We start from the raw sequence: 57,671 nt of genomic DNA, 5'->3' as shown, positions 1-57,671 counted from the left end.
ACCTATGAAAAATTTGCTATCGCTGCACTTGCTATTCGAAATGGTGCTGTCTTTATAGGAACAAATCCGGATAAAAGTATCCCGACAGAACGTGGTTTATTACCTGGAGCAGGCTCATTTATTTCATTGGTTGCTACAGCTACCCAAACGACACCGATTATGATCGGTAAACCAAATAAGATCATTATGAATGAGTCACTGAAAGTATTGGGGCTTGAGAAAGAAGAAGTGATCATGGTTGGTGACAACTATGAAACAGATATTCAGTCAGGTCTTCAAAATGGCATCGATAGCTTACTTGTGTTATCAGGTTTTACTCCAAAAGAAGCTGTTCCTGATCTACCAGCAAAACCAACGTATATTTTAAATTCGTTAGATGAATGGACGTTTTGATATGAGGAGAAAGGAAACCAGCTGGATTTGGCTGGAACGCTTGGGGATTCTATGTGTGATTTTAACGATCCTTTCCTTGAGTATCACATTGACGATCAATTTTAGACCGCTTTATGTTTGGGACATCAAAGCGTTGAATATACTTGATCAAGTAACGATCAGTCAATCGGAACTTTTAAAGAATTTTGGTCAGTTGATGTCTTATTTGAACAATCCTTGGAACCAAACATTACAGCTCTCTGACTTTCCAGTTTCTGCAAGCGGAGCTTTTCATTTTTATGAAGTCAAGCGGCTTTTTCTCTTATGCTATGGAGTCTTGCTTGTGACGATCATTCCAAGCAGCTTGTTTATTTATCGTTTGTTCAAAGTAAAAAGATTATGGCGTTTGATTCGACCTTTTCAATGGGGGATGATCATTCCAGTATTCTTTGGCCTATTGATGGCGATTGGCTTTGATCAGTTTTTTGTGGCTTTTCATGGTGTCTTTTTTAACAATGATGATTGGTTGTTTGATCCAGCAACAGATCCGATCATAAATGTCTTACCAGAAGAATTTTTCATGCATAGCTTTATTCTATTTTTTATCTTGTTGGAAGTATTTTTCTTGATCGGGATAATCATTGGTAAACGTGAACTCAAAAAAATATGATCGTTATGATCATCGGAGATTGCTGCGAAAGTAATCTCCGAATTTTTTTTATACAGGTAGCTGTCGATGTCGATTTACAATAGATTCATTTAAACTCTTGACATTTATATCAGGTACCTTTATAATATAATTCAGGTACCTGATATATAACTATTTTTATGGAGGAATCAATTATGGAAGAACAAACATTGATGGAAGAGTTTCTAAGATTACAAGCAATGATGCAGCGGTATTTTATGAAACGTCGGAGAGATCACGGACCATTTGGTAACCCTCATAGAGGTCAGGGGCGTGTGTTGAATTTGTTAAAATTGAAACCTGAAACAACTCAAAAAGAATTGTCTTATTTATTAGATATGCGTCCCCAATCGTTAGGTGAGCTGCTAGGAAAATTAGAGAAAAAAGGCTATATCGATCGTGAACCGCTTGAAAGTGACCGACGTGTCATGGTTATTCGACTTACAGAAGCAGGGATGACTGCTGCAGATAATAGTCGAAGTGAGGAAGAAACGATTTTTGATGTTTTGTCAGAGGAAGAACAAGCATCTTTCAAAATTATTATGGATAAACTTCTAGGAGCTTTAGAAGCAGAAATTCCAGAAGAGGAAAGAGGATTTGGCGGTCCTCATATGCATCGCGGTCCTGGTCGGGGACTTGGTAGCTTTGGAAAAGTCGATCCAACAAATGCAGAACGGTTTGATCCTCATAGTGACTTTAATCCAAACGGCTTTCCAAAAAGAGATAAATTCAGTTTCAATCCTTTTACACATGATGGAGAAGACGACGGCTTTAACGATTTTTAATAATTAGCAAAAGACGGGAAGAAAGATGAAATGAAAGGCGTTTAGGTTATAGTGAGATTGTTGAAGAACCTGATTTTTTTGACCGCTATTTAGTAGGAATTAGAAGAGGTTGAGACAGACGTATTTAATCCCGAGAAATAACAAAGAATTCACGAAAATTGTTTTGCAAATTTTTGTGAATTCTAGCTTATTTCCGAAGGGATTGCTTCTGCTCTCACCGTTTATCTGGATTACAGGTGACCGGGATTTGACTCGCAGAGTTTTGTCCCAGTCACTTTTTTTTATTATTTTCAATCTAGTTATGATAACTAGATTGAATGTTTTTTAAAATAATGTTAAACTGTTTTTGTAATAAGAAGGAGGAATAATGTGAATAACATAAAATCTTCTTTACAAACATGGGGAGAAGAATTAGTGGATGTTCATTTGCCAAGGTGGCATGAATTACCAGAGATAGACCTGTATATGGACCAGGTGATCACATTGGTAGAACGCTATTTATCGCCCATTATTTTGAAAGAAAAACACACATTGCTGACCTCATCGATGGTCAATAATTATGTCAAACTAGGACTGATTCCAGCGCCCCAGAAAAAACGTTACAATCAAAAGCATTTAGCTTTTCTGATTGCTATCACTTTATTAAAACAGGTCTTGACTATTCCGGAAATCAAACAAGGAATTCTCTATCAGGGTTCCGCAGTTGGGATTAGAGAAGCTTATGATCTTTTTTGTGATGAGCAAGAAGCGGCACTGGCCGTGGTCATTTCTCAAGCGATAGGGAAGCAGCCGATCGCAGCTTTTGATCAGCCGATCACAGTGGACTATTTAGCTGTAAAAGGGGCAACATTGTCCTTTGCAACGAAACTATTTACTGAAAAAGTCATTGAATTAGAACAAAAATATTTAGAAGAAAATGGAGAACAAACCTATGAATAAAGAGAAAATCGCTTTATTAGTTGATTCAGGGACAGATGTACCGCAGGAGCTGATCGAACAATACGGCATGTATATGATTCCATTACAAATCATTTATAAAGATCGAATTTATACGGACAAAGTGGATATCACACCGGAAGAAGTCTATGAACGTTTACCAATAGAAATTCCAAGCACATCATTACCTGATGGAGAAACGATTACAAAAATTTTTGAGCAAATCAAAGCGGATGGCTATGAAAAAGTTTTAGCAGTCACTATTTCGAGTGGGTTAAGTGGAACATTTAATGTTGTTAGGCTGATCGGTGAAGATATAGAAGATTTGGAGACATTCGTTTTAGATACAAAAAATATTGGAATTGGCAGCGGCCTACAAGCGATCGAAGCCGCAAAATTGATTGATGCTGGAGCAACATGGGAAGAACTTATAGATGCGATCTCAAAAAATGTTCAAAAAGCGAAAGTTTTCTTCAACGTAGCAACATTGGAGTATTTACAAAAAGGTGGAAGAATCGGTTTAGTGGCTTCTATTCTTGGAAATGCTTTAAAGCTGAATCCAATTATTTCCTGTAATGAAGAAGGAATCTACCATACAGTTGCGAAAGCACGAGGTAGAAAGAAAAGCTTGGATAAAACATTTGAGCTGGTCAAATCATTTATTGGAGAGCATAAAAAATTTGTGCTGGCAGTAGCTCAAGGGCAAGCAGTGGAAGAAGCAGAACAGTTTTATGAAAAGCTGCAAGTGAATTTTCCACAAGCTGAAAAAATCTATTTTGGGACGATCAGTCCAGCTTTAGTTGTTCATACTGGACCAGGACTTTTAGGGATCGGTATTCAATTGTTAGATTGATTAATAAATACCAACATTTATGCACGTATTGCAGTGCCTAATGTTGGTATTTTTTTTATATTCCTTTTATGATTATGTTTATCAATTATATTTCTTTTTACTCATGACTCTTTTTTTGAAATCTAATTGAAACTATCATGAAATATTTCATTTTTTGTGATAATGTAATAATGAACATAATTAAGGGAGGAAAAGTTATGAAAAAAGCAATTGCAGAATGTCTTGGAACATTCATTTTAGTTTTCTTTGGTACCGCAACTGCCGTTTTAGGAAATGGTATGGAAGGAATCGGTACAACTGGAATCGCTTTGGCATTTGGGTTAACGATCATTGCAGCGGCTTACAGTATTGGGACTGTTTCTGGTGCACATTTAAATCCAGCTGTTTCATTAGGAATGTGGATCAATAAACGAATTTCTTCAATGGAATTCATTTACTACATCGTAGGGCAAGTTGTGGGAGCGATCCTTGCTTCATTTACATTATTGTCTATCTTAAATGCAGCAGGATATGAAACAACAAGCCTTGGTCAAAATGGTTTTGGTGATTTAAGTGCTGTCGGTGCATTACTAGTAGAAATTATTTTAACATTTATTTTTGTTTTAGTGATCATGACCGTTACAAGTGCTAAAAAAGGCAATGCCAAACTTGCAGGAGTTGTTATTGGTTTGACTTTAACAATGATTCATTTAGTGGGTATTCCATTAACAGGAACATCTGTGAATCCAGCAAGAAGTTTAGGACCAGCGATCTTTGTTGGTGGAGATGCTTTATCTCAACTTTGGGTATTTATCGTAGCTCCTCTGATTGGTGGCGCGCTTGCAGCATTAGTTGCTAAGTACTTGCTTGATACAGAAGCATAAATGAAAAACAGTCTAGCGATCGAACATCGTTAGACTGTTTTTTGTTTACATATTTTTCATGCCTGATTGATAGTGTGCAAACAATGGACCTGATAATTGAAACTGAAACGTATCGCGATCAACTGCACCGACAACTTCCTGACTATGATAAAGAATCAATAAAAATTGTGCCATTTCTTTGGATGTATGATACATAGAAAAAGCCTTTGAGTAGTCATAGGTTTTCGAGTCATTGGCGATTTGAGCAAATTCAGTTTCTGTCGCAGCAGGAGCGAGAACTTTGGCTCGAAGCGGGGCTCCTTTTCGTTCTAATTCTAAAGCGATCCCTTCAGTGAAGGCACTTACGTAAAATTTTGATGCGCAGTAAGTAGCTGCATTAGGAACATTTTTATACCCTCCAGCTGAAGATATATTGATCAGCTGTGCGTGTTCTTTATTTTCATGATCAGTTACAAAAAGAGTAGAAAGAATCGTTAGAGCTTCAATATTGACTGCCAGCATTTGATCGACCTTTTCTAAATCCTGATTTGAAACAGAGTGATAATAGCCAAAGCCTGCATTATTGATCCATGTGTCGATCTCATACTTTTTCAATTGATCGTATAGACTAAAAACAGCTTTACGCTGAGATAAGTCAACCACTTTGAGGACGATATCCAGCTCAGGATGTTCAGCCAGAATGTCAGCCTTCAATTGATCGAGACGTGTTTCTCTTCGAGCAACCAAGATTAGATTTTTTCCTAAAGAAGCAAATGCTTTGGCGGCTTCTAAGCCGATACCAGAGCTTGCTCCTGTAATTACAACATAGTTCATCTTTTTTTCCTCCTAAATTTTTTTGGTGGTACAATGAAAGTATAGGGTTTAGAGACGACTCTAATGCAAGAACAATTTAAAAGGAGGTGCTAGATATTTATACGATCAGTGAATTTGCTAAAAAAATCGGCTTTAGTGAGCATACACTACGTTATTATGAAAAAGAAGGATTGATTGAACCATTTAGAGATGAACATAATTATCGACTGTATGGTAAAGAAGATATTGAATGGGCTACATTCATCATCAAGTTAAAAAACACTGGAATTTCTTTAAAGGAAATCAAGACATATACACAACTAAGGAAAATAGGTGATGCTACGATCACAGCCCGAAAAGAATTATTGCTGAAGCATCGCTCAAAGATTCTAGCTGAATATGAAAAAGTTCGAAATCACTTACATTTACTGGACGATAAAATTTCTTTATATGAGGAGCTGGAAGAGAAGTACAACCAATAAAAATCCACCGTCGATTTCATTCGGTAGCAGAAATCGGCAGTGGATTTTATTGTTAAAAAAAGGTCAATTGTTTTGTTGTAGTGTCAACGGTCACACGATCACCGATCGGGATAGTAAAGATCGGTTGTGTATGCCCGAAATTCATATCATAGATCACTGGTATTTCCTTTAACAAAGGATACTTACCTAAGATAGCTAAAAGACGTTCTTCTGTCATGTCAGTTTCTTTTGGGAAACGTCCAATCAATAATGCTTTTGGATGTCTTACTACTTGAAGTAAAGAGGCTAAACCACGTGCAAAGTCATGGTAATCATTCTCTTCTGCATTTTCTACAAATAAAATCGATTGTTCAAGCTCTGGAAGAAACGACGTACCGAATAGTAGTTGAAACGTTCCTAAGTTTCCGCCGTAACAGACGCCTGTGACAGGTGTCGATTGGCTATAAACCTTCCATTGATTTCTATGCAGCTCTCTTTTAGGCTGAGGCAAATACCATTCATCTTGACTCCAAGATTTCGATGCACGAACGTCAAAAGCTTCTTCTTTCATGGTTGCTAATTCAAAATTTTCTGTCTGATAGTCTTGCAGCTCATCCATTTGGAAACTAGAAAAATGAGGACCAACATAGGTCAAAAGGCCAGTCTTCGTCGTGATCGCATTACATAAGGCAGTAATGTCGCTATAACCGCAAAGCACTTTTGGGTGGCGTTTAATCAATTCAAAGTCGATATAAGGTAAAAGCTCATTGCTGTTAAAACCGCCGATCGCCGTTAAAATACCTTTCACATCAGGATCTAAAAAGGCTTCATGTAAATCTTTGACACGGCTCAAAATAGAGGAAGAGCCTAGGACATCTTCTTCATTCGTATGCTCAGCATATGTGACAATAAAGCCTAATTCGGTCAATTTCTTTTCTGCTAGGTTGATCCCGAAATCATTTAAACGGGCAAAGCTGCTAGAGGGGGCAACAACACGAATCTGATCCCCTTTTTTTAATCTAGGTGGTTTCATTTTGATCGCTTCCTTTAAAAAAACTTATTCTTTATTATAGTCATTCTTTCATTATTTTAGCAATATCTGAGTCTTAAAAAAAAGCGCCTTATGAGCTAGAGATGAAACAGTGGACAAAATAAGGTATAATAAGAGAAAATGTATTTGATTAATAAAAAGACAAATGAAAAAGAGGTGCCTCTTAGATGAAAAAAATCTTAGTTGTAGATGATGAAAAACCAATTTCAGATATTGTAAAGTATAATCTTACCAAAGAAGGCTATGAAGTTTTTACAGCATATGATGGAGAAGAAGCAGTAGAGAAAGTCAAAGAAGTAGAGCCTGACTTGATCATCCTTGATTTGATGCTGCCAAAAATGGACGGGCTGGAAGTTGCTAGAGAAGTTCGTAAAACATATGATATGCCAATTATTATGGTGACGGCAAAAGACTCTGAGATCGATAAAGTTTTAGGCCTTGAGTTAGGTGCTGATGATTACGTCACAAAACCATTCTCAAATCGTGAACTTGTTGCGAGAGTAAAAGCAAACTTGCGTCGAGGAGCAACGAGCGCAAAAGAAGCTGAAACGACAACGCAGTCGGAATTGATGATCGGTGATTTAACGATTCATCCAGATGCCTATATGGTGTCAAAAAGAGGCGGTAAGATCGAGCTGACTCACCGTGAATTTGAACTGCTTTATTATTTAGCCAAACATATCGGCCAAGTCATGACTAGAGAGCATTTGCTACAAACCGTTTGGGGCTATGATTACTTTGGTGATGTTCGAACAGTTGACGTAACCGTTCGTCGTTTAAGAGAGAAAATCGAAGATAGTCCAAGTCATCCAACCTATTTAGTGACACGCCGTGGTGTTGGTTATTACCTTCGTAACCCTGAACAGGAGTAGTGATCTATGAGGAAAAAAGTTCACTTTTTTCAATCGGTAAACTTTAAGATCGCCTTATCGTTTATCCTTTTGTTATTGATTGCGATCCAAATCATTGGCGGCTATTTTATCCGAGAATTAGAGTCGACCACAATCAATGACTATAAACAAAATGTTGATTCCCAAACAACACAGCTCGCTAGCACGATCAGCAGCAAATTAGGTGAAAAAAATCAAGACCGAACAGAAATCGATGCGAATTTGAAGAAAACGCTCAATGATTTTGCTGGTTCTGAAACAATTGAAGCGCGAGTTGTTGACGATAAAGGAATCGTTCGTGCGACAAGTGATCTGAATCGTCAAGGCATCGTTGGCAAGAAGAATGATTACCGTGATTTGAATGATTTTAGTGCAAAGAAATATTCAGCAATGGATCAGGATAAACGCGTATACATCAACGTTGTGCCTATTCAATCCCCGACTGGCGATACAGTCATCGGGGTTCTTTATGTTAAAAGTAATATAGAAGGTAAATATCAGGAGATCACGGATACCGCAAGAATCTTTTTTACGGCCTCTTTGATCGCGGGGGCTATTTCGATCATCGTCACTCTATTGATTGCTCGTTCGATTACACAGCCGATCGGTGAAATGAGAGAACAGGCTCTGCGGATCGCTAAAGGAGACTATACGGGGAAAGTCCAAGTATATGGGAAAGATGAGCTTGGACAGTTGGCGGAAACCTTCAATCAATTATCCGAAAGAATCGAAGAAGCGCAAGAAACGATGGAAGCAGAACGAAATCGTCTAGATAGTGTGCTTGCTCATATGACAGATGGTGTCATTGCGACTGATCGACGAGGAAAAGTAATCACGATCAATGAAATGGCGCTGTCTCTATTAAATGTAAAAGATGAAGATGTGATCGGTTCATCATTGCTAGAATTATTAGATATTGAAACGGACTATACGTTACGTAAATTATTAGAAGAACCAGAAGAAATCTTGATCGATCGTTCGACTTCACCTGAAGACCAAATGATCATTCGTGTCGATTTTGCGATGATCCGCCGTGAATCAGGTTTTATTACGGGCTTGGTTTGTGTGCTTCATGACGTGACAGAGCAGGAGAAAAATGAGCGGGAGCGCCGTGAATTTGTATCCAACGTTTCTCATGAACTTAGAACGCCGTTAACAAGTATGCGCAGTTATATCGAAGCATTAAGTGAAGGTGCTTGGGAGAATCCGGAAATCGCACCAAACTTCTTAAATGTGACTTTGGAAGAAACCGATCGAATGATTCGAATGATCAATGACCTCTTGAATCTTTCACGGATGGACTCGGGCAATAATGAATTACAGCTGGAATACGTCAATTTCAATGAGTTGATCAATTTTGTTTTAGATCGCTTTGATATGATGGTGGAATCTAATGAAAAAAAATATACGATCCATCGTGAATTTACAAAACGTGATCTATGGGTAGAGCTAGACACGGATAAAATCATCCAAGTGCTGGATAATATTCTAAACAACGCGATCAAATACTCTCCAGATGGCGGAGCAATCACCTGTCGCTTGCTTGAAACACACAACAATGTTGTATTTAGTGTAACGGATCAGGGCTTGGGCATTCCTAAAAAGGATATCAATAAAGTCTTTGATCGTTTCTATCGTGTTGATAAAGCTCGTGCTAGAGCACAGGGTGGAACGGGACTCGGTTTGGCTATTTCGAGAGAAGTGGTCAAGGCCCATAATGGTGCAATTTGGGTAGAAAGTCAGGAAGGTCAAGGCTCAACCTTTTATATATCCTTGCCTTATGAACCTTATGAGGAGGATTGGTGGGAATGAAAACAACAGAAAGAATCATTCGAATCGGCTTGATCTTTTTAGTGCTGCTTAGTCTATATTTTTCATTTAGTATTTGGCTCAGCTCTGCAAAAAAAGAACAGCCCATCAAAAATGATCAGCAACTTGCAACTGCAGTAGTCAATGAACGTCTTGATACAGATGTTTTTTTACCATTGCGCCTGATCCGAATGCAAAATGGTGTGTCTGAAATGAATAATAGTGAGAACCTAATCACCAATATTCAAAATGAAATCAGACAAGCAACCTTTGGTAAGCTGACTCAGGTCGTTAAAGATGATGTGAGTCAGTTTGAGAATTATCTGACGATGGATCAAGGGTTTGAACTCTTGTATGAAGGGCCGTTTTTGCTAAGTGAATATATGTCTGTCTATGATTTGGGTATCGATTTAGAAGATATCGCAGATAGTGATGATATTCATTTCACTTGTATACAGGTGAATTTAAAGCAAAATAAACTGCGCTTTCTAAATTTTAGCTCAAATGATATTTATGAAACACCGATTTCTATAGATAATGAAAAAGTCTTGAATTTGATGAATAAGGTTGGCGTTCAATATAATCCAATCTCTGAACAACAGTCTCTTTCACAAAAGCACTATTATTTGTCTGATGATTTGAGGATGAAAAAATATAGTTATATTTTAGCTTCACAGCCTGTAACTAAATTCAGAAATGCTTTTTTCACAAACACGGAAGATATCCAAACGAACGAAGACAGTCAGGATTTATCCTATGCTAGCCGTAATGAGCGTTTGATTGCAGATGAAAAGCTTGGAACGATTCATTTTAGTGGAGATATCGAGAATAGAACAGCTCAAGATAACATATTTTCTGACAGTTTTTCCTACATCAAAAAATTGGGAACGAGTATGGGGAATTTACGTTATTTTGACCGTACAAAATCCGAAATCAATTACCGAACGTTTGTCGAAGGCTTCCCAGTGTTTAGTGAAAATGATAAAGGACAGGTGCATATCACTATTGGCAACGATAAGGCTGAAAAAAGTAGTGTTGTGATCGAGACAAGTGTTGATACTATTCAAGTTCCTATTCCTTCAGAAGAAGAAGTTCAATTGCAAAGTACAGAAAGCTTGCTTGAGCAGCTAACATTGAATGGCGCTGATCCAGAAAAAATCGACTCGATGGTGATCGGCTATACTTGGCATAAGATCGAAGAAGTCACTCAAGTCGTTGACTTAACTCCTGAGTGGTATATCCGTTATGATGGTCAATGGTCCTCTGTGCCTGAGCTATTGGAACACTTAGCGAATGCGGAGGTGGAATAATGGACTTTAAGCGAATCGAGTGGATTTTTTTCCTAGCCTTTTTAGGATTGAATATGTTTCTTTTTGGCATTTATCAAGAAGGAATAAAAGAAGAAAACAATGTATCCTTTTCTGATCAAACGGATAGTATCGAAAAACGATTAGCTAAAGATGATATCACCTACAAAGAAAAACTGACAGGTGAGAAAAAAGAAGGTTATTATCTAAGTGGTGAACAAACCAACTTTTATGATGCGATTCAAAATGAACGGGAAACGAGAGATCGAAATTTTTTTAAAAACGGAGTAGAGTTGATCGATAATTCAATCACTGTATATCCTCAAATGAATTATACGCAAACCAGTTATTTCATTGATGAGAAAAATATCGAGAAGTCTTTAGAGACGTTTTTAAAAGATCAAGATAGTGTTTTATTTGGTACGGAGTACCATTATATGCCTGATTTTTCCAATTTGGAAGGAGATTTTCCAGAGTTGGTTGCGTCTCAAGTCTATAAAAATATTCCCTTTAAAGATGATACCGCCCAAATTTCATTGAAATTAGAAAATACAGGCGAGTCTGACGGCATTCACAAAATCAATAAATATACACAGACGCATATCCAAGGAATAGAAGAATTACGGGATAAAATGGATTTGTTTTCTGATCGGGATGCGATCGAAACGTTGTATATCAACAATAAGATTCCAAGCAGTTCAAAAATCACGTTCATGGAATTAGCATACACCAGAATTTATAAAATTCGCGAAAAAAACGTTTATGTGCCTGTTTGGTTCGTTGGAATCAAAGCGAAGGGAAGTAACTTGCAAATTGAACAAGTCAATGCCATGAGTAATACGATCATTACAAATAATACGGTTCCAAAGGTGGAAAATCAGTAGTGATGGTTGTATAATAAGTAGCTGTAGACTAAAGAAGGGAAGCGAAGAGAAAAGATGAGTCAAGAAACAGCTTTTAACATCAGCATTCTTGCCAGTGGCAGTACAGGTAATTCCCTTTTTATCGAAACAGAAAACAAAAAGCTACTTGTGGATGCTGGATTAAGCGGAAAGAAAATCACATCATTATTAGCGGAAGTTGACCGTAAACCAGAAGATTTGGATGCAATTTTGGTCACACATGAGCATCGTGATCATATTCATGGTGTCGGTGTTCTTGCTAGAAAGTATAAATTAGATGTTTACGCGAATGAGAAGACCTGGGCGGCGATGGATCCTATGATCGGCAATGTTGCAACGGAGCAAAAACATATCTTTGATATGGGAAAAGTGTTGACCTTTGGCGATATGGACATTGAAAGCTTTGGTGTTTCTCATGATGCAGCAGCGCCTCAGTTTTATCGGTTCTATAAAGATAATCGTTCATTTGTGATGCTGACGGATACGGGCTATTGTAGCGATCATGTTCGCGGGACGATCAAAGATGCAGACGCCTATTTGATCGAAAGCAATCATGAGCTGGAAATCTTACGAATGGGTCCTTATCCTTGGAGCCTAAAACAACGGATTTTAGGAGATAAAGGACATTTATCTAATGATGACGGCGCTTTTACAATGGCTGAGGTGATCGGTGATCGGACCAAACGTATCTATCTAGGGCATTTGAGCAAAGAAAATAATACAAAAGAGCATGCTAGAATGGCGATGGAATCGATTTTAGCAGAAAAAGGCTTAGGCGTTAATTTTGATTTTAATGTCTATGACACCGATCCTGAAACTGCTTCTGAGTTATTTGCCCTTTGATTTACATTGAGGGAGGCTGAGAAAAAACTGATTTTTAGTTTTTTTTCAGTCTCTTTTTATTTTGAGTATTTAGAGATGGATCAAATTTTTTTCTGACTTGTTTTTTTAGATAATGTGCAGTATAGTTAACTATATTTTGGACGAATGAAAAATGAGATGTTTTGGTTTGGGTTATTTTTTTCGCAGTAGGAGGAATTGTATGTTTGAATTTTTACCGCATTCTGTTTTACAAATGGGGACGATTTTTTTATCGATCGTGATAGAAGCATTGCCGTTTGTTATGTTAGGATGTGTGATTTCTGGTGCATTGCACGTGTTTTTGACACCAGAGCGAGTGAAAAAATTGTTGCCGAAAAATAAAATATTATCGATTTTGGTCGGTAGTTTTTTAGGGTTCTTTTTTCCTTCATGCGAATGCGGCATTGTGCCGATCGTCCATCAGTTTGTAAAAAAAGAAGTACCGACATATACCGCATTTGCCTTTATGATAACAGCTCCGATCATCAACCCGATCGTATTGTTTTCAACCTATATTGCTTTTGGAAATTCGATGAAGTTTGTTCTTTGGCGTGTTTTAGGGAGTATGCTGGTTGCTTTAGTTATCGGGTTTTGGTTAGCTTATGTGAATAAAGAATCTATTTTAAAACAGGAAATTAGTTCATTTTCATGTGAACACGGTGAAGAGGAAGAGACTGAGAATATAAAGTTTTTGAATAAATGCTGGTCAGTCTTGACGCATGGGATCGATGAATTTTTTGATACAGGCCGCTATTTGATTTTTGGTTCTCTTTTAGCTGCTGCGATGCAAACCTATTTGCCAACGGGTGCTATTTTACAATTAGGTCATACAAAAATCTTAGCTATTTTAGTCATGCTTGTATTAGCTGCAACACTTTCTCTGTGCTCTGAAGCAGATGCCTTTATTGGATCATCTTTGTTGAGTTTATTCGGCAATGGACCAATCGTCGGTTTCTTAGTCTTTGGACCAATGGTCGATATCAAAAATTTATTAATGATGAAGCGCTACTTCAAAACATCGTTTATGATGAAATTTGTGGGCATTGTGACAGTAGTTGTTACTATTTATGCTTTAGCAATTCCTGGGTAAATGCGGTGGTTTTTGACTGAGCGTAGAAGAGATCTATTCATAGTAATAAAATCTGTTTCAATGGATTTGTTCTGCTTTTGCTGAGAATCACAACGAAAGAATTAGATTTGATGATGAACAGTACAAGACTTTCGTAAGAAAGTGTTGAACATTTATATTATCCAGCTGCATGAGCCAGTCTCTCGAGAAAAAGATAAAACCTGAATGAGGCCAAAATCGCCTCAGTCATGTTTTCCTATTTTCTAGTCGAGCCTAAATGGGCTCATTCCGCTTTTACTGTTATTCAGCTTCACAAACCAATCCTTAGGAAAATAGATAAACTGTTAGTGAGACAAAGAGCGTCACAATGTCAATTTCCTAATTTTCTACAGGATTAAGCGGTTTGCTCTGCTTTTACTTTATCCAGCTGCATGAGCCAGTCTCTCGAGAAAAAGATAAAACCTGAGTGAGACCAAAAGCGTCTCAGTCATGTTTTCCTATTTTCTAGTCTAGCCTAAGCGGGCTCATTCCGCTTTTACTTTAAGGAGGAATATACATGATTCGTTTTTTAATACTCGTCGGTTATAGTACCTTGATGATGTATTTGCAAGTTTCAGGTAGATTAAATCAATATATAAATGTTCATTATCGTTATTTGGCTGTTTTATCTATGGTCCTTTCATTCGTGTTGGCAATTGTTCAGTTGATTTTATGGAATAAAGAAGATGGACAAAAAGCTGATCATGAACATGATCATAGTCATAGTCACGAAGATCATGATCACGGACTTGATAAACCTTATCAACGTGCGCTAGCTTATGTACTTTTAGTTTTACCTTTAGTTGTTGGTTTTTTGTTTCCTACCGTTAGCTTAGATACATCGATTGTTGAGGCAAAAGGCTTCAATTTTCCTTTGAGTAAGGAATCAGTTGGAGATCCCGATGTAGAAACGCAGTATTTAAAACCTGATACGAGCATCTATTTTGATAAAACTGATTATGAAGCTCAAATGAAACAAGCATTATCGAAGTATATCAAAGATGATCAAGTCAATGTTTCAGAAGAAAATTATTTAGAAATAATGGAACTGATCTATACTTATCCTAGCGAATTTGTTGGAAAAACGATCACCTATGAAGGCTTTATATTCAATTCTGCACAAAAAGAGCAGGAAGATATTTTTGTTTTTCGATTTGGGATCATTCACTGCGTTGCAGATTCAGGTGTGTTTGGTTTATTGACCCATATGCCGAGCGATCAAGCTTTTAAAAATAATGAGTGGGTAAAATTGACTGGAACCATTCATTCAGAATACTATGCACCTTTTAAACGAGAAATTCCTGTGGTTGAAGTAGGAAAAGTAAAAGAAATTCAGGAACCAAAAAATCAATACGTCTATCGGTCCTTTTAAAAAATCTGATGAGTGCTTATCGTTTATAAAAAAATGTCCGAAACAAAACCTTTTTTTGGTTTAGTTTCGGACATTTTTAGTTATTGATTACTTTTTCCAAATAAGCTGATACTCTAATTCATCATTTGCATCTATTTGTTTATCGATAATTTGGAAATCATGCTTAAGATAAAAGGCCAATGCTTTTTGATTTTTTTGATAAACTGAAAGGCTCAACTGATTATTCACTGATTTTACTTCGTTCAGTAAAGACTCTCCAATTTTTTGATTTTGGTATGCACTTAAAACGAAAATACCAGCAATATATGTGTTACTCAATCCCAAGAATCCGACGATCGTATCATTTTCGATCGCAAGATAAAGATCGGCCAGAGGTAATTGCTCTTTCACAGATTCTAAATGCTCAAGCCAATAGTTTTTCGGAATAAAAAAATGCGCCTCAATATTGACAGTTAACCAAATTTCTAAGATTTCTTCTAGTTCTTTTGAGTTCAGCTTTTCAACTTTTTTGATCATCTCTTTGTTATCCTTTCTAATTATAAATAGCTGAAAGAATTAGTTAAACACTCATTGATCCACCTCTCAAATCATTTAATTATTTTTCCTCTTTTTTACGAATCAAGCTTAGTATTTCTCGTTTTTCTCTAAAATTACGTATATTGTGGTTCAGGACCTCCGACAAGACAAGTCCTAAAGCAATCGCTCCAGCAATCATAATTGCTTGTACGGCAGCATCGATCGCTATTTGATAATTACCGATCACTAAGTTACGAACAGCTTGGTAGGCTAGACCTCCGGGAACTAGAGGCACCATGCCTGGAATATTAAAGATCGTTACTGGCAATTTCAGTGTACGTGAACAGATAAAGCTGACAGCGGCCACACTTAAAGCGCCTAATAAAGAACCCAAAGCGGCATTAGCACCCAGTTGTATCGCTACCCAGTACACCATCCAACCAGCTGCACCTGATAGACCGCAAGCGATCAAAGAACGTCTGGGAACATTGGTGATGATCGCATAAGCACTAGAAGCTAAAAAACTAAAAGAAAATTGAATAAGTATAGTAATCATAAAAAGACTCCTTAAAAGTAAGAATGAATCAACTGTTTTCAGTGTTGAAAGAAATAGGACATATTTCTTTTTATAGATTCATTAAAAATAGTAGAATTATCAATAAAATAATTGGAAAACAAAAGCAATCGCAAATCCGATCATTGAAGCTGTCATCATTGCTTCTGTTCCTCTGGAAACGCCGGAAAGATAGTGTCCAGCCAATAAATCCCGTAAAGCATTGGTCATTTGAACGCCAGGTACAAGCGGCATAACACAGCCGATAATGATCATATCCTGATTCGTTCCCAGACCAATTTGACTGCTCAAAAGAGCTGCACAACCAATGAAAAAGGCAGCAAGAAATTCAGAGAGAAATTTGATTCTCAAAACCTTCAAGCTTGAGTAATAAAGGACATACCCAAGACCGCCTATAAGACAAGTCAGAAATAAGTCCGACCAAACCCCGCCAAATAAAATCATAATTGTTCCGCTGACTACCGCAGCACTAATGAAGCGCAGCCATAAAGGAAAAAATTTCCGTTCCTGTTCCAATTCCTTTAATTTTGTTAAAAGTTCATCCAGTGTATAGTCGCCCATCACATATTCACGTGATAATTGATTGATATTAGAGACTTTTTCTAAGTTTATTGAACGATTTAAAATCTGTACCATCCGAATGGTGGAAGTACCGTCCAGTCCTACGAACAGCCCGGTTTGTGTTACGTAGCTAACAAGGCGATAGTCTCCTGATGCTAAAGCGATCCGACTCATCGTATCTTCCACACGATACATTTCAGCATCACTTTCCAACATGATTTTTCCTGCTAAAAGACAGGTCTCTAAAACTTTTTCTATATCAACAGTTGCCATTAGCAAACCTCACTTTTTAGTCGTTTCTATTTCTCTAGATTAAGTATAGTTGATTCCACTCTGAAAAAATAGCCAGAACACTAAAAAGTTGACGATAATTAACTGAAGCAAGGGTTATTAGAGAGAAATTTGACCTATTTTTAATAGGAACATTAATAATAAATATCGTTTTGTAGCTTCTTGTCGTATAATAGAACAACAATGTGGCTTAGTTATCATTGAGATAAAAAAATGAAATGGTTGGAGTGGAAAGTATGATATTATTTGGTTCGTTAGTGAATGGTATAGCGATTGTTGCAGGCAGTTTGATGGGCTCTATTTTACGTAATATTTCTGAACAGATGAAAGACACTGTTACGAAGGGGATCGGACTAGGTGTTTTAGTCTTAGGAATTCAAATGGCATTTAAGACATCTTCTTTCATCGTCATTTTGATTAGTTTGTGTCTTGGAGCGATGATCGGAGAAGCAGCAGGGATCGAAGACAAGATGAATGATTTTGGCTTGAAATTAGAAAGAAAGTATGCAAAGCCTGGCAGCAATTTCGCTGAAGGCTTTGTGACAGCTACATTGATTTTTTTGATTGGTTCGATGGGGATCATTGGAGCTATTGAAAGCGGTGTGGCAAAAAATCATCAAACGCTTTTGACAAAAGCTGTCATGGATGGATTCATGTCGATCATGTTGACCGCAACATTTGGTGTTGGAGTCCTCTTTTCAGCAGTTCCTGTCTTTCTTTATCAAGGAGCGATCGCACTTCTAGCAAGCGTATTGATGCGATATATACCTAGCGAACTACTTGACTTATTGATGGATGAAATCAGTGCGATTGGCGGATTGATGATTTTAGCGATCAGCTTGAATATTATGGGATTAACAAAAATTAGAGTATCGAATTATTTGCCTGGGATCATTATTTTGATCGGCATCGTGACAGTTCAATTTTTTATGTAAAGATAAAAAAGGTGTAAATGATGACTAAATGATGTCATCATTTACATGTTATAGTCAACTCATATCTAAGAAGGAGTGGACAAATATGAGCATTCACTTGAATGAAAAAATGATCGCAGGAAAAATGATTCGAACCAACAATCAGCAGATAGAAGATATCATTGCCTTATGGAATATAGTTCCTGCAATGAATTTATCTGGGGAACTATATGCAGTTTATACAAATTATGAATCAAATTTTAAAGGAGACTATGATTTGTTGATAGGTAGTGAGCAGGCAGATTATAGTCAAAAGGTCGTGATCAATTCTGGTGAGTATGTTGCAATTAAGGTCGACGGACAGTCACCTGAAGCGGTCGGTCAGGCTTGGCAGCAGATTTGGCAAGATGAAGGACTGGAAAAAAGGCGAACCTATCAAACAGATGTTGAACATTACCAGAAAGATGGAACAATAATGATTTATCTTTCTGTTTGATTCTTCTTTTTCATTGATTTAAAAAGGATTGAGATGCGCGAGTATAGCGATGTCTCAGTCTTTTTTTGTATAATTCTGTCCTGTTTGTGCATAAATATTTATTTTTATTAATTAATTTAATAAAAAACCGTTGACTTGCGCGAGTATAGAACGTATACTTATGAAAAGAAAATGTAAGAAGTAAAAATGGAAAGAAAAGAAGTGATCAGTTTGAAGGTTTCTATTATAGGAGTTACTGGGTACAGTGGGTTGGAACTCCTTCGTTATCTGAAGCACCATCCCTTTGTGGAAGTTGTTTCTATTCATAGTCACTCTATGAATAAAAAATCATTAGAACAACATTATCCGCATGTAAAACAACTTACAGCACTACCTTTAGAAGCAGTTGATCCCAGCAAAATAATGGCTGTAAGTGAATTAGTCTTATTAGCGACTCCTTCAGGTATTTCAAAGGAGTTAGCTCTTCCTTTTATTGAAGCTGATTTTCCAGTGATCGATTTGTCAGGTGATTTTCGATTAAAAACAGAGGGCACATATGAAACTTGGTATGGAAAAAAAGCAGCTCCGTTAGAGGCTATTCATAAATTTGATTATGGACTTGCTGAATATAGACAGGAACCTAAGTCAAAATGGATCGCGAATCCAGGTTGTTATGCAACCGCGGCTGAATTATCTCTTGCTCCCTTGTTAAAGAATCACTTGATCGTGCTAGATTCAATTGTAGTTGACGCAAAATCAGGCATTTCAGGTGCAGGCAAAGGCTTGTCTCAGGCGACTCATTTTCCTGAAAGCCACGATAATATGTCATTGTACAAAATGAACAGTCACCAGCATATTCCGGAAATTATACAGCAATTAAACGCGTGGTCACCTGAATTAGAGGCAATTCAATTTTCGACCTCACTGATACCAGTTACAAGAGGTATCTTTTTGACCGCATATGCTAAAGTAGTTCAACCGATTTCTGACGAGAAACTAGTTGAGTTGTACCAAGAGGAATATAAACAAGCACCGTTTATCCGAATTCAAGAGGTTGGAAGCTATCCAGTGCTCAAGCAAGTGATCGGGTCTAATTACTGTGATATCGGTTTGGCTTATAATCCTAAAACGAAAATGATCACGATCGTTACGGTCATCGATAATCTGGGTAAAGGAGCTGCTGGACAGGCAGTTCAAAATTTGAATATTTTCGCTGGGTTCGATGAACAATGCGGTTTGGATATTTTACCTATCTATCCATAAAAGAAATACGAAGTACATAAAAAAGGAGCGACCACAATGAAGAAGGTTATTGTTATTAAGATGGGCGGAGTAGCAAGTGATAACTTGACGAAAACTTTTTTTATTCAAGTAGAACAATGGCAAAAAAACGGGAATAAAATTGTGATTGTTCATGGCGGCGGCCATTATATTTCAGAGATGATGCAGCGGTTAGGCGTTCCAGTCAACATTCAAAACGGCTTAAGGGTCACGACAGAGGAAACGCTAAAAATCACTCAAATGGTCTTGATCGGGCAAGTTCAGCCAATGATCACGACGCATTTTCAACAAGAAGGATTTTCTGTCGTAGGATTGAATGCTTCCTGCGGGCAAATTATTACGGGAAGCTATTTGAATCAAAAAAATTTAGGAGCAGTTGGTGAGGTTGAACAGGTCGATACAGAGTTGCTGGAGCATTTACTTGAACGAGACCATATTCCGATCATTGCACCACTTGGACTAACTAAAACAGGAGATTGGCTCAATATCAATGCGGACCAAGTAGCTTGTAAGGTTGCAGAAGAGCTACAGGCTGAAAAACTTTATTTACTGACGGATGTTCCAGGTGTCAAAAAAGAAAATCAATGGCTAGATGAACTTACTATCAAAGAAATCAACGATTTAAAGAAAACAAACGTCATTAAAGGTGGTATGTTACCTAAGATCGAAAGTGCAGTAACTGCGATCCGCGGTGGCGTAAAAGAAGTTCACATTACGAATCAGCTGCACGTTTCAGGTACGAAGATTCAAGAGACGGAGGTCTATGCATGAGCTATTTATTTCCAAACTATCAAAGAAAAAAGATTCAATGGGTCAAAGGAATAAATAATACACTGATCGATCAAGATGGAAAAAGTTATCTGGATTTTACTAGTGGAATCGGTGTAATGAATTTAGGATATGGTGATTCGAACTTAAATGAAGTATTGAGTGATCAGGCAGCAAATTTATGGCACGCACCTAACTTGTACGAAAGTAAATTCCAAGAAGAAACAGCTGAAAAGCTTGCTAATGGAAGAGACTATGTCGCTTATTTTTGCAATAGTGGTGCTGAAGCGAATGAAGCAGCGATAAAACTTGCAAGAAAAGCGACGGGACGCAGTAAAATCATCAGCTTTGTCAATTCATTTCATGGAAGAACCTATGGCGCAATGAGTGCAACAGGACAAGAAAGTATTCATCAGGGGTTCCAGCCTTTAGTACCTGATTTCGAATACTTGCCGTTCAATGATTTGGATTCTTTAAAACAAAAGATCGATAAACAAACGGCGGCGGTCATTCTTGAGTTGATCCAAGGAGAAGGCGGCGTGATTCCAGCTAAACAGGAGTGGGTCAAACAGATAAAACAGCTTTGTCGAACGACTGGGACTCTATTGATCATAGATGAGATCCAAACGGGGATCGGTCGAACAGGAAGTCTGTATGCCTATGAGCAATATGAGATCGAACCAGATATTTTCACGTTGGCAAAAGGATTAGGAAATGGTATTCCTGTAGGAGCAATGCTTGGGAAAAAATCATTCGCACAAGCTTTTGGTCCGGGAAGTCATGGATCTACGTTTGGCGGCAATAACTTAGCCATGCGTGTCGCAAGTGAAGTGCTCGAACGAATCAACCAGCCGGATTTTTTATTAGAGGTTCAAAGAAAAGGGAATCTCTTGATGAAGGGGTTGAATCAACTGGCGCTTAAAACAACGCTGATCAAAGATGTTCGCGGAAAAGGGATGATGGCGGGGATCGAGCTAACTGATGCAGATGTACTTGCCAGTGTAATGGAGCAGTTAAAAGAAGAAGGTTTGATCACATTAAAAGCAGGGCAAGCAGTTCTTAGATTGTTGCCCCCGCTAACGATTTCTGACGAAGAGTTAAATAGAGGAGTAGAACTATTAGAAAAAGTGTTATGTAAGGAGCAGAAAAATGATTAATTCAATATATGGAAAGAGCATTTTAGATTTGACCGAGCTGACAAAATCAGAATTTTTATCGATCATTGAACTAGCAATTGCCATTAAAAAGAAACCAGAAGATTACAAAAGTGCGTTATCAGGAAAAATTTTGGCGATGATCTTTGAGAAAAACAGTACACGGACAAGAGTCTCGTTCGAGGCTGGAATCATCCAACTAGGAGGACAAGCAATCGTTCTAGATTCAAAAAATACTCAAATGGGACGAGGAGAGCCAGTCAAAGACACAGCAAAAGTCATGTCTGGTTATGTTGATGCGATCATGATTCGGACTTATTCGGATCAAATGGTCGCAGAGTTAGCGGAAGAAGCAACGATTCCTGTTATCAATGGTCTAACGGACAACCATCATCCGTGTCAGATTTTAGCAGACTTTCAGACGATCTATGAGCTGAAAGGAAAACTTGAAGGAATTAAATTAGCGTATGTTGGTGACGGGAACAATATGGCCCATTCATTTTTGATTGGTGGAAGCCTTGTCGGAATGGATGTTTCTATAGCTGCACCAAAAGGTTATGAACCTAAATCAGAGTTTATCGAGATTGCCTTAGAAAACGCAAAAGAAAGCGGTAGTAAAATCGATATCACGAATGATCCTGCATCAGCAGTGAAAGATGCTGATATTTTGATTACGGATGTATGGGCAAGCATGGGTGATGAAGGGGAGCAAGCGGAAAGAGCAGAAGCTTTTAAATCATTCCAAATCAATAATCGTCTAGCAGTCTTGGCTAAAAAGGATTATAATTTCTTGCATTGTCTACCTGCACATAGGGGAGAAGAAGTGACCACTGATATTATAGACGGAGCTCATTCTGCGATTTATCAGGAAGCTGAAAATCGTCTACATGCACAAAAAGCATTGATGTTGAAAGTGATGAAGGAATAAATAAGGATCAGACAAAAGTTGTTTCTGATTTCATCATTTATAAAGTTTTAGAGTGTGAAGCAAAACTGTTTTTTAGTTTTGTACGGCACTCTTTTTTTGCAAAATTGCCGAAGTAGCTGATTTTCTGTTGGTACATATCAATTTATCTATGAGATTCTTCAAAAATAAAGGGAGGATTCGTTGGTTTTTGGTACTGCTAATATAGATAATCTAAGGTAGCAGATCGAAATGAATGACATTTTTTGACTGGCTTACTGGATAATCATCAGAGTTTTTCCATCAAATTAAAGGAAATCTTTAATTTATCAGTGAAAATATCAAGTTTTGTTTGTAGTTTTGCTTACTTTTTAGTAGAATGAAGCTGTATGAATAGAAGAAAAGTGAGGTGTAGATAAATGGGTTTTACAGATGAAACTGTACGTTTTGATTTTGATGACAGTCGCAAGAAAGAAGTAAGTGAGACTCTAGCAACTGTGTACAAGGCTTTAGAAGAGAAAGGATATAATCCAATCAATCAGATTGTGGGCTATTTGCTTTCAGGAGACCCGGCCTACATTCCTCGTTATCAGGACGCTCGAAATTTGATTCGTCGTCACGAACGGGATGAAATCATGGAAGAGCTGGTTAAATTTTACTTATCTAATCATGGTATCACACTTCGATGAGAGTAATGGGACTGGATGTCGGTTCTAGAACCGTCGGTGTTGCTGTCAGTGATTTATTAGGCTGGACAGCCCAAGGTGTAGAAATCATTCGAATCAACGAAGAACAGGGAGAATTTGGCTTTGACCGATTAGCAGAGCTAGTGAAGGAATACGAAGTGACCCGTTTTGTCGTTGGCCTGCCAAAAAACATGAATAATTCGATTGGGCCAAGAGCAGAAGCGTCAATGGCTTATGGCAAAAAAATCGAAGAGCTGTTTGAACTCCCAGTTAGCTATCAGGATGAACGCCTGACTACTGTTCAGGCAGAACGGATGTTGATCGAACAGGCGAATACATCAAGAGCTAAGAGAAAGAAAGTTATCGATAAAGTAGCTGCAGTCATGATTTTACAAAATTATTTAGACAGCGCTGGCAATAAAATTTAAATGGCTTATAGTTTCACGAATATAAGCAAAAAGGAGAGCAAAGCAAATGGCAGAAGAGCATAACCATAACCACGATCATGATCACGAGGGACACGAACATATCACTTTAGTTGATGAACAAGGGAATGAAACCTTATATGAAATCTTGCTAACAGTTGATGGGCAAGAAGAATTCGGTAAAAATTACGTACTTCTTTATCCAGCAGGAGTTCCTGAAGAGGAAGATGTAGAATTACAAGCTTATGCCTACATCGAAAATAGCGAAGGAACAGAAGGCGAATTACAACAAATCGAAACAGATGCTGAGTGGGATATGATCGAAGAGGTCTTCAATACATTCATGGCTGAAGAAGAAGAATAGAATTTAAGAAATAGCTGAATCCTCATATATGAGGATTCAGTTTTTTTATGAATATCAGTATCAAAGTGTTTAATGATGTTCAGTGATTGCCTATGCTATATTTCTTCTTACAAATTACCAAATGACAAGAGAGGCAATACTATGAAATATGATCATCATAATTTTATCTTATTATAAAAAATGAAGATAAATATAGTATAAATAAAAGATAATTTAAAACAATATGTTGAAAACGTTTGCTTTTTTATGCTAAAATAAAAACAGGAATGTAACCTTTTGGGCATAACCTAAACTACTCATATCTATGGGCTAGTTTAGGTTTTTTTGTTTAAAAAGCAAGAAAGGAGTTTTTACGATTTACTAGAATGTTGAACAAAACATGAAGGAGGAAGGGATTTGAAGAAATTTAGAAGAACGATTAGTTGGGTTGGCTTGTTGCTTGCAGTAATCACATTGGGAGGGTGTACTCAGTCAGCTAAAACAGAAAAGACAAATACTGATAAAAATGAGGAGACATCTGTTGTTCGGGAAACAGCCTTTGGGAAGGTGAAAGGGTATGAAGAGAAAGAAGCGCTTGTATGGTTAGGCGTCCCATACGGCGGTGAAACCGCAAAAGAAGCGCGCTGGAAAGCACCAACAGATCCACAGCCTTGGGAAGGCGCACGTGATGCAACAAAGGCCGGAAGTGTTGCTTTACAAACGAGTGCAGATGGTATCGTAGGTTCAGAAGATGGCTTAAATCTGGATATCTACCGTCCTAATAATGATAAGAAAGACTTACCGGTTCTTGTTTATATCCATGGTGGGAATAATCAAACGGGGACAGCGGAAGAAATCTCCGGCGTTTCTTTTGTGACTGGGCATGATGCGATTGTCGTTTCCGTCAATTATCGTTTAGGTCCACTTGGATTTAATCCACTGCCAGCTTTAAAAAATGGAACAAAAGAAGAGAATTCCGGAAATTACACATTGCTGGATTTAAGTAAGTCGTTAGATTGGGTAAAGCAAAATATTGAAAATTTCGGTGGAGATCAAAATAATATCACAGTCAGTGGCTTTTCTGCTGGCGGGCGTGATGTGATGGCTATGCTGATTTCACCAATATTTGAAGGGAAATTCGATAAAGCGATCTCATTTAGCGGAGGAATGACTATTGCCGATGAAAAAAGAAGTCAAGAAGTCTATGCGCAGGCAATTGCTCCATTGGTTGTAGAAGATGGTCTAAAAGAAAATGAAACTCAAGCAAAAGACTGGCTATTGAGCACAGATCAAGAGGTAAAGGATTATCTGTATGCACTTGATGGAGATCGATTAGTTGGACTGATGAGCAATGCAGGGATTCGGATGAGTGTGTTCCCTCATTTATTTAATGATGGATATGTGCTTCCAAAAGAAGGGTTTGACACAGAAGACTATCATTCTGTTCCTCTGATGATGCTGACTGGAGAGCAGGAATTCTCCTTATTTGGGCGCTTTGATCCGTATTTTTCTCAATATTTAGAAGGCGGAAAAATTGATACTGATCCTGAAATTGCGAATCAATATGCGTTTATTAATAACTATGGCGGACAACTATACAGCTTGTTCAATGTTCAAGAGTCTGCAGAAAAAATGAATCAGCATTATCAAGCGGCTATCTATGGCATGGAAATCGAATTCGGTGCAGATAAAGCTGTAGTAGGAGAAGAAATGGCTAAACTTGGTGCATTCCATGGTGTCTTTGTCCCGTTGCTTGATACGGAAAGTAAAAATTATGCAGGCTTAGTTGGAGCAGGTTATGATAGTGAAGGAGCGAAGGATTTAAGCAAAGTATTCCAGAATTATTTATTTGAGTTTATTAAAAACGGTGATCCAAATGGTTCGGATCTGCCGAAGTGGGAAGAATGGCAAGCTGGATCGAAAGACAATCTCTTATTTGTAAATGCGGACAAAAAACAAGCATCAGCAAAAATGGGGCATAAAACCTATGATTATGAAAAAGTTTTGGAAGCAATCGATCAGGATACAACAGTGTCAGAGAATCAAAAGCAAGAGTTGTTGAGCAAAGTAATGAATGGCCGCTGGTTTAGCAAACGGCTGGATGAAAAGTATGAGCAGCTTTCTGATTTTGATAAAGAATAGAAAGATTTGCTGTCGGTATAAATATAAGACTGAGAAATGTTAAAAATAATCTCGATACCATACGGTAAAAAAGTGACTTATCATTTTTAGCGGGTTTAGGCTAAATTTGATGAGTCACTTTATTCGTATAAACATTTGCGAATCAAAGAGCCTGTTTTTCATTTTGATAGAACATGGAAAGTATCAATCCGATAGCAATAAAATTCGCTAGATAAGCAGTTCCTCCCTGGCTGATAAAAGGCAACGGAATACCAGTCAAAGGCAATAATCCAATATTTGAACCGATATTTTCTAGGATATGAAACAAAAAATACATGATGATCCCAGTCGTGATATAAGCATAAAATTCTCGTTTAGCTGCTAAAGTACAGATCAGCATTTGATATATGAGATAGAAGAAAAGTAAGAGCAGGAAGCAACTTCCGATAAATCCATAGGCTTCAGCGATAACGGTAAAGATCATATCGGATTCCCGAACTGGGACGTAGACTTGTAAATTGGTCAGTCCTTTTCCCGCTAATTCTCCTGACCCAATCGCGCTCAACCCTCTAGCTTGCTGAAAAGCGATCGAATCCGCATAAGCAAATGGATCCAGCCAAGCGTGAATACGGTCGAATTGATAAGGCTTAAAGTGTAAATAGGCAAGTATTTTTTGCCCTTGCTCCGTTAAAACCAACAAGATCGCACTGATGCCGATCAAACTCAAACCGCCAAAAAGAGGAACCAAAAGTTTCCAAGAGCAGCTTGAAACAAGTAGAATACCAAATAAAATCGATAGAAAAACTAAACTAGTCCCAAAATCTTTTTGATAAAACATCAGTCCAAAAATAGGGATGCTCACAAGTAATAGTTTTCCTAAAAGTGACAGCTCCTCTTTTAGCGAAGAGAATGTCTTACCATATTTTGTCACGAGATAAGCCAGCATCAGAATATAGCCCAATTTTGCAAACTCAGAAGGCTGAAAAGCAAGCGGACCAAGGCGAATCCAGCGTTTGGTTCCGGTAGCAACAGCCATCACAGGATCATGGAATTTTACTAACAAGCCCATCAAAATCAGGGAACAAAGATAAAGATAAGGAGCAGCTTTCCATAAAATTTTGATTGGAATCAGCATCGTCAAAAACATAGTGATGATTCCTAAGAGTGTCCACAACAGCTGTTTTATTAGCAATGGAGTGACAGCAGTGATCGTAGGATCAGCTTTGAAAGCACCGTATTGTGCGACAAAGCCAACTAAGATCAGTAGCAAAACTGGGAGTAAAAGACCGTAATTGATCAGCTCATTCGATCTGTTCCGAATTCGTTTCATTGGCTTTCACCTCGTGATCGTTGTTTTTCTCTCAGCTCGCTTGCGCGAACATTCAACGCAACACCGAGAACAAGGCTCAAGATCAATAGACTAGATCCGCCATAGCTGATAAATGGAAAGGTCAGTCCAGTCATCGGGATATAGCCCAAAAGACTGCCGACATTGACAGAAACCTGCAAGAGCAATAAGACACCGCAGCCAATGTACAGGTAAGAATAATAAAGACGATTCGTTTTTATCCCTAATAAAAGCAAGCGAGCGACCATAAAGAAGACCAAAAATAGAATGCCCAAAGAAAAAATCAAGCCAAGTTCCTCTATACATATCGCAAAAATAAAATCTGTATCAGGCTCAGGTAAAAAGCCTTTTTTCTGAATACTGTTTCCTAAACCTAAGCCCCAAAATCCGCCATTATGGATCGCATAATAGGCATTGGATGTTTGAAAGCCTTTGCCCATAGGATCGATAAAAGGATTTTGCATGACTTCAAAACGTGTCACTAAGTAACTGAATTTTTGCGGCAGCCACTCTGTGGGCAAAGATAATAAGAGCATTGTTCCCAATTTTTTTGCGATGACGAACCCGATCAAAGCAAATGACATAAACCACGGTGACAGTCCGCTGGTTAAAAATAAAATCAATACTAGAATAAAAATCATGGAAGCACCAGCGATGTTTGGCTGTAAAGCAACGAAAAACATCAAGCTGATCGAAACGATTATCGGCTGTCTGTACTGTTTGAAAGAGAAAGGCGTGACGGTTTCTGTTTTTGATAATGCAAGAGCCAGATAAAGCACTAAAATAAATGGGACCAACTCTGAAGGCTGAAACAAAAGAATTCCTAAATTGAGCCAACGTTTGGCACCGCCAACGCTTGTTCCGATGACTGGTAATAGAATTAAGGAAAGAAATGTCAGGCCAAGCAACATGTGAATAATCGTAGGCTTTCTCAAAACAGCTAAATTGATCCGATAGACGATAGCTAAACAAACCAGACTGAAAATAAAATAAGAGGTCTGCTTGAATGCTTTATGTGCCGGACTTGATTGGCTATCAAGCAATTGATAAGAACTAGCGCTATATACCATTAAAATGCCGATCACACACAAAATAAGATAAGGGAGAAGGAGGTAAAAATCTAGATAAACTATTTTGGAAGGCTTCCGCAGCGTCTTCATTCATCTGCTCCGTCAGTTAAAAAGTCATTTATCGCCTGTGCATTTTGCTTCTCATCGATTTCTAAAACACTGCCTGCCTCCGTATAATCGTTAAATGCCCAGCTCCCTTCAACTGGAACAGATAAGGTTTGAAGAGGTTTTACTTTCCCACCTAAAAAGTCTTTGGCTAAATCGATCAGAAGTTCGGCTGGAATATTCGTGTCTAGATAACCAACGGCTTCTCCAGCAATTTGAGGCAGCTGTAAAAGTGGGACCGCGTTTGTAGCTTGTTTTGCTAAAGCGTCCATGACTTGCTGCTGTCTTCTGATACGACCAAAGTCTCCTTCGCCATCCATGCGGAATCTGGCGTACTGCAATAAAGTATTCCCATCCATTGTTTGATTGCCTTTTTTTATATCGACGTTATCTAAGTTCAGCTCTTTTTCTGCATCGATTTGGACACCTTTGGGGTAAAGATCATCGATCAAACGAATAAAATGGTTAAAATCAACGGCTATATAATAATTGATGGGCAGATCAAAGGAGCTATTCAAGACTTGTTTAGTCAGCTCAGCTCCACCGTAAGCGTAGGCAGCATTGATTTTTTCTGCTCCATGTCCAGGTATTTGAACGTAAGAATCCCGCATGATCGACAGCAGCTTTGGTTGTTTGGCTTCACTATTATAATGCGCCACCATCAACGTATCTGCCCGTCCACCGTCTTCGTCATCTTCGCGTCCGTCATCACCGATCAATAGAATCGTGATTTCTTTTAAATTTGTTTGTGCATCTGCAGAAAAAGTCAAATTCTTTCGTTTAGTGATGTGTGTTTGGGCTGTTTTTTTACCATGATGAAAGCCGATGACTGCATAACAGCCAAGAGCGGTAAAAATCAAAACAGTGATAAGACTAATACAAATCAAACTCTTTTTTACTAGATTCATTGTTATTCCTCGCTAATCATTTTATTGATCATCAAATAAATTGCGGCGCTAGGAATCGACATATACGTCGGGATGACCGTTTTCTTGCTGACTAGGTTGTTTAGACCGAGCTGATTTTTCACCTCCAAACAGTTCACTGATCCAAAACAAAAAACTTCGCTGAAAAAGACTCAGCGAAGGGGATTGATTCCAGCATAAAAAAGGGTCATCATTCTCATCGTTGAGTTTTAGCACTATGAAACGTAAAAAGCATTGCTTTTAGCTACTTTGTGAAAAGCCTTAATTCGACAATTCCTGTCCTACCCATGCCTGTCTTTCGACATTTTTGAGCAGTAGCCTGTGTTTTCATAGGAGCCTCACCTAACAAGTTATTTAGATCGCCACAACTATAATCAATTCAATAACGGAAGTCAATCGTTCAAAAGTTAATTTTTTCCTAAGTAAAAAGAAAGGTTGAAAGAATATCGTTTCCGAGATCGGTCGAGAATACGTTTAGATCAAGCTATTTCATAAAAGAACTAAGAAAAAATTGATTTAAGTATCTTTACTAATAGAAAATCAAGAACCTCTTTTCTTTAGATTTTTTTAATAAAAATAACAGCTAGAATCATTTGTTTAAGAGAAGCTTTAAATTTTATGTCGCATCCAACTTGAAAACAGAGTAAGATAGAATAGTGGAAGAATGCGCTTGCATTTTTAGAAATGGAGGAAGGTAAATGAGCTATAGAATAATACAGCAAGAAAATTGGATACTCGTTGAAAATGATCAAGGAGCAGCCTTAGGTTATGCAGCAGATTCGGGAGTAACATTGATTGAGCAGGATGGATTCGCTTTTAAAGATTTGAATAAAAATGGCTGTTTGGATCCATATGAAGACTGGCGCTTGCCAATCGAAGAGAGAATCGAAGATTTAGTCACACGATTAAGTGTGGAAGAAATGGCTGGCTTGATGTTGTATAGTCGCCATCAAACAGTATCAAGAAGTGACAATCATTTTGTGCAGATGTTTTCCGGTACATATGGGGGGAAGGCGCTCGCAGACTATGACGGACCGATTTCTGAATTGACGGACCAGCAAAAGGAATTTTTAACGAAGGATCACATCCGCCATGTACTTTTGACGAGGGTAGAATCACCAAAAGCAGCCGCACAATGGACGAATAAAATTCAGGCGATGGCCGAAAGCTTGGACTCGGGCATCCCAGTGAATATCAGCTCAGATCCGCGTCACAGCACAAGTGCAGACACAGAATTCAATGCCGGAGCAGGCGGAGAGATTTCTATGTGGCCGGAGCAGTTAGGGTTAGCAGCAGCTTTTGATCCTGAGCTGGTGAAACAATTTGGAGAAATCGCTAGTCAAGAATATCGGGCATTAGGAATTACGACCGCTTTGTCACCGCAGATTGATTTAGCCACTGAACCACGCTGGATGCGTTTTTCGGGTACCTTTGGTGAAGGGGTAAAATTAGTCACTGCTTTAGCTCAAGCTTATTGTGATGGTTTTCAAACAACGAAAGAAGCAAACGGTTGGGGCAAGGAAAGTGTGAATGCGATGGTCAAACATTGGCCGGGGGGCGGCAGTGGTGAGGCTGGACGAGATGGCCACTATGGTTATGGAAAATATGCAGTTTATCCTGGAAATAATTTTAACGAGCATCTAAAACCATTTCTAGAAGGAGCATTTGATTTACAGGAAGGGACAAAGAAAGCGGCAGCAGTCATGCCGTACTATACGATATCTTATGATCAAGATCAGAAACATGGAGAAAATGTTGGAAACGGTTTTAGCCAATTTATCCTAAATGATCTATTACGAAAGAAATATCATTATGATGGCGTTGTTTGTACAGACTGGTCGATCACAGCTGATCCAGTACAAATCGATCAATTTCTTGGCGGAAAAAGCTGGGGAGTAGAGGAGCTGACTGTGGAGCAACGTCATTACAAAGCACTTTTGGCAGGCGTTGATCAGTTTGGAGGAAATAATGAAATTGCCCCCGTTTTGGCTGCTTTTGAATTGGGCGCTAAAGAATATGGGACACAAGCAATGAAAGAAAGGTTCCACGTTTCGGCTCGCAGATTGTTGAAGAATCTGTTTCAAACAGGTTTATTTGAAAATCCATATCTAATATCAGAAAAATCTGAAGAAATCGTTGGGCAGCCACAATTTATGGAAGCAGGATTTAAAGCACAGCAAAAATCTTTAGTACTGCTAAAAAATAAGCACAGGCTATTGCCTTTAGAAAAGACGGCTAAATTGTATATTCCTAAGCAGCACATTGGTGCTTCAAAGGATTGGTTTGGTCATCCGCAACCTGCATTTGAAAAAGATCCTGTCAATCGAAGCCTCGTCGAGAAATATTTTCAAGTTGTGGATTCGCCTGAACAAGCAGATGCGATTTGGCTATTTTTAGAGTCGCCTAAAACATATGGCTATTCGAATGAAGATCGTGGCAATGGCTATCTACCGATCAGTTTGCAATACAAGCCATACACTGCACACTTTGCCCGAAAAAAAAGTCTTGCTGGCGGTGATCGTTCTTACCATGGAAAGAAAAATACGGCAAGTAATGGGCAGGATATCGAAACACTGCAACGATTAAAGGAACAACATCCTAATGTACCGATCATTGTGAGCTTGACATTGAAAAACCCAACGATCGTTGCAGAATTCGAGCCGTATGTCGATGCGATTATTGTCGATTTTGGTGTACAAACACAAGCGATACTTAGTGTTTTAAGCGGCGCTTTCACTCCTTCTGGGCTGTTGCCGTTCCAAATGCCGGCAGATATGGAAACAGTTGAAAAACAACAAGAAGATGTTCCGCTTGATATGAAGTGTTACTCAGATGAGTTTGGTCATACGTACGATTTTGGGTTTGGTATGGATTTCGACGAACCGATCGTTGATGAGAGAAGAAAACTTTATGAATAGTTAAGGCGATGTATCAAGATTTGAGGGCTGAAAATCAGTTTATTGATTCGTTCTATAATGTTGATCAAAAAAGAGTCTTACGCAAACATGATTTACACATTGCGTAGGACTCTCTTTTTATTTATTTTGCCGCGATTTTTTTCGCTTTTTCGGTATTCGCAAAATGGAGTTTTGCGTATTTGCTCAGTAAGTCGATACCGCCTTTTTTTAAGACTTTTGCAGCAATCTGATCGGCAGTGCTACCTGCGCCGGATGGAACCTTCAAGCCTAATTCTTGTGATTCTTTTTCTAATTCATCTAAAAAAGCTGCTCGGCTAATGATCGAAGCAGCAGCGACTGCCACATGATATTGCTCACCTTTGGTTATAAAATAAAGCTTTTCACGTACCTGATTTTTTTCTGAGCGTACATATTTTTTATAATTACTTTCAGGAGTAAACTGATCGATCAAAATGGCCTCGGGTTTAACAGGTGCGATGTCATCCAATAATAAGTGGATAGCTTGGTTATGCAGTGCAACTTTCATATGGACTGCGTTATATTTTGGCTGGATCTGATTGTATTTTTCCGGTTCAACGATCAGCAATCTGAATGGGATCAATTCTTTGATCACTGCTGCAAGCTGCCTAATTTGCGGATCAGTCAACTCCTTGGAATCTCTGACTCCGAGTGCTTTTAATTTTGCCACCATTGTTTTTTCTACATAAGCAGCACAAACTGTTACTGGACCAAAGTAACTGCCGTTACCAACTTCATCGCTGCCTAAAACAGAAAGCTGACTGAAATTATCTGGCAGTGCTGTAGAAGTTGTCGTTTTAGCTTTAGAGGTGGAAGCAGTTTTGTTCGAACTAGGTGCGCCCCACTTTGCAGCGATCTTTTCCGCTTCTAGCCCTTGAAAAACAACTTTTCCTGAGGTGTAGGCAGTGATCGTTGTCGTCCCTGATTTTGCCACGAATTCTGTATACGGAATCTGTTTATTTAAGAGTGAGCGCTCATAAAAAGACTTCATTTTTTTGATGGTATCTTTGGATACTTTGATAACTTGAGTTTGAGACATTAGACGGCTCCTTTCGCGAGTTCTTTTCTATAGTAAAACAAAAAGCTGGAAAAGTGAAGCGTATTTCCTGTTCAAATGAAGCAAATAGATGATGAGAAACGGCTTCATAATCACCTTCATTTGAGTTTTCAGAAACTCTATGATATAATACTTTACAAGTAATGATACTAGTCGGAGTGAGCGGATTTCTGCTCACTCTTTTTAATGGAGTAAGGCAGGAAAAGTACGGCTGTTTTACTTCTACGCTAGTCCTCATTCTATAATTCCTGAAGGAGGCGAAAATTTTGAGTAGTGTTGTGGAAACTGTTACCGAGTTAGTCACACCAATCTTAGAAAAACAAAATTTTGAACTTGTAGAAGTAGAGTTTGTCAAGGAAGGAAAGAACTGGTTTCTCCGTGTCTTTATTGATAAAACCGGCGGCATTGATATTGAGGAATGTGCCTTTGTCAGTGAACAACTCAGCGAAAAACTTGATGCTATGGATCCTGACCCGATACCACAAGCGTACTTTTTGGAAGTCTCTTCTCCGGGAGCTGAACGTCCGTTGAAAAAAGAAAGCGATTATGAACAAGCCGTTGGCCAATATATCCATATCTCTCTTTATCAAGCAGTTGAGGGAGAAAAGCAATTTGAAGGAACGTTAAAATCTTTAGACAAAGAACAATTGGTCTTGACGGTCAAAATCAAAACAAGAGTCAAAGAGTATACATTTGAACGGAAAAACATTGCCAAAGCTCGTTTAGCAATCCAGTTTTAACCCAGACATTCGTAGAGCAAAACAATCTAGTTTTTGCTTATTACGGAAAGGTGTTTTCCGAAAGAAAAGCCATTCCGTTTATCTTTCATTTAAACAAGTAGGAGGAAATGACAACAAAATGAGCAAAGAAATGTTGAATGCATTGGATGCATTAGAAGCTGAAAAAGGTATTTCTAAGGATATCGTGATTGATGCGCTGGAAGCAGCATTAGTTTCCGCATATAAAAGACATTATGGACAGGCCCAAAACGTTGAAGTAGAATTCGATGGCAAAAAAGGCAATATCCATGTATATGCAGTAAAAGAAGTCACTGAAGAAGTGATGGATTCCCAATTGGAAGTCTCATTAAAAGAAGCGATGGAAGTCAATAAGGCGTATGAGCTGGGCGATAAAATTCGTTTTGAAGTGACACCAAAAGACTTTGGCCGGATTGCGGCACAAACGGCGAAGCAAGTTATTTTACAACGTGTAAGAGAAGCTGAAAGAAACATTATTTACAATGAATTCAGTGCATACGAAAATGATATCATGCAAGGAATCGTTGAAAGACAAGACCGCCGTTATATCTATGTAAACTTAGGAAAAATCGAAGCTGTCTTATCAAAACAAGACCAAATGCCAAATGAATTTTATCAACCGCATGATCGAATCAAAGTGTATGTATCACGTGTTGAAAATACATCTAAAGGTCCTCAGGTTTTTGTTAGCCGCAGTCATCCAGATTTATTGAAGCGATTGTTTGAACAAGAAATTCCGGAAGTGTATGATGGAATTGTAGAAATCGTCAGCATTGCTCGTGAAGCAGGAGACCGCTCAAAAGTCTCTGTTCGTTCAACAGATCCAAATATCGATCCTGTTGGTACGTGTGTAGGTCCTAAAGGCCAACGTGTTCAAGCGATCGTGAATGAATTAAAAGGTGAAAATATGGATATCGTAGAATGGAATGAAGATCCAGCGATCTTCATCAGCAATGCGTTGAATCCAGCACAAGTTGTCGATGTTATTTTTGATCCTACCAATAACAAAGCTTGTACAGTTGTTGTACCAGATTATCAATTGTCACTTGCTATCGGTAAAAGAGGTCAAAATGCACGTTTAGCAGCTAAATTGACAGGCTTCAAAATCGATATTAAACCAGAATCAGAAATGGAAGAATTCTACGCTCAACAAGAAACACAAGAAGATGCCACAGAAGAAGTTTTTGATGAAGCGATCATAGAGTCTGATTTAACAGCTGATGAATATGAAGAAATTGCGTTTGAAGAAAAAACAATAGAAGACGAAGAACAAGTCTAACGATTTGGAGGGAACAAAATGAAAAAAAGAAAAGTCCCGATGCGTAAATCTGTTGTCTCAGGCGAGATGAAACCCAAAAAAGAATTAGTCCGAATCACTCGTTCTAAAGAAGGTGTCGTATCGATCGATCCTTCTGGAAAAATGCCGGGCCGAGGTGCGTACGTCGCTCTTGAACCAAAAGAAGTTCAAGATGCATGGGATAAGCACATTTTAGATCGTGTTCTGGAAACAACGTTGACTGACGAATTCTATCAAGAATTGTTAGATTATGTGGAACATCAAAAAGCCCGTAAAGAGTTGTTCGGAAATGGATAAAGAAAAGATTTTAAATTTATTAGGTTTGGCTATGAGAGCTGGAAAACTAGTGACTGGTGAAGAGTTGACTTTAGCAGATATTCGCAGCAATAAGGCGAAATTTGTTTTTGTTGCGGCAGATGCTAGTGAAAATACAAGAAAGAAAATCAAGGACAAATGTTCTTATTATAAGGTTCCGACAGACGAGTCGTTTACCCAATCAGAAATCAGTCATGCAATTGGCAGAACGCGCATGATTATTGGGATTAATGATCAGGGCTTTGCGACAAAGTTCCAGGAATTAATCAAAGGTTAGGAAGGTGATTGCATGGGGAAAAAGAGAATTTATGAACTAGCGAAAGAAATCAATCAATCGAGTAAAGACGTCGTGGAAAAAGCACATGCATTAGGTATGGATGTGAAAAATCACATGGGTGCAATTTCTTCAGATGATGAATCAAAACTTCGTCAAGCTTTTGGAGGAAAGAAACCTGCACAACCACAACAAAAACCAGCAGCAAAACCGCAACCAACACAAAGCGGTCAAACAAAACCAGCAAATCCGAAACCAGCTAACCAAAATAGCAATAAACCAACACAAAATCACAATAAAGGGCAACAACAAAATCGTAATAACCAAAATCGAAATACGCAAGGAAGCAGCCAAAATATGACACAAAATCGTCCAAACCAAGGACAGCAACAACGTCCGCACCAAAACAATAATCAAAATCGTCCTGCACAATCAGGACAACAAAACAATAATCAAAATCGTCCTGCACAATCAGGACAACAAAACAATAACCAAAATCGTCCTGCACAGTCTGGGCAACAAAATAATCAAAACCGTAACAATACACAACAACGTAATACACAAAATACAAACCAAAACCGTCCAAACCAAGGACAAAGTAACAACCAAGGCAATCAAAATCGCAACAATAATCAAAACCGCAACAACAACTTTGGCGGCGGTGGCCAAAACCGTAATCGTAATGGTGGTTACAACAATCAAAACCGCAATCGTTTCAACAAAAAAGGCAAAAAAGGGAAATACCAAGAATCAACAAAACCTGCAGTGCCAGCACGTAAATTCCGTGAATTACCTGATGTTTTAGAATACACAGAAGGAATGAACGTAGCAGATATCGCGAAGAAAATTCACCGCGAACCAGCAGAAATCATCAAAAAACTCTTTATGATGGGGGTTATGGTCAATCAAAACCAATCATTAGATAAAGAAACAATTGAACTTTTAGCGGTCGATTATGGAATGGAACCGCAAGAAAAAGTCCAAGTTGATGTGGCTGATATCGATAAATTCTTTGAACCAGAAGCTTTAGTGGAAGAAAACCTTGTGACTCGTCCGCCAGTTGTGACGATCATGGGACACGTTGACCACGGGAAAACAACATTGCTTGATACATTACGTAACTCACGTGTGACTTCTGGGGAAGCAGGCGGGATCACTCAGCATATCGGAGCGTACCAGATCGATATCGACGGTAAACCGATCACATTCTTGGATACACCAGGACACGCGGCCTTCACTAGCATGCGTGCACGTGGCGCTGGTATCACAGATATCACGATTTTAGTTGTCGCAGCAGATGACGGTGTGATGCCGCAAACGATCGAAGCGATCAACCATGCAAAAGCCGCAGAAGTACCGATCATCGTAGCAGTCAATAAGGTAGATAAACCAGGAGCTAATCCTGATCATGTAAAACAAGAACTAAGTGAACATGGCTTGATTCCGGAAGAATGGGGCGGAGATACGATTTTCGTCAACATTTCTGCGAAATTCAATCAAAATATCGATGAATTATTAGAAAATATTCTGTTGATCGCAGAAGTCGAAGACCTTAAAGCTGATCCAACACAGCGTGCGATCGGTACAGTCATCGAAGCTCGTTTAGACAAAGGAAAAGGACCTGTTTCAACATTACTTGTTCAACAAGGAACGTTGAAAGTCGGAGATCCGATCGTTGTCGGAAATACCTTTGGACGTGTCCGTGTTATGACAAATGACATTGGTCGTCGTGATAAAGCCGTAGGACCAGCAACACCAGTCGAAATCACAGGGTTAAACGATGTACCGCAAGCAGGTGACCGTTTTGTCGTCTTCGAAGATGAAAAAACAGCCCGTCAAGCAGGTGAAGAACGTGGTAAACGTGCGGTTCTTGAACAACGTTCAGCTAATAACCGTGTTACTTTAGACAACTTATTCGAAAGCCTGAAAGAAGGCGAATTGAAAGATGTCAATGTGATCATCAAAGCGGACGTACAAGGAACTGCTGAAGCCTTGGCTGCAAGCTTACAAAAAATCGATGTTGAAGGCGTTCGTGTGAAAATCGTTCACTCAGCAGTAGGTGCGATCAATGAAAGTGACGTCACACTTGCCGCAGCAAGTAATGCGATCATCATCGGATTTAATGTACGACCTACACCGCAAGCGAAACAACAAGCTGAACAAGAAGAAGTGGATATTCGTTTACACCGCATCATCTACAAAGCGATCGAAGAAATCGAAACAGCGATGAAAGGGATGCTCGATCCAGAGTTTGAAGAAAAAATCACTGGTCAAATGGCTGTCCGTGAGCTGTATAAAGTATCTAAAGTTGGAACGATCGCCGGCTGTTATGTTACAGAAGGATTTATCCGCCGCGACAGTGGTGTTCGTGTGATCCGTGACGGCATCGTGATCTTTGAAGGCAAATTAGCCAGCTTGAAACGCTTTAAAGACGATGCAAAAGAAGTGAAACTTGGCTTTGAATGTGGAGCGATGATCGAAAACTTCAACGACCTTAAAGTTGATGACGTGATCGAAGGCTTTATCATGGAAGAAGTAAAAAAATAAAAAGTTCTCATTAGTAAGAAAGAAGGAGAAACAGTATGGCAAATTATCGTGACCGCCGAGTGGGTCAAGAAATCATGCGGGAAGTCAATGACATCTTGAGAAAACGCGTAAGAGACCCTCGTGTGCAGGATATTACGATCACCGATGTTCGTGTAACAGGTGATTTGCAGCAAGCGACGATCTATTATAGCTTGTTATCTGATCTAGCTTCTGACCAACAAAAAGCTCAGCAAGGATTAGATAAAGCAAAAGGTTTGATTCGTAAAGAACTAGGTCAAGCTTTAACATTATACAAGACGCCTGAGCTGATTTTTGAAAGAGATGAATCTGTACAATATGGCAATCATATTGACGATTTGATCCGCAAATTGAATCAAGGGGATTAATAAAAAAGATCTGGAAGATATTTCTTCCGGATCTTTTTTATTATCTATGTAAAAGTACGGCTCTTATTTTTCCTTTGTAACAAAATTATTTCATTGTAACTAGATTGAAAGCAACTGTAATCTTTTTATCGATTATAAAGAGAAGAAATATGGTACTATTTTATAGCATAAGATTTATTTGAGAAATCGGAGGGGTATTAGTGAAGAAAAAAAGCTTGACCTTATTGATCGTTGGATTAATGACAGCTGGCGGAGCGTTGGCACCAATCAGTGCAATGGCCGAAACAGCTGATAAAAAAATAGAGCAGCAAGATAAAGAAATCTCTGCATTAAAAGAAAAACAAAAAAGTGTAACCACTCAAATCGCTAGCTTGGAAGAGGAAATTTCTTCTATTTATGATAAAGGAATAGAATTGAACAGACAAAAAACGAGTCTGACGCAAGAATCAGAACAGCTGAAAAAAGATATTGCAGCACTGGATGTTCGAATCAATAAACGAACAGAAGCGATCCAAAATCAAGGACGAAATGTTCAAGTAAATGGGCAGGGAGCTCAAATCTTGGATATGATCTTAAATGCAGAATCAATTTCTGATGCTGTTGGACGAGTGCAGGCAATTTCTTCGATTTTGACAGCAAATAATGATCTAGTTAAGCAACAAAAAGAAGATAAAAAACTAGTGGAAACCAAAAAAGTGGATATTCAAAAGAATCTAGTTGCTGTGGAAGATGCAACAAAACAACTTGAGCAAGAAAAAGAGTCTCTTGTAAGTAAACAAGCAGATTTGAATGTATTGAAAGCTGAAGTCGATTCAGAAACTGCTGGGGCTGAAAATTCTAAAAATGAATTAGTGAAGAAACAGCAAGAAACACTAAAAGCTCAGCTCGCAGCTGAAGCAAAGCAAGCAGAAAATAAAAAAGCTGCGGCAGCCAAAGAGCAAAAGACGACTCAAACAACGGCGAGCGAAACACCAACAGCGCCTTCTGCATCAGAAGAAGTAGAAGTACCAGAATCAAACAGCACTGAACAAACCAATACGACTCCTAGTGAAAGTAATTCAACTGATCAAGGAAATACAACACCATCTGAAGGGCCGAAAGATCCTACACCAACACCGCCAGTGACATCTGCGGATGCAACGTTCCAAGCATTAAATGCTTTGCGGACTGCAAATGGATTGAATCCAGTGAGCTGGGATGCAGGTTTAGCTGCTTCTGCTGGAGCCAGAGCATCAATGATGCAGGACTATCAAATTCCATCGGATCATTGGAACAGAGGCGATGAAGTAATAGCCTTTATGTTTGCACCTGGAAACTCTGTGATCATGGCTTGGTATAATGAAACGAACATGGTTTCACCATCTGGAACAGGACACCGTGATTGGGAAATGAATCCGAGCATGACACGTGTCGGCTTTGGGTATGCGGGTGATGTGATCGTTGGTCACTCTGCCTAATAACAAATAATAACGAAACAGTGTGGTTCAAAATCATTTTTGGATCGCACTGTTTTTTTACCATAAAATAATCGGTATAAACTTTAGCTTACTTGACCTTGAAAGAATGAATTTTCATATGCTTCTATGTTATAATAAGCAAGTTAGTAATCTTCGTATTAGGAGGCTAAATCGATGGATGGTATTTTACCTTTATGGAAAGAACGTGGAATGACAAGTCATGACTGCGTATTCAAATTAAGGAAAATTTTACATACAAAAAAAATTGGTCACGGCGGGACCTTAGATCCTGATGTTTCGGGTGTCTTGCCGATTTGTATCGGAAAAGGAACCAAAGTGATCGAATATATGGTTGATTCAGGGAAAACCTACGAAGGGGAAATCACCTTAGGTTTTTCTACAACAACTGAAGATAGTAGTGGAGAAATAGTTGAAAAACATAAATTAGCAGCGCCTTTTACAACAACAGAAATCGATGCCGCAATGCAGCAAATGACAGGTACGATCACGCAAATTCCGCCCATGTTTTCAGCGGTCAAAGTAAATGGTAAGCGTCTTTATGAGTATGCAAGAAATGGTGAAGAAGTAGAGCGTCCAAAACGAACTGCACAGATTCATTCGTTTGAACGAACTTCTGAGCCGGTATTTGATTCAATAAACGGCACACAGAGCTGGCGCTTTAAAGTAGTTTGCGGCAAAGGGACTTATGTTCGAACACTATCTGTCGATACAGGGGCACTTTTAGAAGTGCCGGCCCATATGTCTGACTTAACAAGAACAGCAAGCGGCGGGCTGACTGCTAGCCAATGTTTATCATTGGAACAAGTCGCAGAAAAAATGGCGCAAGAAGCTATAGATCAAGTATTATTACCGATCGAGACAGCAGTTACTGATTTTCAGCGGATCGATTTGTCAGATGAGCTTTATCAAAAGGTCAAAAATGGTGTTCGATTGACTAAAAATGAATTAGGACTAAATGAAATGCCAGAAGAGCTAGTTGCTTTATTTTATCATGATCAGGTTGTTAGTCTTTATATGGCTCATCCAACGAAAGAAAATGTTTTAAAACCAAGCAAAGTCTTACGAAATAATTAATAGAAAGAAGTTTTAGTATGCAAGTGATTTCAATTCGACATCCTTATCAACCAGAACAAATTCCGTCAGATGAAGTAGTAATGGTATTAGGTTTTTTCGATGGTGTTCATCGTGGACATCAAAAGGTGATTGAAACGGGTAAAAAATATGCTGAAGAACACAACTTAAAATTAGCCGTTATGACGTTTAATCAGCATCCTTCGATTGTTTTTCAAAAGGTGTTGCCCGAAAATATGAAATATTTGAGCAGCTTAGAGCAAAAAGAACGTTTGATGGAACGCTTAGGAGTTGATATTTTATACGTGATCGAGTTTACTTCTGCGTTTGCTCATTTGGCGCCGCAGGATTTTATTGATCAATATATTGTAGGCTTACATGGAAAAGCAGCTGTTTCAGGGTTCGATTATACCTATGGTCCTAAAGACATTGCGGATGTGGCTCATCTACCTGGTTATGCAAAAGACCGCTTTAAAGTGATCACTGTCAGTAAAGAAGAGTTAGCCGGTGAAAAAATAAGTTCCACTCGAATTCGTTCCTTGATGGAACAAGGTCGAATGGAAGAAGCTTCCGAATTGTTAGGGTATGTTTATGAGACAGATGGGACGGTTGTTCATGGAGATGCTAGAGGTCGTTTACTAGGCTTTCCAACAGCGAATATCAAAGTAAAAAGTACGGTTCGTTTGCCAAGGATCGGTGTCTATGCTGTCAAAATCAAGATCGGTGAACGATGGTATGTTGGAATGGGGTCGATCGGTCATAATGATACATTTGGTGATGGTCGGGAATTGACTGTAGAAGTGTATATTTTAGATTTTCATCAGGATATTTATGGTGAACAAGTGACTGTAAGCTGGAATCATTATTTAAGAGACCAAGTGAAATTTGATGGTGCTGATAGTTTGATCGTGCAATTGAAACAAGATGAGCAGGATACAACTGATTACTTTTCACAAGAGAATTGAGTCAACGACCAAATTAAAAACGGTTTGGGCAAATGTGGTGAACGTTCAGTTTTTTGCTTGAGAAAATTAGATAATATAAAGTTTTTATAAACTATCCTAAATTTGTGCTCGAGTGGATAGGTACGCGTTATACTTTGTAGAAAATGGATAAAAAATAGTCAAGGAGAGGTTTATGGCAGAAAAAAAAGATAAGAAGAAGCCGTCAAAGAAAAAACAAAAGAAAAAAGAGCAGGCAGCTAAAAGAAAAAAGAAGCGTGTAACTCTTTCGATTTTGTTGATCGTCATTATTCTGAGCGGTGTTTCTTTTTTGATTTGGTTTTATATAAATTTAGATTATCAAGATCATTCGAATCCATCATATGAAGGATACCGATTTTCTCCATCGCCTTTAGCCATTACTCTTGCCGATAAGCAGAAAGAAGATGTGATCCTAGAAGATGGGAGCCGTTTAAATCCTGATTTTGCAGAATCGTCGATCGAGAGGTTAGCGAAAAATAAGTCTGTTTATTATCCGCCTGAACGTCCGTCTTTCCGTTTGTTGAATCAGGATAACAAACAAACGACTTATAGGCTTAGTGCAGATTTAGAAAGTGCAAATCATCTTAAAACAGTTGAATTTAGTGTTTTTGGTGAAACAGATGGAACGAACGATCTAAAAACCTATCAAGCCGTTTATCATTCTGAAACGAATACGTGGGATACAGATGTTTTGATCAAGAATCATCAAGAAGCTGGCGATTATCAAGTAACTCTAAAAATCACTAGAGAAAATGGTGAGATAGAAACGGTTCCATTTGGAAACTTTACTGTAGATCAGCCGACTCTTCAATCTGAAATTGACGGTACAGAGGTTTCAAAAGGCCAATTTGAAATCAATCTTTCAGTATCAAGTAAATCAGATACGGAAAAATTAACGGCAACTGTCTGGTCAAAAGAAGATCAGAGTGATAAAAAAGTATATGATGCTAAACGTCAAGAAGGCAATTCCTATAAGGTTCATGTGGATTATGAGGATTTTGATTTTATCAATGGCATTTATCATGCAAATACTGAGTTCATTGGTAAGAATGGATTAAAAGCTGAGAGCGATGCTGGTGCGGTAGAAATCAATTTACGCCGTCCTGTTCGTATCCGATTGATGCAGGAGACGGCTCTTTACCAAAACCGCCAGTTGTCAAAAGCTGTTCGGCAACTCTCTGCTAATAGTATGGCCTATGTTAGAGGAATCGTTTTTAATAATGATAAGAAAATATACAGAACGACAGAGGGCTATATTCCGGCAGACAATGTTGAAGTGAGCGAAATGATGGATGATATTCGGTATGTTGCTCATCGAGGAAATCATAAAGCTGCACCAGAAAATTCCCTTCCAGCGTTTCAACAGTCAAATAGCTGGGGCATTGAGACCGATATCCGCTTGACTAAGGATAAAAAATGGGTGATCATGCATGATCAGTCCGTTGATCGAATGACGAATGGTAAAGGGAAGGTTAGCGATTTGACACTTGCTCAAATCAACGCTTTGCGAATCGACCAAGGATCGAATAAAGAAAATTATTCCGAAGAACAATTGGTTGTTCCAACATTGGAAGACTTTTTAACTGTTATGAATACAAAACAAAGTATTCCGTTTATAGAAATTAAAGCAAACAAAGTAGACGCTGCTGATTATGATAGTTTAGTCAATTCGATCAATTATTATGGATTGGCGAATACAGCAGTTGTTATTTCTTTCGATTATAAGCATTTGGTTGAAGTTAAAAGAAGACTTCCAGATGTTCAGGTTCAACTGTTGGCAAATAGGCTGGATGAGCAGATGATCGAACAAGTCAGCCAGCTTGGAGGAAATTCTGGTTTGGATATCAAGTATGAAAGTGTGGCAGATCGTGCTGATTTGATCGCGCTAGCTCAGAACAAAGGATTGTCCGTCAATCTGTGGGGAGTTCCTCAGAGTGAATTCAAGAAGATGGAAGCATTGGGGATCAATAATCTGACAACAGATTATGACTAGCCAACAGAATAAACGAAATTAAATCTACAGATATTGATTTTAAAGGAATGGATTGCAATGATCGAAACAAATAAAGGAAATAATAAAATTTCAGCATATATCCACATTCCATTTTGTGAACATATCTGCTACTACTGTGATTTCAATAAAGTATTTCTTGAAGGACAGCCGGTAGATGAATATATTCAGGCGCTATTAAAAGAAATTGACTTGACGAAAAGTCGATTTCCTAGCCAAGAAATGGAAACAATCTATATTGGCGGAGGTACACCGACTTCCTTATCTGCTAAGCAGCTTGCTGTTTTACTGGAGGGAGTTCGTACATTATTACCATTCAACGCTAAAAATGAGTTTACTGTAGAGGCCAACCCTGGCGATTTAACGCAGGAAAAGCTCCATGTGATGAAAGAATATGGAGTCAATCGTTTATCGATGGGGGTTCAAACCTTTGATAACCAATTGCTGAAAAAAATTGGTCGCAAGCATACAGCGGAGGATGTTTATGACACAATGAAGTTCCTTGAAAAGGAAAATTTCTCCAATGTAAGTATCGATTTGATCTATGCGCTGCCGGGGCAAACGTTAGAAGGCTTTAGAGATACATTAAAACGTGCGATCGAGCTTGATTTACCGCATTATTCTTTGTATTCATTGATACTGGAAAACAAAACAATGTTCATGAACTGGGTGAGACAAGGCCGTCTTCAATTGCCGGATCAAGAAGTTGAGGCGCAAATGTTTGAAGAAACGATCATCGCGATGGAAAAAGGCGGACGGCGGCAATATGAAGTGAGCAATTTTGCTTTGCCTGGGAAAGAAAGTCAGCATAATCTAGTCTACTGGGATAATGATCATTATTATGGTTTTGGTGCGGGAGCAAGCGGCTATTTAGGTCATACTCGTTACCGTAATCACGGACCGATTCAGCATTACCTAACTCCTTTACGCAATGGGCAATTACCAGTTGTAGAATCGGAAAAATTGACGATCGATAATCAAATGGAAGAACAGCTTTTCTTAGGTTTGCGTAAGAAAAAAGGCGTATCTAAGCAGCAGTTTGAAGATAAATTTGGTATTCCTATCGAGCAAGTATACGGTGAAGTGATTTTAACCTTAGTAAAGCGTGGTTTACTTACGGATCGAGCTGGTTATCTTCAGCTAACAGAACAAGGGTTGTTCGTTGGAAATGATGTATTTGAAGAATTTTTGATCGATAAATAACAGGAAAAAGAAAAGAGGCACAAGAGCTTTTGATATATAAAAGCTCTTGTGCTTTTTCTAGCGTTCCAGAATTAGCACTCTTTGCTACAGAGTGCTAAAAAAGTATGTTTTTCTCTTGACAATTCAGAAAGAACTTGCTATATTAATACTTGTATTAGCACTTGAATAACATGAGTGCTAATGAAGGGTGGTAACTATGATAACTGACAGACAAAAGAATATTTTGCGACTTATCATCCAGGAATACACAAACACAGGAATGCCCGTTGGATCAAAGAAGTTGATGGAAGAAGGGATCCAGTCCAGTTCAGCAACTATTCGTAACGATATGAAAGCTTTAGAAGAGCTTGGGCTGCTGCTAAAGACGCATTCTTCTTCTGGTCGAATTCCTTCAATGGATGGTTATCGCTATTACGTTGATCATTTATTGCGTCCAACAGAAATTGAACATGAGGAATTACAGACGATCCGTCATTCCTTTGGCAAAGAGTTTCACGAAATCAATGATATCATTGAGCAATCGGCAGAGATTCTTTCTGAATTGACCAGCTACACAGCGTTTTCTTTAGGACCTGAAATGAAAGAGCGGCGCTTGACTGGTTTTCGAATCGTTCCTTTGAATGAACGGCAGATCATCGCGATCATCGTGACGGACAAAGGCAATGTCGAAAGTCAGGTCTTTGCGGTACCAGCTTCAGTTTCCAGTCAGGATCTAGAGAAGATGACACAGATCATCAACGATAAATTAGTTGGACAGCCGCTTTTGACCGTCTATCATCGTCTGCGGACTGAGATACCGATGATTTTACATCGTTATTTTCAAACACCTGATGGGATGATGAATTTATTTGATGCTATGTTAGGACATGCATTTGAAGAAAAAGTATTTGTCAGTGGTCGAATGAATTTATTTAACTTTGGTGTGCAAAATGATTTGGATCAATTGAAATCTGTGTACTCATTTATGCAAAACACAGATGCGATCACACATTTATTGACGGCAGATGAACAAAATGACGCGAAGATCGCCATTCGAATCGGTTCAGAGATCGGGAATGATCTATTGGATAATATGAGTATGATCACTGCATCGTATGAAGTAGCAGGACATGGGAAAGGGACGATCGCATTATTAGGACCGACAAGCATGCCGTATTCAAAAATGTTTGGCTTAGTCGATGTGTTTCGTCATGAATTAGCGTCAAAACTTGGAGCTTATTATCGTTTCCTTGATGAATAAGTAAAAAGTAAAAATATAGAATTTTGATTCTACGGAAATGAGAAGGGAAGTTGCCAGAGTGAGTAAAGAAGAGACTAATGAAGAATTACAAGAAGAACAGACGAATTCAGTCGATGAATCAGTCGTCTCTGAAACAACTGAAACAGAAGTTGAAAAATCAGAACTTGAAACAGCTCAAGATGAATTATCTGAAATGGAAGATAAATTTTTAAGAGCTCGTGCAGAGATTGCTAATATGAGCAATCGCTTTAAGAACGAACGTGAATTGCTTGTTCGGTATCGTTCGCAGGATCTAGGTAAAAAGTTATTGCCTTCGATCGATAATCTAGAACGTGCAATGGCTATCGAAGTCGATGATGAACAAGGTGCAAGCTTGAAAAAAGGAATCGCGATGGTTCTGGAGAGTGTTCAAGCAGCTTTGAAAGAAGAAGGAATTGAAGAAATCCCAGCAATGGGCGAACCTTTTGATCCTAATTTACATCAGGCAGTCCAAACGATTCCTGCAACCGATGATACACCAGCAGATACAATCGTGGAAGTGCTGCAAAAAGGCTATAAGCTACATGATCGTGTTTTACGAGCGAGTATGGTTGTTGTTGCACAATAGTGACAAAACGAAAACTTGCATGATATAAATTGAATACAACAAAAATCAAAACAGAGATAGGAGATCATTAATTATGAGTAAAATTATTGGTATTGACTTAGGAACAACAAACTCAGCAGTTGCAGTATTAGAAGGCGGAGAAGCAAAAATCATTGCTAATCCAGAAGGAAATCGTACAACACCTTCTGTTGTATCATTCAAAAACGGTGAAATCCAAGTTGGTGAAGTAGCAAAACGTCAAGCTGTTACAAACCCACATACAATTTCATCAATCAAACGTCACATGGGTGAAGCAGGATTCAAAGTAGAAGCAGATGGCAAATCTTATACACCGCAAGAAATTTCTGCGATGATTTTACAATATCTAAAAGGGTTTGCAGAAGAATACCTTGGCGAAAAAGTAGATAAAGCGGTTATCACTGTGCCAGCTTACTTTAACGATGCACAACGTCAAGCAACAAAAGATGCTGGTAAAATCGCTGGTTTAGAAGTTGAACGTATTGTTAACGAACCAACAGCTGCAGCTTTAGCTTATGGTTTAGACAAAACAGATAAAGACGAAAAAGTTTTAGTATTTGACCTTGGTGGTGGTACTTTTGACGTATCGATCCTTGAATTAGGTGACGGAGTCTTTGATGTACTATCTACAGCGGGAGATAACGAATTAGGTGGAGATGACTTTGATAATAAAATCATCGATCACATGGTAGCTGAATTCAAAAAAGAAAACGGCATTGACTTATCACAAGATAAAATGGCTGTTCAACGTTTGAAAGATGCTGCTGAAAAAGCGAAAAAAGATTTATCAGGTGTGACATCAACTCAAATCAGCTTACCATTTATCACAGCAGGAGACGCTGGTCCATTGCATTTAGAAATGAACTTGACTCGTGCAAAATTTGATGAATTGACAAGCGATTTAGTAGAGCGTACAAAAACACCTGTACGTCAAGCGTTGAAAGATGCTGGTTTGAATCCATCTGAAATCGATGAAGTTATTTTAGTCGGTGGTTCAACTCGTATTCCAGCAGTTGTAGAAGCTGTACGTAAAGAAACAAACAAAGAACCAAACAAATCAGTAAACCCAGATGAAGTAGTTGCGATGGGTGCAGCTATTCAAGGTGGCGTTATCACTGGTGATGTGAAAGACGTTGTTTTACTAGACGTTACGCCATTATCATTAGGTATCGAAACAATGGGTGGTGTGTTTACTAAATTGATCGATCGTAATACAACGATCCCAACAAGTAAATCACAAGTCTTCTCTACAGCAGCAGACAACCAACCAGCCGTAGATATCCATGTATTGCAAGGTGAACGTCCAATGTCAGCAGACAACAAAACATTAGGTCGTTTCCAATTGACTGATATTCCAGCTGCTCCTCGTGGTGTACCTCAAATCGAAGTAAGCTTCGATATTGATAAAAACGGTATCGTAAACGTACGTGCCAAAGATTTAGGAACACAAAAAGAACAAACGATCACGATCAAATCATCTTCTGGTTTATCAGATGAAGAAATCGAACGTATGGTGAAAGACGCTGAATCTAATGCAGAAGCAGATAAAGCGCGTAAAGAAGAGGTTGATCTACGTAACGATGTGGATGCTTTACTATTCACTGTTGATAAAACATTGAAAGAATTAGAAGGCAAAGTCGATGCAGATGAAGTGAAGAAAGCAGAAGACGCTCGTGATGAATTGAAAGCTGCTGTTGAAGCCAACGATATCGAACAAATGAAAGCAAAACGTGATTCATTAAACGAAATCGTACAAAACTTAACGGTTAAACTTTATGAACAAGCAGCACAACAACAAGCGCAAGAAAATCCTGAAGCTGCCCAAGGTGGAGCAGACGATGTTGTAGATGCTGACTTTGAAGAAGTAGAAGGCGACGATAAATAATCATTGTTCGTAACAAGCTGGCAAGGACCAAAGTCATCGCTTTGGTCTTTGCCTATCTTTATTTATAAGGGAAAAGGCGTACAAATTTAGGGAAGCTATTTTGCTTTTACCTAATTTGTGGTATGATTACAACGATGTTTTTATCGAAATAAACAGATGTCGGTTCTTTTATAGATGGAATAATAGTTGGAGGGGAACTAATGGCTAAAAGAGATTATTATGAAGTACTGGGTCTGTCTAAAGGTGCTTCAGATGATGAAATAAAAAAAGCATATCGTAAGCTTTCGAAACAATATCACCCAGATATCAACAAAGAAGCAGATGCTGAAGAAAAGTTCAAGGAAGTTTCTGAGGCTTATGAAATCTTAAGTGATCCACAGAAAAAAGCAGCCTATGATCAATACGGTCATGCGGGAACAGATCCTAATTATGGCGGTGGCGGTGGTTTCGGCGGCTTTGGTGGCGGCGGATTCAGCAGCAGCGGTTTCGGTGGGTTCGAGGATATTTTTGATTCCTTCTTTGGCGGCGGCTCACGAACTGTGGACCCAACTGCGCCAAGACAAGGTGCTGATCTTCAATACACTGTCACACTTAAATTTGAAGAAGCGATTTTTGGTGTCGAAAAAGAAATCAAATACAATCGTGAAGATAACTGTAGTACCTGCGGCGGTAATGGTGCCAAACCGGGGACACATCCAGAAACGTGTCACAAATGTCATGGTTCAGGTTCGATCAATGTTGAACGTCAAACACCACTTGGCCGCGTGATGAGTCGTCAAACCTGTGATGTCTGCCGTGGTACAGGAAAAGAAATCAAGGACCCATGTCCAACTTGTCATGGTACAGGGCATGAGAAAAAAGCGCATAAAGTCAAAGTCAATGTACCAGCAGGTGTAGAAGACGGACAACAAATGCGATTAGCTAATCAAGGGGAAGCAGGCATGAACGGTGGACCATACGGTGATCTATATGTGGTCTTCAGTGTGGAAGATAGCAATATCTTCGATCGTGAAGGGTCTGAGATCTATTATGATTTGCCATTAAGCTTTGTACAGGCAGCGCTTGGGGATGAAGTGAAAGTACCAACAGTTCATGGCGATGTTAAATTAAAAATCCCAGCAGGTACACAAACTGAGACCAACTTCCGTTTAAGAGGAAAAGGTGCGCCGCGTTTACGTGGTGGTGCCAATGGTGACCAACATGTCAAAGTGAAGATCATCACGCCGAAAAACTTGAACGAAGAACAAAAAGAAGCATTGCGGACGTTTGCAAAAGCAGGCGGTCAAACAGTAGAAGAACAACAAGACGAGGGTTTCTTTGATAAAATGAAAGATGCTTTTGGCGGTAAAAAGAAAAAATAAAAGAATCTCAGCTCATACGGTAATCATATGAGCTGGGATTTTTTTAATTCTGATAAATATGAAGTAGTTCTTCAAACCGGCGCTTTAGTTCATCGCGAACATGATCAGGACCCAGACATTCACATTGATTGCCAAATCCCATCAATAAATGATAACCAAAGTCATCTTCCATAAAGGGAAATTCGACAATTATTTTATCAACTTCTGGTGTTTCAATGAAATCTAGCTGTCCGAATTTATCTACTAGTTGCTCCTTTACTTTATAAGTCACTTTCAAAGTAATGGTCGTCCATTTTTTACCATAAAACGGTTCTTTTCCTAAAGGTTTAGGCTGGAATTCTCGAGGAGTGAACGCCTTTTCTAGTAAATCTAGATGGCTGATTCGAGAGAGCTTAAAGGTTCGAAAATCGTTTCTTTCCAAGCAAAAAGCTTGTAGGTACCAGCTGATCTCTTTTAAGACGAGACGATAAGGTTCGACTGTCCTTGTGGTTTTCATGCCTTGATTATCTGAATAGTCAAAACGCAATAATTGATGCCGTTCCATCCCTGATTTAATGGTCTCTAAAAAAGGCTGTAGTGGTTGATTGCTTGTCCAAGGTGTTAAATCGATAGAGATTTGATGGGACTTTAACTTGATTTCTTCTGAAAGATGGTCAGGTACAAGGGTTTTGATTTTTTCAGCCGTTTGATTTGCTTGAACCGCTGAAACATTACTGGACAAACTTTCTAAAGCGATCAATAAAGAGGTAATATCAGTTGAAGTAAAAAAATGCTTATCGATCTTGTAGTTGTCCATGATCTGAATGCCGCCATTTACACCCGGTAAAGCAGTAACAGGGACACCAGCTTCGCTTAGAGAGTTGATATCGCGGTAAATAGTCCGGACAGAGACTTCGAATAGTTCAGCCAGCTTTGTTGCGCTGATTTGTTTTCTATCTAAAAGAATCATGATGATTCCGAGTAAACGTTCTGTTTTCACTAACTTCACTGCTTTCTAGTTGAGATATCTCTATTATAACGAAAAAGCTATCCTTTTAGGAAAAAAAATTACTAGAAAAAAACTTGTTTCTTTTTTTTGAGTGTGCTATCATACAAGTGTAGAAATTGAATATGTATTGATTTAGATGGAAGTTTGGTTAGATTCCAATACGGTCCCGCCACTGTAATGAGCAGCTATGCTATAAGTCAGGTCTTTCTGTTTCAATACCCCGTACTATTGTTTCGAGGCAAGACAATAGGGCACATGGAGCGTTCTTTTTAGCATACAGCTACGAAAGAACACACAAAAATGTGAGAGATGTACGACGAAGTACACCGCAACGGTTGAAGCCTATTTTTTGTGTCCAAAAAACTAAATTGAATAAAAAACACGAAGTAGTGTTTTTAACGAGCAATGAAGCCGTGAAAAAGATGTCCTTGTCTTTTTTGCGGCTTTTTTTGAAGAAATGAAAGGAGCAGACCATTGGAAACTATTACTTTTCCCACTACGCTACATATTGGAGCCGATGTTTTAAAGGGACTAAGCACTTATAAGAATCAACGAATTTTCATTGTTACAGATCCTTTTATGGTTCAATCAAATAAGATCGAACAGATCACAAAGCATTTTCAGCCGAGTAATCAGCTAAAAATTTTCAGTAATGTGATCCCTGATCCGCCGATCGAAAATGTTATTTTGGGGATCGACTCTTTAACAGAATTTGCCCCAACACTTTTGATCGCAGTAGGTGGCGGCTCGCCGATCGACGCAGCCAAAGCAATGAAATTTTTTAGTCAAAAGCTTGAGAAAGTATCTGAGCTACCATTTATCGTGATCCCGACTACAAGCGGGACTGGTTCGGAAGTGACTAATTTTTCAGTCATTACGAATCAGGAAAAAGGAACGAAGTATCCCCTAGTAACATCTGAAATTCAACCAAACGAAGCTTATCTAGCTTCTGAGCTGGTCATTAGTGCACCCAGAAATATAACTTCTGATACTGGGATGGATGTTTTGACGCATGCACTTGAAGCATATGTATCCACAAAAGCAACTGTATTTTCAGATGCCTTATGTGAGAAAGTTGTCGTTTTAGTCTTCGAGAATTTAGTGCAATGTTATCAAAATGGAGACGATATCCATGCACGTGAGCAAATGCATTATGCCTCTTGCATGGCTGGAATGGCATTCAATCTGACTTCACTTGGAATCAATCATGGTATTGCCCATGCTGCAGGCGCTAAACTGCATGTCGCTCATGGTCGTTTGAATTCCTTACTGTTAGAAGAAGTTATTCAGTTTAATGCTGGCTGCGGTACGGTTTCTAAAGACTATGATCAACGAACAGCAGAAAGATATGCATATCTTGCAACTCTTTTAGGTCATGAAAAATCGACTGGCAGAGCGGGTGTCAAACAATTGGTACGAGCGATCAAGCGTTTGAAACAGCAACTAGCAATGCCAAATACGCTAAAAGAAGCTGGTGTTTCTGATCAACATTTCCAACAGTTTAAAGAAGAAATTGCTAAGAGTGCTTTAAAAGATGGCTGTACAGCAACGAATCCAAAGGTTCCAACGAAAGCCGATATTTTGCAGATTTTGGAAAAGATCAAATAAGCAGCTTATTTATAAAATGGGGTTGTCCAAAAAAAAGAACCATGATAGTGTTAATGAGCTGAGAAAAAGAGGGAAAGATCATGGCTGAAAAACAACGTATGATTCAAGAGTATGTACCAGGCAAACAAATCACACTGGCTCATATTATCGCTAATCCAAATCCGGAGATCTATGAAAAATTAGGACTGGTGGATGTTGAAACAAATGCGATCGGTATTTTAACGATCACGCCAAGTGAAGCTGCGATCATTGCAGTGGATATTGCAACAAAAGCAGGAGCTATCAAAATTGGCTTTATCGACCGTTTCAGTGGTTCAGTTGTGATCACCGGAGACATCGCCTCAGTAGAATCCGCCTTAGCAGAAGTCTTAGCGGGATTAGGGAATATTTTAGGGTTTAATGAAACACATATAACAAAAACATAAGAGAAAAGGATGAACCATTATGAACGGAAGAATTGTCATTGTCGACGATGAACCTATTACAAGAATGGATATCCGGGGAATGTTGGAAGCGGAAAACTACACTGTCGTAGGAGAAGCAGCAGATGGGATCGAAGCGATCGAAATGTGTAAACAACAGCACCCCGACTTAGTGATCATGGATATCAGTATGCCGCTTTTAGACGGTTTGAAGGCAAGTAAGAAAATATTAGCTGAGAGGTATGCCAAAGCAGTGATTCTTTTGACCGCATACAGTGATAAAGAAAACATTGAGAAAGCCAAAAAATATGGTGTCAGTGGGTATCTTGTGAAACCGATCATGGAAAAATCATTGACGCCGATGGTTGAAGTGGCCATCGCTAATGGAACAAAAACGAGAGAATATGAAGTGTCACTTGAAAAGTTGACTAAAAAATTGTCCGAACGAAAATTGATTGAAAAAGCCAAGGGAATCATCATGGAAGAACAAAATCTTTCAGAGGATTCAGCGTATCAGCTATTAAGAGATCTTAGTATGAACAAACGCTGCCCGATCGCAGAAATTGCCGAAATGTTTGTGGTTGCTGATGAATGATGAAATGAAAAGACTCCGCTCATTGTGTGAGGAGTACACGGTGCTTTCGCACGAAGATATCGATGAGCTGATCAGTCAGGCAGAACAAATTTTAGCAAGAAAATTATATCCGGATAATGATGTGTTTATTGATGTGATGAATGGATTGACTGGAGATGCTATTGTTGTTTTCCAACGTCCGCCGCTTGCGAAAAAGTCACTGTATTCAAAAGACATCGTCGGACAAAAAGCAAAGCGCAAAAATGAAGCGGCTGTTTATCGTACCTTTGAAACTTCGTTAAATACAGTCGGACTTTTAGCTCGTTCGCAAGAAGATGTCATGGTTCGTCAGCGGGTGTATCCGATTCGCAATCAGAAAAAAAATATTGGCGTTGTGATCGTAGAAGATTCAGTCGATGAAAAAATGAAACATTTTCTTGTTGCTCAAAATGGTATCGAACAAAATCGTAGCCATCCAATTTCGATCACCTCAAAAGAATTTGTCACAGACAATATTGATGAAGGTATTTTGATCTTTAACGCGACTGGCTATCTGGTACAAATGAATCGCGCGGCGGAGTCCTATTATCATGGTTTTGGCTATCTTGATGATATTTTAGGAATGCATTATGATAATTTATCCTTGGATATGTCGACCTTTGAACAGCTGAACTATCTGCGCTCTCGTAATGGCGGTGCTGGTTCGATGGAAAAAGAAATCAAATTTGGTAACTTGTATTTTGAAATGAAATACATTTTTGATGAGGTCGAAGGTACAGTGATCGTGATCATTCACGAGGTGACAGAGGTCAGAAAAAAAGAAGCAGAGATCAGTGATAAAGCTGTCGTGATCAAAGAAATCCATCATCGCGTCAAAAACAATCTGCAAAGTGTGGTATCGATCTTAAGTATCCAAGCGAGACGCTGTTCCACTGATGAAGCAAAAAAAGTACTCACAGAAAGTGTTTACCGGATCATGGCCATTGCCCGCACGCATGAACTACTATCAGAACAACTAGAAGACGATATTTCATTAAAAGCGGTCCTTGATTCTGTGATCGAAAACATGCATCGCTGTTATGAAGACTTGTATCACATTACGATCGAAGCAACTATCGATGAAGAACTGATTTTGAGCAGTGATGTGGTTGTCACGATTGCTCTTGTTGTCAATGAACTCATCCAAAATTGTTATGATCATGCCTTCAATGGCCGCAAACAAGGACAGATCAACGTTGACGTGTCACAAAAAGAAGGCTATGTTTACATTTCGATCGAAGATAATGGTGTCGGCTATCCAAAAGATGATATCAAACAAAATAATCTCGGATTGCAAATCGTCACTAGTTATGTCAGAGAAAAACTAAGAGGCAAATTAGACGTTCAATCCGATTCAAAGGGAACAAAAACCGCTTTTTATTTCAAAAAATAATCACACAGACGAACAATGCTGTTCGTCTAAATCGAGCAAAGGCGCTCAAAAAAACTTTCAAAGTTTTTTTGAGCGCTTTTTTTCTTAGAAAGGAGGAAGAAAAACGAATGGCAGAATCGATGTTGAGTGTAGGGATCGATCTAGGAACATCCACCACACAAATGGTCATCTCAAAATTGACGATGAATAATATGGCTTCGGCGTTTACGATTCCTAGAGTTGAAATAACAAAAAAAGAAGTCATCTTTCGCAGCGAAATCATTTTTACGCCGCTAAAGGAGCAACGGATAATCGATGTTGAGAGAATCAAGCAGTTTTTAGATACACAGTACAAACGATCAGGGATCAAAAAAAGTGAGATTCAAATCGGTGCAGTGATCATTACAGGGGAGACTGCCCGCAAGGAGAATGCTAATTCTGTATTGCAGGCGATGAGCGGATATGCTGGTGACTTTGTGGTCGCGACAGCAGGTCCTGACCTTGAAAGTATTATCGCAGGCAAAGGTGCGGGTGCCCAAAGCTATTCCAAAGAATATCATACAAGTGTAGTAAATCTCGATATCGGTGGCGGTACAACGAATTTGGTCCTTTTTAATGATGACGAACTATTGGATACAGCCTGTTTTGATATTGGCGGACGGCTGATTCGGATATCACCGCAGACCAAACAAATTGAGTATATTGCACCAAAACTGAAGGAGATCATTCAAAAAGAGCAATGGGCGATCGAAGAAGGCATGACTGCATCAGCAGAGCTGTTAGATCCAATCATCCAAATATTGGTTTCCGTCTTGGAAAATAGTGTAGGAATTGGCGATCAAAATCCGTACTACCAGTTATTGATCACGAATAAAGGCTTGAAGCTAAATCAACCGATTCGCTGTGTATCATTTTCAGGCGGTGTCGCCGATTGTCTTGATTCAAAAGACAAAAATTTGTTTGAATATGGGGATATTGGCGTGTTGTTAGGAAAAGCACTAGCGAATTCTCGCCTTTTCAAAGAAAAGCAAGTGATCGCTTCGGTTGAAACTATTCGAGCAACAGTTGTCGGAGCAGGATCACATACAACTAAAGTTAGCGGCAGTACGATCACTTACGATGTCAAGGTATTGCCGATCAAAAATTTACCCGTCTTAAAACTGTCTCAAAGCGATGAACAATTAAATGAAGAAGCACTTGCTTCGGTCATTCAAGAAAAGTTGGACTGGTTTGCCGTCAATAATGAGCAGCAAGCAGTGGCCTTAGGCTTATTGGGTAAAAAAAATCCAACCTTTGCACAAATCACGACGACTGCAAAGACGATTGTGGAAGGATTTAAAAATCAGCTGACGCAGGGGTTTCCACTGATCGTGATCGTAGAAGAGGATAACGCAAAATCGTTGGGGCAAGCATTATACAATTATTTGCCAAAAGAGTATCCGTTTGTTTGTCTTGACGGCATTCAAGTGGAAAATAGTGACTACATCGATATTGGGATGCCAGTCATTCAGGGAAGTATTTTACCTGTGGTAGTGAAAACATTGGTGTTTGAGTAAGGCATAAGTTTTCTAATTATAAATGTGATAAAGGAGGCAATATTTTTATGATCTTAAAAACAAAATTATTTGGCAAAGTCTATCAGTTTAATTCTGTGATGGACGTGATGGCCAAAGCAAATGAAGAAAAATCAGGGGATCGTCTGGCAGGAGTTGCAGCGGAGTCTTCAGAA

Annotated in this window: 56 protein-coding genes and 2 riboswitches (2 of these 58 only partly in view); of the genes, 46 read left to right on the top strand and 10 right to left on the bottom strand. The window is 38.7% G+C overall.

Going from position 1 to position 57,671, the window contains the following annotated elements:
- From A5889_RS03640 to A5889_RS03615, 6 genes are all read left to right on the top strand, one after another.
- Positions 1–393, top strand: partial view of a TIGR01457 family HAD-type hydrolase gene (locus A5889_RS03640; protein ID WP_087641417.1) — the 3' portion only. 378 nt of this gene lie to the left of the window's left edge; the window shows 393 of its 771 coding nt (coding positions 379–771); its start codon lies off the left edge, out of view; the stop codon is at positions 391–393.
- A 1-nt stretch (position 394) separates the two neighbouring features.
- Positions 395–1,042 carry a TIGR01906 family membrane protein gene (locus A5889_RS03635; RefSeq protein ID WP_303393936.1) on the top strand — a complete coding sequence of 216 codons (648 nt, stop codon included), beginning with the start codon at positions 395–397 and terminating at the stop codon, positions 1,040–1,042.
- A gap of 173 nt (positions 1,043–1,215) precedes the next feature.
- Positions 1,216–1,845, top strand: coding sequence for a MarR family winged helix-turn-helix transcriptional regulator (locus tag A5889_RS03630; protein ID WP_087641419.1), 630 nt, complete (start codon positions 1,216–1,218; stop codon positions 1,843–1,845).
- A 369-nt stretch (positions 1,846–2,214) separates the two neighbouring features.
- Positions 2,215–2,784 carry a DUF1836 domain-containing protein gene (locus A5889_RS03625; RefSeq protein WP_087641421.1) on the top strand — a complete coding sequence of 190 codons (570 nt, stop codon included), beginning with the start codon at positions 2,215–2,217 and terminating at the stop codon, positions 2,782–2,784.
- Positions 2,777–3,634 (top strand): DegV family protein, encoded by an 858-nt coding sequence (locus tag A5889_RS03620; protein ID WP_087641422.1) that lies wholly within the window; start codon positions 2,777–2,779, stop codon positions 3,632–3,634. Before A5889_RS03625 ends, A5889_RS03620 begins: the two co-directional genes overlap by 8 nt.
- 197 nt (positions 3,635–3,831) lie before the next feature.
- A complete protein-coding gene (locus A5889_RS03615) occupies positions 3,832–4,497 on the top strand; it encodes an MIP family channel protein (protein ID WP_087641423.1) in 666 nt (221 codons plus the stop codon).
- 45 nt (positions 4,498–4,542) lie between these two features.
- Here A5889_RS03615 and A5889_RS03610 read toward each other — a convergent pair whose 3' ends face one another.
- Complete coding sequence (locus A5889_RS03610; RefSeq protein ID WP_087641424.1) at positions 4,543–5,310, bottom strand: SDR family NAD(P)-dependent oxidoreductase; 768 nt, start codon at positions 5,308–5,310, stop codon at positions 4,543–4,545.
- An 86-nt stretch (positions 5,311–5,396) separates the two neighbouring features.
- Between A5889_RS03610 and A5889_RS03605 the strand changes: the two genes are divergently transcribed.
- Entirely contained in the window at positions 5,397–5,771 is a 375-nt protein-coding gene (locus A5889_RS03605) for a MerR family transcriptional regulator (protein WP_254909561.1), read from the top strand.
- A 52-nt stretch (positions 5,772–5,823) separates the two neighbouring features.
- Here the strand turns inward: A5889_RS03605 and A5889_RS03600 are convergent, their stop codons facing one another.
- Positions 5,824–6,783, bottom strand: a complete 960-nt coding sequence (locus A5889_RS03600; protein WP_087641425.1) for a S66 family peptidase — start codon at positions 6,781–6,783, stop codon at positions 5,824–5,826.
- 185 nt (positions 6,784–6,968) lie between these two features.
- On the opposite strand from A5889_RS03600, the gene yycF reads away from it, so the two are divergent.
- From yycF to A5889_RS03565, 7 genes are all read left to right on the top strand, one after another.
- On the top strand, positions 6,969–7,673 hold the full coding sequence (gene yycF, locus A5889_RS03595) for a response regulator YycF (protein ID WP_087641426.1): 705 nt from the start codon (positions 6,969–6,971) through the stop codon (positions 7,671–7,673).
- 6 nt (positions 7,674–7,679) lie between these two features.
- A complete protein-coding gene (gene walK, locus A5889_RS03590; RefSeq protein WP_087641427.1) occupies positions 7,680–9,503 on the top strand; it encodes a cell wall metabolism sensor histidine kinase WalK in 1,824 nt (607 codons plus the stop codon).
- Positions 9,500–10,810: a YycH family regulatory protein gene (locus A5889_RS03585; protein ID WP_087641428.1), complete on the top strand. Its 1,311-nt coding sequence runs from the start codon at positions 9,500–9,502 to the stop codon at positions 10,808–10,810. The genes walK and A5889_RS03585 overlap by 4 nt, the downstream gene beginning before the upstream one ends.
- Positions 10,810–11,691: a two-component system regulatory protein YycI gene (locus A5889_RS03580; RefSeq protein ID WP_087641429.1), complete on the top strand. Its 882-nt coding sequence runs from the start codon at positions 10,810–10,812 to the stop codon at positions 11,689–11,691. Before A5889_RS03585 ends, A5889_RS03580 begins: the two co-directional genes overlap by 1 nt.
- A gap of 54 nt (positions 11,692–11,745) precedes the next feature.
- On the top strand, positions 11,746–12,552 hold the full coding sequence (locus A5889_RS03575; protein WP_087641430.1) for an MBL fold metallo-hydrolase: 807 nt from the start codon (positions 11,746–11,748) through the stop codon (positions 12,550–12,552).
- 199 nt (positions 12,553–12,751) lie between these two features.
- On the top strand, positions 12,752–13,660 hold the full coding sequence (locus tag A5889_RS03570; protein WP_087641431.1) for a permease: 909 nt from the start codon (positions 12,752–12,754) through the stop codon (positions 13,658–13,660).
- Between the two features lie 535 nt (positions 13,661–14,195).
- Positions 14,196–15,050 carry a TIGR03943 family putative permease subunit gene (locus A5889_RS03565; protein WP_087641432.1) on the top strand — a complete coding sequence of 285 codons (855 nt, stop codon included), beginning with the start codon at positions 14,196–14,198 and terminating at the stop codon, positions 15,048–15,050.
- A gap of 87 nt (positions 15,051–15,137) precedes the next feature.
- On the opposite strand, the gene A5889_RS03560 is transcribed toward A5889_RS03565, so the two are convergent.
- The 3 genes from A5889_RS03560 to A5889_RS03550 all read right to left on the bottom strand — a co-directional run bounded on the left by A5889_RS03560 (position 15,138) and on the right by A5889_RS03550 (position 16,974).
- A complete protein-coding gene (locus A5889_RS03560) occupies positions 15,138–15,566 on the bottom strand; it encodes a GNAT family N-acetyltransferase (protein WP_087641433.1) in 429 nt (142 codons plus the stop codon).
- 79 nt (positions 15,567–15,645) lie between these two features.
- On the bottom strand, positions 15,646–16,122 hold the full coding sequence (locus tag A5889_RS03555; protein ID WP_087641434.1) for a threonine/serine exporter family protein: 477 nt from the start codon (positions 16,120–16,122) through the stop codon (positions 15,646–15,648).
- Between the two features lie 99 nt (positions 16,123–16,221).
- Complete coding sequence (locus tag A5889_RS03550) at positions 16,222–16,974, bottom strand: threonine/serine exporter family protein (RefSeq protein ID WP_087641435.1); 753 nt, start codon at positions 16,972–16,974, stop codon at positions 16,222–16,224.
- A gap of 254 nt (positions 16,975–17,228) precedes the next feature.
- Here A5889_RS03550 and A5889_RS03545 point away from each other — a divergent pair, with 254 nt between their 5' ends.
- The 10 genes from A5889_RS03545 to A5889_RS03500 all read left to right on the top strand — a co-directional run bounded on the left by A5889_RS03545 (position 17,229) and on the right by A5889_RS03500 (position 26,084).
- Positions 17,229–17,927 (top strand): DUF554 domain-containing protein, encoded by a 699-nt coding sequence (locus tag A5889_RS03545; protein ID WP_087641436.1) that lies wholly within the window; start codon positions 17,229–17,231, stop codon positions 17,925–17,927.
- Between the two features lie 85 nt (positions 17,928–18,012).
- Complete coding sequence (locus A5889_RS03540) at positions 18,013–18,402, top strand: GyrI-like domain-containing protein (RefSeq protein ID WP_087641437.1); 390 nt, start codon at positions 18,013–18,015, stop codon at positions 18,400–18,402.
- 210 nt (positions 18,403–18,612) lie between these two features.
- A complete protein-coding gene (gene argC, locus A5889_RS03535; RefSeq protein ID WP_087641566.1) occupies positions 18,613–19,644 on the top strand; it encodes an N-acetyl-gamma-glutamyl-phosphate reductase in 1,032 nt (343 codons plus the stop codon).
- Positions 19,645–19,680: 36 nt separating this feature from the next.
- Complete coding sequence (gene argB, locus A5889_RS03530) at positions 19,681–20,433, top strand: acetylglutamate kinase (protein ID WP_087641438.1); 753 nt, start codon at positions 19,681–19,683, stop codon at positions 20,431–20,433.
- Positions 20,430–21,587: an acetylornithine transaminase gene (locus A5889_RS03525; protein WP_087641439.1), complete on the top strand. Its 1,158-nt coding sequence runs from the start codon at positions 20,430–20,432 to the stop codon at positions 21,585–21,587. Before argB ends, A5889_RS03525 begins: the two co-directional genes overlap by 4 nt.
- The gene (gene argF, locus A5889_RS03520) at positions 21,580–22,512 is read left to right on the top strand and encodes an ornithine carbamoyltransferase (RefSeq protein WP_087641440.1); all 933 of its coding nucleotides are present in this window, start codon (positions 21,580–21,582) and stop codon (positions 22,510–22,512) included. The genes A5889_RS03525 and argF overlap by 8 nt, the downstream gene beginning before the upstream one ends.
- A gap of 395 nt (positions 22,513–22,907) precedes the next feature.
- Positions 22,908–23,177, top strand: a complete 270-nt coding sequence (locus A5889_RS03515) for an IreB family regulatory phosphoprotein (protein ID WP_069662009.1) — start codon at positions 22,908–22,910, stop codon at positions 23,175–23,177.
- Positions 23,174–23,602: a Holliday junction resolvase RuvX gene (gene ruvX, locus A5889_RS03510; protein WP_087641441.1), complete on the top strand. Its 429-nt coding sequence runs from the start codon at positions 23,174–23,176 to the stop codon at positions 23,600–23,602. The genes A5889_RS03515 and ruvX overlap by 4 nt, the downstream gene beginning before the upstream one ends.
- Before the next feature lie 46 nt (positions 23,603–23,648).
- Complete coding sequence (locus tag A5889_RS03505) at positions 23,649–23,963, top strand: DUF1292 domain-containing protein (RefSeq protein ID WP_087641442.1); 315 nt, start codon at positions 23,649–23,651, stop codon at positions 23,961–23,963.
- 396 nt (positions 23,964–24,359) lie between these two features.
- Positions 24,360–26,084 carry a carboxylesterase family protein gene (locus A5889_RS03500; protein ID WP_242585620.1) on the top strand — a complete coding sequence of 575 codons (1,725 nt, stop codon included), beginning with the start codon at positions 24,360–24,362 and terminating at the stop codon, positions 26,082–26,084.
- Positions 26,085–26,226: 142 nt separating this feature from the next.
- Here the strand turns inward: A5889_RS03500 and A5889_RS03495 are convergent, their stop codons facing one another.
- The 3 genes from A5889_RS03495 to A5889_RS03485 are packed head-to-tail and all read right to left on the bottom strand — an operon-like array spanning position 26,227 to position 29,494.
- Entirely contained in the window at positions 26,227–27,393 is a 1,167-nt protein-coding gene (locus A5889_RS03495; protein WP_087641443.1) for an FtsW/RodA/SpoVE family cell cycle protein, read from the bottom strand.
- A complete protein-coding gene (locus A5889_RS03490) occupies positions 27,390–28,571 on the bottom strand; it encodes an FtsW/RodA/SpoVE family cell cycle protein (RefSeq protein WP_087641444.1) in 1,182 nt (393 codons plus the stop codon). Before A5889_RS03490 ends, A5889_RS03495 begins: the two co-directional genes overlap by 4 nt.
- Complete coding sequence (locus A5889_RS03485) at positions 28,568–29,494, bottom strand: LCP family protein (RefSeq protein ID WP_087641445.1); 927 nt, start codon at positions 29,492–29,494, stop codon at positions 28,568–28,570. Before A5889_RS03485 ends, A5889_RS03490 begins: the two co-directional genes overlap by 4 nt.
- A gap of 205 nt (positions 29,495–29,699) precedes the next feature.
- Positions 29,700–29,869, bottom strand: a riboswitch (M-box (ykoK) riboswitch).
- Between the two features lie 341 nt (positions 29,870–30,210).
- Here A5889_RS03485 and A5889_RS03480 point away from each other — a divergent pair.
- Entirely contained in the window at positions 30,211–32,430 is a 2,220-nt protein-coding gene (locus A5889_RS03480) for a glycoside hydrolase family 3 protein (RefSeq protein WP_087641446.1), read from the top strand.
- A gap of 121 nt (positions 32,431–32,551) precedes the next feature.
- On the opposite strand, the gene rnhC is transcribed toward A5889_RS03480, so the two are convergent.
- Positions 32,552–33,487 (bottom strand): ribonuclease HIII, encoded by a 936-nt coding sequence (gene rnhC, locus A5889_RS03475; protein ID WP_087641447.1) that lies wholly within the window; start codon positions 33,485–33,487, stop codon positions 32,552–32,554.
- A 284-nt stretch (positions 33,488–33,771) separates the two neighbouring features.
- On the opposite strand from rnhC, the gene rimP reads away from it, so the two are divergent.
- The 15 genes from rimP to dnaJ all read left to right on the top strand — a co-directional run bounded on the left by rimP (position 33,772) and on the right by dnaJ (position 50,939).
- Positions 33,772–34,245 (top strand): ribosome maturation factor RimP, encoded by a 474-nt coding sequence (gene rimP / locus A5889_RS03470; protein ID WP_087641448.1) that lies wholly within the window; start codon positions 33,772–33,774, stop codon positions 34,243–34,245.
- Positions 34,246–34,363: 118 nt separating this feature from the next.
- A complete protein-coding gene (nusA, locus tag A5889_RS03465; protein WP_087641449.1) occupies positions 34,364–35,542 on the top strand; it encodes a transcription termination factor NusA in 1,179 nt (392 codons plus the stop codon).
- A gap of 18 nt (positions 35,543–35,560) precedes the next feature.
- Positions 35,561–35,857, top strand: a complete 297-nt coding sequence (gene rnpM, locus A5889_RS03460) for an RNase P modulator RnpM (protein ID WP_087641450.1) — start codon at positions 35,561–35,563, stop codon at positions 35,855–35,857.
- Complete coding sequence (locus tag A5889_RS03455) at positions 35,850–36,152, top strand: L7Ae/L30e/S12e/Gadd45 family ribosomal protein (protein ID WP_087641451.1); 303 nt, start codon at positions 35,850–35,852, stop codon at positions 36,150–36,152. Before rnpM ends, A5889_RS03455 begins: the two co-directional genes overlap by 8 nt.
- Before the next feature lie 12 nt (positions 36,153–36,164).
- Positions 36,165–38,696: a translation initiation factor IF-2 gene (gene infB / locus A5889_RS03450; RefSeq protein ID WP_087641452.1), complete on the top strand. Its 2,532-nt coding sequence runs from the start codon at positions 36,165–36,167 to the stop codon at positions 38,694–38,696.
- 35 nt (positions 38,697–38,731) lie between these two features.
- Positions 38,732–39,082 carry a 30S ribosome-binding factor RbfA gene (rbfA, locus tag A5889_RS03445; protein WP_087641453.1) on the top strand — a complete coding sequence of 117 codons (351 nt, stop codon included), beginning with the start codon at positions 38,732–38,734 and terminating at the stop codon, positions 39,080–39,082.
- 200 nt (positions 39,083–39,282) lie between these two features.
- Complete coding sequence (locus tag A5889_RS03440) at positions 39,283–40,539, top strand: coiled-coil domain-containing protein (protein WP_087641454.1); 1,257 nt, start codon at positions 39,283–39,285, stop codon at positions 40,537–40,539.
- A gap of 174 nt (positions 40,540–40,713) precedes the next feature.
- The gene (truB, locus tag A5889_RS03435) at positions 40,714–41,634 is read left to right on the top strand and encodes a tRNA pseudouridine(55) synthase TruB (protein WP_087641455.1); all 921 of its coding nucleotides are present in this window, start codon (positions 40,714–40,716) and stop codon (positions 41,632–41,634) included.
- 17 nt (positions 41,635–41,651) lie between these two features.
- Positions 41,652–42,596, top strand: a complete 945-nt coding sequence (gene ribF, locus A5889_RS03430) for a riboflavin biosynthesis protein RibF (protein ID WP_087641456.1) — start codon at positions 41,652–41,654, stop codon at positions 42,594–42,596.
- Positions 42,597–42,768: 172 nt separating this feature from the next.
- Positions 42,769–44,607 (top strand): glycerophosphodiester phosphodiesterase family protein, encoded by a 1,839-nt coding sequence (locus A5889_RS03425; RefSeq protein ID WP_087641457.1) that lies wholly within the window; start codon positions 42,769–42,771, stop codon positions 44,605–44,607.
- A 57-nt stretch (positions 44,608–44,664) separates the two neighbouring features.
- A complete protein-coding gene (gene hemW, locus A5889_RS03420; RefSeq protein ID WP_087641458.1) occupies positions 44,665–45,828 on the top strand; it encodes a radical SAM family heme chaperone HemW in 1,164 nt (387 codons plus the stop codon).
- Between the two features lie 196 nt (positions 45,829–46,024).
- Positions 46,025–47,068, top strand: a complete 1,044-nt coding sequence (gene hrcA / locus A5889_RS03415) for a heat-inducible transcriptional repressor HrcA (protein WP_087641459.1) — start codon at positions 46,025–46,027, stop codon at positions 47,066–47,068.
- Between the two features lie 37 nt (positions 47,069–47,105).
- The gene (gene grpE / locus A5889_RS03410) at positions 47,106–47,675 is read left to right on the top strand and encodes a nucleotide exchange factor GrpE (RefSeq protein WP_087641460.1); all 570 of its coding nucleotides are present in this window, start codon (positions 47,106–47,108) and stop codon (positions 47,673–47,675) included.
- Between the two features lie 73 nt (positions 47,676–47,748).
- Positions 47,749–49,578: a molecular chaperone DnaK gene (gene dnaK / locus A5889_RS03405; RefSeq protein ID WP_087641461.1), complete on the top strand. Its 1,830-nt coding sequence runs from the start codon at positions 47,749–47,751 to the stop codon at positions 49,576–49,578.
- Positions 49,579–49,778: 200 nt separating this feature from the next.
- Positions 49,779–50,939, top strand: a complete 1,161-nt coding sequence (dnaJ, locus tag A5889_RS03400) for a molecular chaperone DnaJ (RefSeq protein WP_087641462.1) — start codon at positions 49,779–49,781, stop codon at positions 50,937–50,939.
- Positions 50,940–50,982: 43 nt separating this feature from the next.
- Here the strand turns inward: dnaJ and A5889_RS03395 are convergent, their stop codons facing one another.
- Complete coding sequence (locus A5889_RS03395) at positions 50,983–51,918, bottom strand: helix-turn-helix transcriptional regulator (protein ID WP_087641463.1); 936 nt, start codon at positions 51,916–51,918, stop codon at positions 50,983–50,985.
- A gap of 123 nt (positions 51,919–52,041) precedes the next feature.
- Positions 52,042–52,184: riboswitch (adenosylcobalamin (AdoCbl) riboswitch) on the top strand.
- Between the two features lie 217 nt (positions 52,185–52,401).
- Between A5889_RS03395 and A5889_RS03390 the strand changes: the two genes are divergently transcribed.
- The 6 genes from A5889_RS03390 to A5889_RS03365 all read left to right on the top strand — a co-directional run.
- Positions 52,402–53,535, top strand: a complete 1,134-nt coding sequence (locus A5889_RS03390; RefSeq protein WP_087641464.1) for a 1-propanol dehydrogenase PduQ — start codon at positions 52,402–52,404, stop codon at positions 53,533–53,535.
- A gap of 80 nt (positions 53,536–53,615) precedes the next feature.
- The gene (locus A5889_RS03385) at positions 53,616–53,960 is read left to right on the top strand and encodes a BMC domain-containing protein (RefSeq protein ID WP_087641465.1); all 345 of its coding nucleotides are present in this window, start codon (positions 53,616–53,618) and stop codon (positions 53,958–53,960) included.
- 19 nt (positions 53,961–53,979) lie between these two features.
- Positions 53,980–54,552 (top strand): ANTAR domain-containing response regulator, encoded by a 573-nt coding sequence (locus tag A5889_RS03380; protein ID WP_087641466.1) that lies wholly within the window; start codon positions 53,980–53,982, stop codon positions 54,550–54,552.
- On the top strand, positions 54,545–55,963 hold the full coding sequence (locus tag A5889_RS03375; protein ID WP_087641467.1) for a sensor histidine kinase: 1,419 nt from the start codon (positions 54,545–54,547) through the stop codon (positions 55,961–55,963). The genes A5889_RS03380 and A5889_RS03375 overlap by 8 nt, the downstream gene beginning before the upstream one ends.
- 107 nt (positions 55,964–56,070) lie before the next feature.
- Positions 56,071–57,498, top strand: coding sequence for an ethanolamine ammonia-lyase reactivating factor EutA (gene eutA / locus A5889_RS03370; protein WP_087641468.1), 1,428 nt, complete (start codon positions 56,071–56,073; stop codon positions 57,496–57,498).
- Between the two features lie 47 nt (positions 57,499–57,545).
- Positions 57,546–57,671, top strand: the 5' portion of a protein-coding gene (locus A5889_RS03365; protein ID WP_087641469.1) for an ethanolamine ammonia-lyase subunit EutB. The gene runs 1,242 nt beyond the window's last position; 126 of the gene's 1,368 nt are visible here — the first part of the coding sequence; the start codon lies at positions 57,546–57,548; its stop codon lies beyond the right edge, outside the window.

It is taken from the genome of Enterococcus sp. 9D6_DIV0238 (assembly GCF_002174455.2).
GTDB lineage: Bacteria > Bacillota > Bacilli > Lactobacillales > Enterococcaceae > Enterococcus_L > Enterococcus_L dunnyi.
Note: the sequence above shows the minus strand (reverse complement) of the source record. Positions and strands in the feature narration are given on the sequence as shown.

Excerpts from the sequence above, each read along its gene's own strand:
- A5889_RS03585 (WP_087641428.1), top strand. The coding sequence starts at position 9,500 with ATGAAAACAACAGAAAGAATCATTCGAATCGGCTTGATCTTTTTAGTG.
- A5889_RS03425 (WP_087641457.1), top strand. The coding sequence starts at position 42,769 with ATGGCAGAAAAAAAAGATAAGAAGAAGCCGTCAAAGAAAAAACAAAAG.
- A5889_RS03490 (WP_087641444.1), bottom strand. The coding sequence starts at position 28,571 with ATGAAGACGCTGCGGAAGCCTTCCAAAATAGTTTATCTAGATTTTTAC.
- ruvX (WP_087641441.1), top strand. The coding sequence starts at position 23,174 with ATGAGAGTAATGGGACTGGATGTCGGTTCTAGAACCGTCGGTGTTGCT.
- A5889_RS03575 (WP_087641430.1), top strand. The coding sequence starts at position 11,746 with ATGAGTCAAGAAACAGCTTTTAACATCAGCATTCTTGCCAGTGGCAGT.
- A5889_RS03525 (WP_087641439.1), top strand. The coding sequence starts at position 20,430 with ATGAGCTATTTATTTCCAAACTATCAAAGAAAAAAGATTCAATGGGTC.
- A5889_RS03555 (WP_087641434.1), bottom strand. The coding sequence starts at position 16,122 with ATGATTACTATACTTATTCAATTTTCTTTTAGTTTTTTAGCTTCTAGT.
- A5889_RS03560 (WP_087641433.1), bottom strand. The coding sequence starts at position 15,566 with ATGATCAAAAAAGTTGAAAAGCTGAACTCAAAAGAACTAGAAGAAATC.
- A5889_RS03615 (WP_087641423.1), top strand. The coding sequence starts at position 3,832 with ATGAAAAAAGCAATTGCAGAATGTCTTGGAACATTCATTTTAGTTTTC.
- A5889_RS03455 (WP_087641451.1), top strand. The coding sequence starts at position 35,850 with ATGGATAAAGAAAAGATTTTAAATTTATTAGGTTTGGCTATGAGAGCT.
- rbfA (WP_087641453.1), top strand. The coding sequence starts at position 38,732 with ATGGCAAATTATCGTGACCGCCGAGTGGGTCAAGAAATCATGCGGGAA.
- argF (WP_087641440.1), top strand. The coding sequence starts at position 21,580 with ATGATTAATTCAATATATGGAAAGAGCATTTTAGATTTGACCGAGCTG.
- dnaJ (WP_087641462.1), top strand. The coding sequence starts at position 49,779 with ATGGCTAAAAGAGATTATTATGAAGTACTGGGTCTGTCTAAAGGTGCT.
- A5889_RS03375 (WP_087641467.1), top strand. The coding sequence starts at position 54,545 with ATGAATGATGAAATGAAAAGACTCCGCTCATTGTGTGAGGAGTACACG.
- A5889_RS03380 (WP_087641466.1), top strand. The coding sequence starts at position 53,980 with ATGAACGGAAGAATTGTCATTGTCGACGATGAACCTATTACAAGAATG.
- rnhC (WP_087641447.1), bottom strand. The coding sequence starts at position 33,487 with ATGTCTCAAACTCAAGTTATCAAAGTATCCAAAGATACCATCAAAAAA.
- rnpM (WP_087641450.1), top strand. The coding sequence starts at position 35,561 with ATGAAAAAAAGAAAAGTCCCGATGCGTAAATCTGTTGTCTCAGGCGAG.
- ribF (WP_087641456.1), top strand. The coding sequence starts at position 41,652 with ATGCAAGTGATTTCAATTCGACATCCTTATCAACCAGAACAAATTCCG.
- A5889_RS03565 (WP_087641432.1), top strand. The coding sequence starts at position 14,196 with ATGATTCGTTTTTTAATACTCGTCGGTTATAGTACCTTGATGATGTAT.
- A5889_RS03550 (WP_087641435.1), bottom strand. The coding sequence starts at position 16,974 with ATGGCAACTGTTGATATAGAAAAAGTTTTAGAGACCTGTCTTTTAGCA.
- yycF (WP_087641426.1), top strand. The coding sequence starts at position 6,969 with ATGAAAAAAATCTTAGTTGTAGATGATGAAAAACCAATTTCAGATATT.
- A5889_RS03630 (WP_087641419.1), top strand. The coding sequence starts at position 1,216 with ATGGAAGAACAAACATTGATGGAAGAGTTTCTAAGATTACAAGCAATG.
- A5889_RS03505 (WP_087641442.1), top strand. The coding sequence starts at position 23,649 with ATGGCAGAAGAGCATAACCATAACCACGATCATGATCACGAGGGACAC.
- A5889_RS03480 (WP_087641446.1), top strand. The coding sequence starts at position 30,211 with ATGAGCTATAGAATAATACAGCAAGAAAATTGGATACTCGTTGAAAAT.
- argB (WP_087641438.1), top strand. The coding sequence starts at position 19,681 with ATGAAGAAGGTTATTGTTATTAAGATGGGCGGAGTAGCAAGTGATAAC.
- walK (WP_087641427.1), top strand. The coding sequence starts at position 7,680 with ATGAGGAAAAAAGTTCACTTTTTTCAATCGGTAAACTTTAAGATCGCC.
- grpE (WP_087641460.1), top strand. The coding sequence starts at position 47,106 with ATGAGAAGGGAAGTTGCCAGAGTGAGTAAAGAAGAGACTAATGAAGAA.
- infB (WP_087641452.1), top strand. The coding sequence starts at position 36,165 with ATGGGGAAAAAGAGAATTTATGAACTAGCGAAAGAAATCAATCAATCG.
- A5889_RS03580 (WP_087641429.1), top strand. The coding sequence starts at position 10,810 with ATGGACTTTAAGCGAATCGAGTGGATTTTTTTCCTAGCCTTTTTAGGA.
- A5889_RS03635 (WP_303393936.1), top strand. The coding sequence starts at position 395 with ATGAGGAGAAAGGAAACCAGCTGGATTTGGCTGGAACGCTTGGGGATT.
- A5889_RS03485 (WP_087641445.1), bottom strand. The coding sequence starts at position 29,494 with ATGAATCTAGTAAAAAAGAGTTTGATTTGTATTAGTCTTATCACTGTT.
- hemW (WP_087641458.1), top strand. The coding sequence starts at position 44,665 with ATGATCGAAACAAATAAAGGAAATAATAAAATTTCAGCATATATCCAC.
- A5889_RS03570 (WP_087641431.1), top strand. The coding sequence starts at position 12,752 with ATGTTTGAATTTTTACCGCATTCTGTTTTACAAATGGGGACGATTTTT.
- A5889_RS03540 (WP_087641437.1), top strand. The coding sequence starts at position 18,013 with ATGAGCATTCACTTGAATGAAAAAATGATCGCAGGAAAAATGATTCGA.
- A5889_RS03495 (WP_087641443.1), bottom strand. The coding sequence starts at position 27,393 with ATGAAACGAATTCGGAACAGATCGAATGAGCTGATCAATTACGGTCTT.
- A5889_RS03515 (WP_069662009.1), top strand. The coding sequence starts at position 22,908 with ATGGGTTTTACAGATGAAACTGTACGTTTTGATTTTGATGACAGTCGC.
- eutA (WP_087641468.1), top strand. The coding sequence starts at position 56,071 with ATGGCAGAATCGATGTTGAGTGTAGGGATCGATCTAGGAACATCCACC.
- A5889_RS03385 (WP_087641465.1), top strand. The coding sequence starts at position 53,616 with ATGGCTGAAAAACAACGTATGATTCAAGAGTATGTACCAGGCAAACAA.
- dnaK (WP_087641461.1), top strand. The coding sequence starts at position 47,749 with ATGAGTAAAATTATTGGTATTGACTTAGGAACAACAAACTCAGCAGTT.
- A5889_RS03545 (WP_087641436.1), top strand. The coding sequence starts at position 17,229 with ATGATATTATTTGGTTCGTTAGTGAATGGTATAGCGATTGTTGCAGGC.
- A5889_RS03610 (WP_087641424.1), bottom strand. The coding sequence starts at position 5,310 with ATGAACTATGTTGTAATTACAGGAGCAAGCTCTGGTATCGGCTTAGAA.
- A5889_RS03600 (WP_087641425.1), bottom strand. The coding sequence starts at position 6,783 with ATGAAACCACCTAGATTAAAAAAAGGGGATCAGATTCGTGTTGTTGCC.
- hrcA (WP_087641459.1), top strand. The coding sequence starts at position 46,025 with ATGATAACTGACAGACAAAAGAATATTTTGCGACTTATCATCCAGGAA.
- A5889_RS03620 (WP_087641422.1), top strand. The coding sequence starts at position 2,777 with ATGAATAAAGAGAAAATCGCTTTATTAGTTGATTCAGGGACAGATGTA.
- truB (WP_087641455.1), top strand. The coding sequence starts at position 40,714 with ATGGATGGTATTTTACCTTTATGGAAAGAACGTGGAATGACAAGTCAT.
- nusA (WP_087641449.1), top strand. The coding sequence starts at position 34,364 with ATGAGCAAAGAAATGTTGAATGCATTGGATGCATTAGAAGCTGAAAAA.